Below are 56,357 nucleotides of genomic sequence, written 5' to 3' on the forward strand. Positions count from 1 at the left end.
CGGCGGCCCGCCGGGGGGGCTGGGGCCGCGGGGCCCGCCGGCCCAGCCCCCCGGCCCTCCTCCGGGCTGCTCCGCCGCGGGGGGCGCCCCCCCGCCCCGCGGGGCGGGCGCCCGGGCCGCCGAACGACCTGTTCTCATCTCACCCTCCCGTTGCTACGGTGCCCGGACCTGACGCTCCATCAGGAGACCGCCGTCCGCAGGGAGGACCCGCATGCGCGCCCTGATCGCCGCCGCGACCGGTCTCGTCCTCGCGGTCGCCCTGGTCGTGACGGTCGGCGCCATGGGGTCGCCGACCGGCGAGACGTCCCCGAAGCCGCTGCTCACGACGGTGCCCGCACACCCGTAACCGCCGCCCCGGGAGGCCGAGATGCGCCGCAAGGCCAGCCTGGTCCTGCTCGCCTGTGCCGTGTTCTTCGCGACACTGTCCCCGATGCTGCGCTGGTACGCCTTCCCACGGCTCGCCAAGATCCCGGCGAACCAGTACCAGGACGTGGTCCTGGTGGCGAAGAACGCCACGCTCCTCGACTACGGCACCATGAAGGCGAAGAAGGTCCCCCAGGTCACCATCGTCCAGACCCTCAGGGGCGACGTGGCGGCCGCGAAGAAGATCGAGCAGACGGCCGGCCGGGACGTCGTCGTCTGGGACGGCCTGTCCTACGTCCAGGGGCCCGACGGCAAGATGGTCTCCGAGATCCCCGAGCGCTACATCTTCGACGCCCACAGCCAGGAACCCGTGCACGCCACCGGGGAGATGGTCGACGGCGACCCGGTGAAACGGGACGGCATCGAGTTCAAGTTCCCGTTCCTGACCGAGAAGCGGGACTACGAGTACTTCGACGCGCAGACCCGCACCTCCGCCCCCATCCACTACAAGGGGACGCGGACCTTCCGGGGCCTCGCGGTCTACTACTTCGAGCAGACCGTCCCGTGGACCAAGGTCTCCCTGCCCAAGAAGATGCCGGTGCAGGGCATCACCCCGGAGTCGGTCGCCAGGACCGGCACGACCCGCTGGTACACCACCGTCCGCAGGTTCTGGGTCGAGCCGGTCACCGGGGCGCCCGTCTACGGCGAGGAGATCCACAAGGAGGAGCTGCGCGGCGGCACCCTGCTCGGCGGCCGGGCCAAGGTGACCGCCTTCGCCGGCGACGTGAAGATGCGCGAGGACTTCACCGAGCACACGGTCGCGCTGGTCAAGCACAACCGCACGATCGTCCTGATGCTGACCTCCTACCTCCCCTGGGGGTTCCTGTCCCTCGGCATCGCGCTGCTCGCCCTCTCCCTCTGCCTGGAGGCCCGCGACCGCCGCCCGGGGGACCCGGCGCCGCTCGGCACAGCGGTCCCGGAGCCGGTCAGCGTCTGAGCCGCGCGTTGGTGTGCCGGGTCGGCTCGGCGGCGGCGGGGTCCTCGGGCCAGGGATGCTTCGGATACCGCCCGCGCAGCTCGGCCCGCACGCCCTTGTAGCCGTCCCGCCAGAACGAGGCGAGGTCGGCGGTGACGGCGGCGGGCCGTCCGGCCGGTGACAGCAGATGCACCAGCACCGGGACACCGGCCACCGTGGGCGACTGCTGCAGCCCGAACATCTCCTGCACCTTCACGGCGAGCACCGGCTGTTCCGGATTCCCGTAGTCGACCCGGATCCGCGACCCGCTCGGTACGACGATCCGCTCCGGCGCCAGCTCGTCCAGCCGGCCGGCCTCCCCGCCCGCCCACGGCAGCAGCCGCCGCAGTGCCTCCCCGACGTCGATCCGCCCGAGATCGGCCCGCCGCCGGGCCCGGCCCAGCTCCGGCTCCAGCCAGGCGTCCACGCGCGCGTGCAGCGCGTCGTCGGACACGTCCGGCCAGGGCGCACCGAGACGCAGGTGCAGGAAGGCGAGCCGCTGCCGCAGCACGACGGCGTCGGGCGTCCACCGCAGGAGACCGAGCCCTTCGCGCCGCAGCCCGTCGAGCAGCGCCCCGCGTACCAGGGCCGGATCGGCGTCCCGCACCGGCCGCACCGCGAGTTCGATCGCCCCGAGCCGCTCCACGCGCCTGGCGACGACGTCACCGTCGGCCCAGTGCACCTCGTCCCGCTCGTCCAGCAGTGCTCCGGCCGCCACGCGCGCGATCTCCTCGTCCACGGCCGCCGCGAGCTGCACACGCGCGTGCCCCTTCCCGAGCGGCCGGTCGGCGACGGCCACGGCGAGCCAGGGCGTGGACCGTAGGGCCGAGTCCTCCCGGAGTTCGGCACGGGTCCCGGAGACCATGAGCCAGGAGCCGCCGTCCGCCCGGCCGACCCGCTCCGGAAAGGCGAGGGCGGCGACGAACCCGGCGACCTGATCGTCGGGAGCGCCCGGACCGAGTCCGGCCTCGTCCGCCGGCCGGCCGTCATGGGCGGCCGGGTGGGCCGTGTCGTCGAAGACGGCCCGCAGCCGGCGGACCTCCGCACGCCACCTCCCGGAGTAGGCGTCACCCCCACGCCGCACCCTGCGCAGAGCAGCGCCCAGGTCGTCCCCGTACTCGCGAGGAACCTCCTCGCTCAACAGGGCGACCGCCTCCGTGGCCCGCTCCACACCCACCACCGCGGCACCGTCCACCAGCGCCCGCCCCAGCCGGGGATGCAACCCCAGCCGCGCCAACCGCACCCCCCTCCCCGTGGGCCGGCCGACGGCGTCGACCGCCCCGACCGCCGTCAGCAGCTCCCGCGCCGCCCCCATCGCTCCGCCCGGCGGTGGGTCCAGCAGCGCCAGCCCCGTGGCGTCGGGATCGCCCCAGCAGGCCGTCTGGAGGGCGAACGCGGTCAGGTCGGCCACCTTGATCTCCGGTGCCGGAAAGGCCGTCAGGCGGGCGTCCTCCGCCTCGGACCAGCACCGGTAGACCACCCCGGGCGCCTCACGCCCGGCGCGCCCCGCGCGCTGCCGCCCGGCCGCGCGTGACGCCCGTACCGTCGTCAGAGCGCTCAACCCGCGCGCGTGGTCGACCCGCGGCTCCCGCGCGAGCCCGGAGTCGACCACCACCCGGACGCCCGGGACGGTCAGCGAGGACTCCGCCACCGAAGTGGTGAGGACCACCCGGCGCCGCGCCCCGGGCGCCAGCACCGCGTCCTGCACGGCCGCCGGGGCCCTGCCGTGCACCTGGAGCACGTCCACGTCCCCCGGATCGCCCAATCCGCCCGCCACGCGCGCGATCTCGCCCACGCCCGGCAGGAAGCACAGCACGTCCCCGTCCCGCTCGGCCAGGGCCCGTCGCACCACCGACACCACGTGCGCCAGCAGCGCCGGGTCGACGCGCGTCCCGTGCGGCGGCCGCACCGGACGCGCCGGCGGCGCCCACACCACGTCCACGGGGTGCGACACGCCGTCCGCCTCGACCACCGGCGCGTCGCCCAGGAGCCGGGCCCAGCCCGCGGCGTCCGTCGTCGCCGACGCGGCGACCAGGCGCAGCTCCGGCCGCAGGGTCTCCCGCACGTCCAGGAGGAAGGCCGCCACCGTGTCGGCGTCCAGATGGCGTTCGTGACACTCGTCGAGGATCACCACGTCGACGCCGGACAGCTCCTGGTCACGCTGCAGACGCTGCAGCAGCACGCCGGTCGTGACGACCTCCACGCGCGCGTGGCGCCCCACGACCCGTTCGCCGCGCACGGTGTAGCCGATGCTCCGCCCGGTCTGCTCGCCGAGCAGCCAGGCCATCCGGCGGGCCGCCGCGCGGGCGGCGATCCGGCGCGGCTCGGCCACCACCACCCGCCGGGCGGGCCCTTCGCCCAGCAGCCCGGCCAGCGCCAGCGGCACCAGCGTCGTCTTGCCGGTGCCGGGCGGTGCCACCAGGACGGCGGTGCCCCGCCCGTCCAGGGCGTCGCGCAGACCGGGCAGGGCCTGCCGGACGGGCAGCGCGTCGAGGGCGTCGTAACGGATCACCCACCCAGTGTCGTACGCGGCCGAAGGCGCCTCGCACGCGCGCGTGCGGTGTCAAGGCGCCCGCCCTGTTCCCACCGGGCGTCCCGACCCGCCGGACGCCCCATCGACGGCCGCGCGGTGCGGCCGCCCGCGCAGCCCCGTCAGCCCCGCCGGCCCGTCCGTCCCGCTGCTCCTCAGTCCCGCTCGCACACGAAGATCGCCGTACCCGGGACGAGACGTCCCCGCAGCGGGGACCAGCCGCCCCACTCGGAGGTGTTCCAGGCCGGCCACTCCGGCTCCACCAGGTCGACCAGCCGGAAACCGGAGGAGGCGATGTCCCGCACCCGGTCGCCGAGCGTGCGGTGGTGCTCCACGTACACCGCGCGGCCGTCCTCGCCCTGCTCGACGTACGGCGTCCGGTCGAAGTAGGACGCGGAGACCGAGAGCCCCTCGGGGCCGGGCTCGTCCGGGAACGCCCAGCGGATCGGGTGCGTCACCGACCAGACGAACCGCCCGCCCGGCCGCAGCACCCGCCGGACCTCGCGCAGCACCAGGCGCGGATCCGCGACGAAGGGAAGCGCGCCGTACGCCGAGCACGCCAGGTCGAAGGACGCGTCCGCGAAGGGCAGCGCCCCCGCGTCGGCGCACACCAGGGGAAACGATCCGCCGATGCGCAGCGCGTGCTGGAGCTGGCGGTGCGAGATGTCCAGGGCGACCGGCCGGGCGCCCTGCGCGGCCAGCCACCGCGAGCACTGGGCCGCGCCGGCGCCGATCTCCAGGACGTCCTTGCCCTTCAGCTCCTCCGGCGGGCCCAGCAGCTCCGCCTCCACCTCGTCGAGGCCCTCGGGCCCCCACACGAAACGGTCGTCGCCGAGGAACGTGCCGTGCTCGACCTGGTACTCGTCGGCGTTGCGGTCCCACCAGCCCCGGTTGGCCCGGCTGCTCTCCGCGACCCCGGCGGCACGCCGGGTGGCTTCGGGTTCGGCCTCGGCGCCGGTCGCCGTACCGGCCTCGGCGAGGTCGAAAGAATCGGGCTCTTGGATGATCGGCTCCCTCGTCGTACTCTTCCGTGCAACCCGTCACGGGTGTGTCACGGAGGAGGTCTCTCAGGCGTACGTGGCCTGGTGGGACGTTTCTTGTGCCGGGTATGCGGCGATCCGCCCCGGGTGTGCGCCTTCGCGCATTGACCCTGCCCGGCTGCCCCCGTATGCTACAAGTTGCGCTGCGGGCCTGCGCACCTCAGACGTAGCAGGCTGCGCTCGCATCTGTTGTATGTCCCCTCGGTTTTCGAGGCGCCACCACTGGTTTCATGTGGCGCTTCCTTGGCTGTCCGGCTTCATCAGAGCGAAACGGGCTCCCGGCGTAAGCAGTACCTACGACTTCAATGTCCGTACCGGAGCCCTTTCCCACATGACGAGCAGCACCGAGACCACCGCCACCACCCCGCAGGTAGCGGTCAACGACATCGGTAACGAGGAAGCCTTCCTCGCAGCGATCGACGAGACGATCAAGTACTTCAACGACGGCGACATCGTCGACGGCGTCATCGTGAAGGTCGACCGGGACGAGGTCCTGCTCGACATCGGTTACAAGACCGAAGGTGTCATCCCGAGCCGCGAGCTCTCGATCAAGCACGACGTCGACCCCAACGAGGTCGTCGCCGTCGGTGACGAGATCGAGGCCCTGGTCCTCCAGAAGGAGGACAAGGAAGGCCGCCTGATCCTCTCGAAGAAGCGCGCCCAGTACGAGCGTGCCTGGGGCACCATCGAGAAGATCAAGGAAGAGGACGGCATCGTCACCGGTACCGTCATCGAGGTCGTCAAGGGTGGTCTCATCCTCGACATCGGCCTCCGCGGCTTCCTCCCGGCCTCCCTGGTCGAGATGCGCCGCGTCCGCGACCTCCAGCCCTACGTGGGCAAGGAGCTCGAGGCGAAGATCATCGAGCTGGACAAGAACCGCAACAACGTGGTCCTGTCCCGCCGTGCCTGGCTGGAGCAGACCCAGTCCGAGGTCCGCCAGACGTTCCTCACGACCCTCCAGAAGGGTCAGGTCCGCTCCGGTGTGGTCTCCTCGATCGTCAACTTCGGTGCCTTCGTGGACCTGGGTGGCGTCGACGGTCTGGTCCACGTCTCCGAGCTGTCCTGGAAGCACATCGACCACCCCTCCGAGGTCGTCGAGGTCGGCCAGGAGGTCACGGTCGAGGTCCTCGACGTCGACATGGACCGCGAGCGCGTCTCCCTGTCGCTGAAGGCGACCCAGGAAGACCCGTGGCAGCAGTTCGCGCGCACCCACCAGATCGGCCAGGTCGTGCCCGGCAAGGTCACGAAGCTGGTTCCGTTCGGTGCGTTCGTCCGCGTCGACGAGGGCATCGAGGGTCTGGTCCACATCTCCGAGCTGGCCGAGCGCCACGTGGAGATCCCGGAGCAGGTCGTCCAGGTCAACGACGAGATCTTCGTCAAGGTCATCGACATCGACCTGGAGCGTCGCCGGATCTCGCTGTCCCTGAAGCAGGCCAACGAGTCCTTCGGTGCCGACCCGGCGTCGGTCGAGTTCGACCCGACCCTGTACGGCATGGCCGCGTCCTACGACGACCAGGGCAACTACATCTACCCCGAGGGCTTCGACCCCGAGACCAACGACTGGCTCGAGGGCTACGAGAAGCAGCGCGAGGAGTGGGAGCGCCAGTACGCCGAGGCGCAGACCCGCTTCGAGCAGCACCAGCAGCAGGTCATCAAGAGCCGCGAGGCCGACGCCGCTGCCGCTGCCGAGGGCGGCGACGCCGCGGGTGCGGCTCCGGCCGCGGGTGGCGGTTCGTACTCCTCCGAGGGCGCCGACACCTCCGGTGCGCTGGCCTCGGACGAGGCGCTTGCCGCGCTGCGCGAGAAGCTGGCGGGCGGCCAGAGCTGACGCCCACTGAGCTGTAGCTCCTGACTGGGGGGCCGTACCTTTCGGGGTGCGGCCTCTCGGTGTTTCGGCTACGGGCCCGGTGGGGGCTGGTCGCGCAGTTCCCCGCGCCCCTTAGAGGCGCGTTGTTCCTTTCCTTTCCGACAAAGGGCCCCGAGAGATGGCTGATCAGGGGTGCCGGTGGGAATGCCCCTGCTCCAGGGTGCGTTGAAGCGTACGAACACGAGGAGGGGCGGTCACAGTGCTTGATCCGCAGGGTTTGTACGCATGGGAGCCGAAGGGCCTGGCAGCCGTCGACATGGCGCTGGCCCAGGAGTCGGCTGGTCTTGTCATGCTCTACCACTTCGACGGATACATCGACGCGGGTGAGACCGGCGACCAGATCGTCGACCGGATCCTCGACTCGCTGCCCCACCAGGTCGTCGCCCGCTTCGACCACGACCGGCTCGTGGACTACCGGGCCCGCCGCCCGCTGCTGACCTTCAAGCGGGACCGCTGGACCGAGTACGAGGAGCCCGGCATCGAGGTCCGGCTCGTCCAGGACGCCACCGGCGCGCCGTTCCTGCTGCTGTCCGGCCCCGAGCCCGACGTCGAATGGGAGCGCTTCGCCGCCGCCGTCCGGCAGATCGTGGAGCGGCTCGGCGTCCGCCTGTCCGTGACCTTCCACGGCATTCCCATGGGCGTCCCGCACACCCGCCCGGTCGGCCTCACCCCGCACGGCAACCGCACCGACCTGGTCCCCGGCCACCGCAGCCCGTTCGACGAGGCCCAGGTGCCCGGCAGCGCCGAGGCGCTGCTCGAGTTCCGTCTCATGGAGGTCGGCCACGACGTCCTGGGCGTCGCCGCGCACGTGCCGCACTACATCGCCCGTTCGCCCTACCCGGACGCCGCCCTGACCGTCCTGGAGGCCGTCACGGGGGCCACCGGCCTGGTCCTGCCGGGCATCGCGCACGCTCTGCGGACGGACGCGCACCGCACCCAGACCGAGATCGACAGCCAGATCCAGGAGGGCGACGAGGAGCTCACCGCCCTCGTGCAGGGCCTTGAGCACCAGTACGACGCGGCCGCCGGGGCCGAGACCCGGGGCAACATGCTCGCCGAGCCGGTGGAGATCCCCTCGGCGGACGAGATCGGCCTCGAGTTCGAGCGCTTCCTCGCCGAGCGGGAGGGCGAGAACTGAGGTCGGCCCGCCGGCACCGCACCCGCACCGGCCGGGCGACGAGCCTCGGCCGGGGGCGGCGGGCCGGCCCGGTCCCGGTCGGTGTCACCGGCAGGGCCTAAGCTTCGGGGCATGCTGAAAGTTGGTCTCACCGGCGGGATCGGCGCCGGCAAGAGCGAGGTGTCCCAGCTGCTCGTCGGACACGGCGCGGTGCTGATCGACGCCGACCGCATCGCGCGTGAGGTCGTCGCGCCCGGGACCCCCGGCCTGGCCGCCGTGGCCGAGGCCTTCGGTCCCGAGGTGCTGGCCGCCGACGGCAGCCTGGACCGGCCCAAGCTCGGCTCGATCGTCTTCGCCGACCCCGACAGACTCGCCGTGCTCAACTCGATCGTGCACCCCCTGGTCGGCGCGCGCTCCCGCGAGCTGGAGCGCGCGGCCGCCGACGACGCCGTGGTGGTGCACGACGTGCCGCTCCTCGCCGAGAACGGCCTCGCCCCGCTCTACGACCTCGTGGTCGTCGTGGACGCCGCTCCCGAGACCCAGCTGGACCGGCTGACCCGGTTGCGGGGGATGACCGAGGAGGACGCCCGCGCCCGCATGGCAGCGCAGGCGACCCGCGAGAAACGCCTGGAGATCGCGGACGTCGTGATCGACAACGACGTCCCCCTGGACGCGCTCCGCCGCCGGGTCGAAGAGGTGTGGGCGGACCTCGTGCGCCGGGCCCGGACGGCCGGTTCGGGCGACCGGGACGCGTCGTCGAAATAGCGGGCACCCGTCCGGGCGTTGAACCGCTTCAGTGAGGGAAGGACTTTGCCGTGCCCGAGACCAGCGGTTCGACCGGACGTACTCCGGAGACGCATGTCATCGACTTCCGTGCCGCCGAGCAACTGCTCAACGCACGGGACCCGCGGGGTGCGGTGAAGCTGCTCGACGGCGTCATCGCCGCCCACCCCGAGAACACCGCCGCCCGGCTGCTGCGCGCGCGTGCCTTCTTCGCCGCCGCGCAACTGCGCCCGGCCGAGCTGGAGTTCACCATCGTCCTGGAGCGTGAACCGGACAACGCGTTCGCCCACTTCGCGCTCGCCCGCACCTACCAGCGCCAGGGCCGCGCCGACCTCGCGATACGCCACTTCCGGCTGGCGGCCGCCCTGGACCCGAACCCGGAATACCTGAAGGCGGCCCGCTTCGACAACGGCGCGTGAGCCTGCGACGCGCGTGAGTGCGCGACGCGGGCGCGGTGGCGAGGGCGCCGGTGGCCAGGGAGCCAGTGGCGGCTGAGCTGGTGACGGACGCGCGGGAGGCTCCCTCACGGGTGGCGGTGCCGCGGCGGGCGCCGGTACGGCGGCGAGGGGGTGTCCACGGGCCGGTACGGCGGCACGTCCCGCCCCGGCTGGTAGTGCGGACCCTGCCGGATGTGCCTGACGATCACGACCAGGTCGACGGTGGCCACCAGCCACAGCACCCCGCAGGCGGCCGCCCAGCCGGGCCGCCCGAGCACCGCGAACAGCGCCGTGCCGAAGATCGCCCAGGCCAGCCCCCACACGCTCAGCCACAACCGCGCCCGCAGCGCACTGCGGGCGGTCGCCGGTTCACTGCCTGTGCGCATGCCGGATCACCGCTCCTGTCTGCAACGTACTCTTCGAGTGGACGTTTCACCAAGGGGGGATCCCGCCGTGCTGCCGGACGAAGCCGACCTGCCCGACCTGCTGCTCGACCTCGCCGTGCCGCACGAGGACATCAACGACGTGGTGGCACTGCGGCGGACCGTGACCGCCGACCCCGGACTCCGGCGGCTGCTGGCAGAGGGCGCCGACGTCGTGACCGGTGCCGTGCGGGAGGTGGACGACCCGGCCGGGTTCGGTGACCTGGCCGCCGAGGCCGGGGCCGCGCTGGGGGAGTACGCCCTGGTGTACGTCTTCCTCGCCGCGGTGCCGCGGGTCCGCGCGGTGCACCGGGCGCGCGGCATTCCCGACGACGTCTCCCGCCACACGCTTGCCGACCTCGGCCGCGGCATGGCGCTGCACCGCAGGCGATGCGGCAGCGGCGGACTGGGCGCGCGCCAGGGCCACTGGCTCACCCGCCACTTCTGCGGCCGGCTCTACCAGCTGGGACGCCTGCAGTACGAGCGGACGGCGCTGGGCGGGCGCACGGCGGAGGCGATCAGGGCGGCCGGGACCGACGTGACCGCCGGCGAGCCCTCCCTGGACGTGCACATCCCCGACTTCCGCGGGCCGCTCACCCCCGTCGCCTGCGACCGTTCCCTGGACCACGCCCGGGAGTTCTTCGCCCGGCACTTCCCCGAGGAGCCGCACACCGTCGCGACCTGCCACTCCTGGCTGCTCGATCCCCAGCTGCGCCGACTCCTCCCGGCGGCCTCCAACATCCTCCGCTTCCAGGATCGGTTCCGGCCGGGATGGGAGGACACGGAGCCGGCCGACACCACACCGGTCGGCTTCGTCTTCGGCGACCCGGACCTGCCGGTGCGGGACCTGCCCCGGCGGACGTCGCTGGAGCGGGTGGTCGGCGACCACCTGCGGGCGGGCGGCCACTGGTACGTCGGACACGGCTGGTTTCCGTGGGACCGGTGACAGCCGCCGACCGAGCCGACCGAGCCGACTGAGCCGACCGAGCCGACCGAGTCGGACTGTCGAAAGTTCCCCTCGGAGTCTCGAACTGCTCGAACGAGTGAACCGTCGAGGCGTGGGAACGGCGGTGCGGCGACGGGCCGTTGTTCGGGCATGACGGTTGAATTGCGTGAGGGGTACGAGGGGACGGGTCCGGGGGCGATCACCCCGGACGGCTGCGCGGTCGAGCTCTACGCGCGGCTGACCGTGGGGGACGAGCCGGACATCATCGAGGCGGCGGTCCCGGCCGGCGCCCGCATCCTGGAGCTCGGCTGCGGTGTGGGGCGCATGACGCATCCGCTCGTGGAGCGCGGGTTCACGGTCACGGCGGTGGACGAGTCGGCGGAGATGCTGGAGCGCGTACATGGGGCGCGCACGATATGCAGCACCATCGAAGGACTCGACCTGGGCGAGAAGTTCGACGTGGTGATGCTCGCGTCGTTCCTGGTGCACACCGGCGACGCGGAAGTGCGCCGGGGCATGCTGCGGGCCTGCGCGGCGCACGTGGCGGACGGCGGCTGCGTGCTCATCCAGCGGGAGGGCGCGGACTACCACACCAAGGTGCCGAGGGAGCGGTCGGACCCCAGCGGCTGCACCGTGCGGATCGTGTCGGCCGACCCGGTGGGGGCCGGGGTGAACGCGGTCCGCGCGGAGTACGAGTTCCCGGACGCGACGTGGACCCAGACCTTCCTGGCCCGCCCGCTCACCCGGGAAGAGTTCGAGGAGGCGCTCGCGGAAGCGGGACTGGAGGTGACCGAGTACCTGACCGAGGACGGGACGTGGGTGAGGGCGGTGCCGTCGGCGTAGCGGCGCCCGACGGCCGACCCGGTCACCGTCCGCCGGGGCGTCCGCCTCTCGGCCGGCCCGGCGCGCCCATGCCACCCATGCCGCCCCCGCTCGTGCCGCCCGGCCCTCCTGTGCCGCGCAGTCGTTCCAGTTCGCGGCGGTCGCGCTTGGTGGGACGGCCGGCGCCGCGGTCGCGGATGCCGACGGGGGCGACGGCCTCGCGGGGCGGAGGCGGCGGGGAGTTGTCGATGTAGCACACGGCGGCGACCGGAGCCCCGACCCGCTTGCGGATCAGCCGCTTCACGACGACGACCCGCTCCCGCCCCTCGTGGCGCAGCCGCACCTCGTCGCCGACCCGCACGGAGTGCGCCGGCTTGACCCGCTCGCCGTTCACCTGGACGTGCCCGCCCCGGCAGGCGGTGGCTCCCATGGAGCGGGTCTTGATCAGGCGGACGGCCCAGATCCAGCTGTCGATCCGCACGCTCTCCCCGGGAGCCGGGCCCGCCGCCTCGGCGGCGGCGACGGCCGCGGCCACCGCGGCGGGGTCAGGAGCCGGGGTGGCGGGGCCTCCGGTCGCCCCGGTCGCCCTGGTCGCCCCGGCGGGCCCGTCAAGCCCGGCCGAGGCGGGTGCTCCGGAGCCAGCGCTCGCGCGCTCCCTGCCGTCGTCCGCATCCTCAGAAGCCATGCCCCGACCTTAGCCCCCCGAGCCGACACCATCGGAACCGTTGTGCCGACGCCGGTGAGCGGCCGAGGCAGCCCTGGCGGGACTGGCGCCGCCACCCAGCTCGCCACCCGCCTGCGGCCAGTACGGGTGCCCTCGTGAACGCCCGCCGTCCCGACCGCGCTGCTCCGCCGGACCTCGCCCTCGGCTCCCTCGCCACCCCGCCCCTACCGTGGAGAGGTGAACCCCACACCCCCCACCCAGCTCACCCACCTCGACCAGCGCGTCAGTGCCTGCCGGGCGTGCCCCCGTCTGGTCGCCTGGCGGGAGGACGTGGCGCGCACCAAGCGGGCCGCGTTCGCCGACTGGACGTACTGGGGCCGGCCCGTCCCCGGCTTCGGGCCCGCCGACGCCCGGCTGTTGATCATCGGCCTCGCCCCGGCCGCGCACGGCGGCAACCGGACCGGGCGGATGTTCACCGGCGACCGTTCCGGTGACGTGCTGTACCAGGCGCTCTACGACGTCGGGCTCGCCTCGCAGCCGACCTCGGTGCGTGCCGGCGACGGTCTGGAGCTCCACGGCGTGCGGGTCACCGCGCCGGTGCACTGCGCCCCGCCCGCCAACAAGCCGACCCCTGAGGAGCGCGACACCTGCCGCCACTGGCTGGTCGAGGAGCTGACGCTGCTGCGGCCGACGGTGCGCGCCGCGGTCGTGCTCGGTGCCTTCGGCTGGCAGGCCGCGCTGCCGGCGTTCGCGGAGGCGGGCTGGACCGTGCCCCGGCCCCGCCCGGCTTTCGCGCACGGCGCCCGGGTCGGCCTCGGCGGCCTGGATCTCTTCGGCTGCTTCCATGTCAGCCAGCGCAACACCTTCACCGGCCGCCTCACCCCCGACATGCTTCGCGAGGTGCTGCGGGCGGCGGCGCAGGCGGCCGGACTGGGCTGAGGGGGCGGGACGGGTTTCCTGTGCGAACCGGTGTCCCACGGAGGGAGAGGGAGGGAGATGGGCGGCTAGCCGCCGACGTCCTCGCCGGAGGCACCGGCTTCCTCGCCGAAGGCGTCGGCTTCCTCACTGAAGGCGCCGGCCTCGTCGCCGAAGAGGTGCCGCACCGTCGACCGGTAGTTGGCCTGGACGTGGCCGAGTGCGCGGGCGCGGGCGCGGTCCGGGTCGCCGGAGGCGATCGCGTCGTACAACTCGCGGTGCTCGGTGAGGAGCTGGGGCCACTCCTCGTTGCGCCGGGTGAGCCAGCGCAGCCGGCCGTCGACCGGTTCCATGACCGAGATGAGCAGGCTGTTGCCGGCCAGGGCCAGGATCCGGTCGTGGAAACGGGTGTTGACGTCGGTGATGGTCTCGGCGTCGCCGGCCCCGGTCGCCGTGGCCGCCCTGTCGAGCAGCTCCCGCAGCTCGGCCAGCGCCTGCGGTGTCGCCCGTGCCGCCGCCAGCCCGGCCGCGTACACCTCCAACGCCTCGCGCAGCTCGAAGAGTTCCTTGACGTCGGTCGGGGTCAGCCGGCGCACGACCGTACGGCGGGCCGACTCGAAGAGCACGAAGCCCTCGGCGACCAGGGCCCGGATCGCCTCCCGGACCGGCACCCGGGAGACCCCGAACCGCTCGGCGAGCTCCCGTTCCACCAGCCGGTCACCCGGGCCCAGGCGTCCGGCGATGATGTCCTGCCGCAGGGTGGCGAGGACGCGCTCGCGCACCGCGCCCAGGGGTTCGATCTTCGTGGTGGGGGAGCCCATGAGGTCATTTTCGCCGACCCGGGGGGCTTTTACGGAGCCGTAACGGGACGGACATCGGTCGGCGTGTTTGGCGGGAGCACGATGACCGCACTTTGGTATACCAAAAGCTGGTACACCGGTTGGTTCCCTGGAGGCCCCGTGTCCCTCGCCGACCGCGCCGAAGCCACCGGCGCAACCGTGTTCGCCCCCGACCCACGGCTCACCAACGAAGACCTCGCCCCCGCCGAAAAGCGGAACTGGAAGGTCTTCGACCTCTTCGCCATGTGGATGTCCGACGTCCACAACCTCGGCAACTACACCTTCGCCGCCGGACTGCTGGTCCTCGGCATGAACGTCTGGCAGGTCTTCACCTCGCTCCTCGCCGGTTTCGTGCTCATCTACGTCGGCATGAACTGGATGGGCCGGATCGGCCAGCGCCACGGCGTGCCGTTCCCGGTGGTCAGCCGCATCAGCTTCGGCGTGTGGGGCGCCAACATCCCGGCCCTCATCCGGGCCGTGATCGCCATCATGTGGTACGGCATCCAGACCTACCTGGCGTCCGTCGCCGTCAACGTGATGCTGCTGGCGGCCTGGCCGGGCCTGAAGTCGCTCACCGAGAGCTCCTTCCTCGGCCTGGACACGCTCGGCTGGATCTCCTTCGTCTCGCTCTGGCTGATCCAGGCGGCGATCATCAGCCGGGGCATGGAGACGATCCGCAGGTTCCAGGACTTCTGCGGCCCGGCGATCTGGCTGGTCATGATCGCCCTGGCCGTCTGGATCCTGGCCAAGGCGCACTGGACCATCTCGCTCACGTCCACCCCGCACCCGGTCTCCACCGGCGAGCAGTGGCGGCAGTGGTTCGGCGCGATCGGCCTGATCCTCGCCACCTACGGCACCCTGATGCTCAACTTCTGCGACTTCTCCCGCTTCGCGCCCGACTACCGCACGGTGCGCCGCGGCAACTTCTGGGGTCTGCCGGTCAACTCCACGGCCTTCGTGGTCGTCTCCGTGATCGTCACGGCCGGTTCCCTGGAGGTCTTCGGCCAGGCCATCACCGACCCGGCCGAACTGGTCGCGAAGGTCGGCAGCACCTGGGTCCTGGTCGTCGCGGCCCTGACCTTCGCGGTCGCCACCATGGGCGTCAACATCGTCGCCAACTTCGTCTCACCGGCGTACGACCTGGCCAACGTCTGGCCCCAGAAGATCAGCTTCCGGGTCGGCGGCATGATCAGCACGGTCGCCGCGCTGGTCGTCACCCCCTGGAACCTCTTCTCCAACCCCACCGTCGTCAACTACTTCCTCGGCGGACTCGGCGCCTTCCTGGGCCCGCTGTTCGGTGTGATCATGGTCGACTACTACGCGATCAAGCGCGGAAAGGTGGACGTCCAGCAGCTCTTCAACGCGGCCCCCGGCTCCCCGTACCACTACCGCAAGGGCGTCAACCCGAAGGCCCTGTGGGCGTTCCTGCCCTCGGCGGCGGTCGCGGCCGTGCTTGCGCTGGTGAAGACGTTCAGCGACGTGGCACCGTACTCCTGGTTCATCGGCACGGCCCTGGCCGCGGGCCTGTACCTGGCGCTGTGCCGCGGTGACCGCGCGCCGGCCCCCGCCACCGCCGCCCCCGTCCCCGCCGCCGAGGAGGTCTGAAAGACGTGCGGATCGTCGTCACCAACTGCAACACCACGCAGGAGATGACCGAGGAGATCGTACGAGGTGCCCGGGCCGCCGCAGGCCCGGGCACCGCCGTGACGGGGCTGACCCCCGACTGGGGCCCCGAGTCGGCGGAGGGCTGGCTGGACAGCTACCTGTCCGCGGCGGCGGTCCTGGACGCGCTGCGGTCGTACGGCGGGCCGCCGTACGACGCGGTGGTCCTGGCCGGCTTCGGAGAGCACGGGCGGGAGGGCGTGCGGGAGCTGGTGGACGTGCCCGTCGTCGACATCACGGAGGCCGCGGCCCACCTGGCATGCCTCCTGGGCCGCCGCTACGGCGTCGTCACCACCCTGGACCGGTCGCGCGGGCAGATCGAGGACAGCCTGGAGACCGCCGGGGTCGCCCGCAACTGCGTCGCCGTCGCCGGTACCGGACTCGGCGTCCTCGACCTCGCCGCCGACCCCGGGCGCACGGAAGCCGCGTTCGTCGCGGCGGCCGAGCGGGTCCGGGACGCCGGCGCCGAGGTGCTGGTCCTCGGCTGCGCCGGGATGACGGGCCTGCAGCGGGCGGTGGGGGAGAAGCTCGGGGTTCCGGTGGTCGACGGGGTCGGCGCGGCCGTGAAGCTGGCCGAGTCGCTGGTGGCGCTGGGGCTCACGACCAGCCGGGCGGGCAGCTACCGGAAGCCGCTGACGAAGCGACGGACGTGGGGGGCCGCACCCGGGCGGCCGTAGTGCGAGCGCTCGGGGTGGGGGCGTCGGGCATGGGGCCGGTGGCTCCGGGAACACGGACCCCGTGGGACACGCGGCACGCCGTGTCCTCGGTGGCGTCGGCACGGTCTCACATTCCGGCTACGCCCGGCTTGTCGCGCCCGCACTGCCCGCCGCCACCGCGCACCAGGCGACCGGCCTGTTCCTGCTGACCTTCGCGATCTTCACGGTCTACATGACCGTCGCTGCGACCCGCACCACAGGAGCCCTCCTGGCGGTGCTGGTCACCCTGTCGGCCACATTCATCGTGCTGTGCGTCGGCGCGTTCGCGCAGTCACCGGGCACCATCAGGGCCGGTGGCTGGCTCGGCCTGGTCACGGCCGCGTGCGCCTGGTACGCCTCGTTCGCCGGTGTCGCCAACTCCACCTGGCACCGGGCCGTCCTGCCGGTCTTCCCGAACATCGGTGACCACCTGCGACCCCACCGCGGTCACCGCGGCGGCCCGTTCGCCGGCGTCCACGCGTAACCGGCTCAGGGCCGCCACACGTACCGCACATCCGGCTCCCGCTCCTCGTTCCCGCTTCCGTCCGTGTGCTCGACAGCGACGAAGCCGTGCCGCTCGTAGAAGCGGTGGGCGGGCTTGTTCACCTGGAAGGTCCAGAGCGTCAGCCCCCGCGGGGAGCGTTCCTTGGCCAGCGCGACGAACCGGTCACCGATCCCGCGGCCACGCCACTCGGGGTCCAGGTACAGCTGCGACAACAGCTCACCCGCGAGCACCATCATGCCCACGACCCGGCCGCCGGCCTCCGCGACCCAGGTCTCCCGCGCCGGCACCACCACGTCCCGGACGTACGCGCGCACCTCGTCGTCCGAGCGCGGCCGGACGACGGTGGGCAGAGCGGCGCCGAACGACCGCAGCCAGACGTCGGCGACCCCGGCGGCGTCCGCCCCGCCGGCGCGGCGCAGGACGACCTCGGCGTTCATACCCGCGCCCCCTCGGGGACGACGGCCGTGGCCGTGATCTCCACCAGCTGTCCGGTGTAGCCCAGGCAGGCCACCCCGACCAGCGTCGACGCGTGCGGCCCGGCGCTGAGCCCGGAGGCCTCGACGACCTCCCACACACTGGACAGCACCGCGGGCTCACTGCTCACGACGTACACGTCGGTCGCCAGCACATGCTCCAGGTCACTGCCCACCGCACGCAGTTGCTCCCGCAGATTCGCGATCACCTGCTCGGCCTGCCGCGGCGGATCCCCCTCCCCGACGAGCCGCCCCGCGTCGTCCAGCGGCACCGAACCGGCGAGGAAGGCGAGCCTCGCGCCGGCCTCGACCACACAGGCGTGGGAGTAGCCGGGCGGCGGGAAGAGCGCCGGGGCGGTGACACGCTGGATCACGGGGGCTCCTGGGGTCGGCGGCGGGCAACCCGCCGATCATCCGCGCCCGCGCCCGCCCCCCGCATCTCAATTTCCTCCTCCCCGTACGAAATTGCGTTCATAAAGAACGCGGCTCCACGGTGTACTCGTCACCGCCGCGAAACACGAAAGCGTCTTTCCGTACCGGAACACCGTCTACCGTGGACGCATCACCCGACAGCCCGGCCACCGTCGCCCGAAGGCACACCCCCGCCCTCGTCCGGACAGGAGCCCCGTGTCCCGTCGTACCGCCCTGCCGCCCTGGCTCGCCCACGCCCTGCGTGCCCAGCGCGGGCCGGTGTCCTGGAGCGCGGTGACGAGAGGGGCGCTGGCCGCCGGGCCGTTGCTGCTCGCCGCGGTCCTGCTGCACCGCACCTCCCTGGGTGTCGTCGCCGCCATCGCCGCCATGCTCGCCGGGATCAACGACCGGCCGGGCAGCCGCCGGTCCGCCGTACGACGGCTCGGGGCGCCCGCGGCCGCCGGGGCAGTGGGGCTGCTCACCGGGACGTATGGCGGTGAGCACCTCGCCGCCGTGCCCCTCACCCTGCTGCTCACCGGGCTCGGCCTGGTCGCCGGCGGCATGAGCGCCGTCGGGCCCGTGGCCTCCGGAGCCGGGACCCAGCTGCTGGTCGCCGCCGCCATCGGCGCCGGGATGCCGGTCGCCGAGGCGGGCTGGCAGCGGGCGCTGGCCTTCCTCGCGGGCGCCGGGTGGCTGGTCGTGCTCCGCCTCGCCCTGCCCACGCCCGGCGCGATCGCCGGTGACTTCCGGTTCGACGGTGAGCGGGACGCCGTCGCCGCCGTGTACGACGCCGTCGCCGACCTGCTCGACGCGGTGGGTGGCGAGGCCGCCGGCGGCAGGCGCGTCGCCCTCACCGCCGCGCTCGACCACGCCCAGGACGCGCTCACCGGGCCCCGGCTGCGGCGGTACGCCAGCTCCGCCGCCGAACGCCGGCTGCACGCGCAGTACGCCGCCGCCCTGCCCCTCGCCGAGGCGGCCACCGCCCTCGCCTGGGCCGGGGAGCCGATCTCCGCGCGGGCGGCCGAGGGGCCCCGGCGGCTCGCCGCCGCCGTGCGGGACAACGGCCGCACCGGCCCGGTGCCCGCGCCCTCCCGCTCCGGGCCCGCGCTGCGCGCCCTCGACGACGCCCTGCTGCGCGCCGCCGAGTCCTTCGACCGGGCCGGGGGAGGGGAGCAGCGGCCGCCCGCCCGGCGCCGCGGCCCCGCGGAGATCCTGCGAGCCGCACTCGGCAGCGGCGGACGCGAGTACGGACTGCGGGTCGCCCTCTGCTTCGGGGCCAGCGCCGCCATCGCCCAGGCCCTGCACCACGCCCGCTGGTACGGCGAGCACCAGCATTGGTACTGGCTGCCCGCCACGGCCGTCTTCCTGGTCAAGCCCGACCTCGGGCCGCTCGTCTCCCGGGTGCTGTGCCGGGCCGCCGGCACCGTGCTCGGCGCCCTCCTCTTCGCGGGCTTCGCCGCCGTACTGCCCCGGCCCGAGGGACTCATCGCGCTGGTCGCCGTCTGCGGGGCGGTCATCCCCGTGTCCACCCGGCACTTCGGGGCCCAGACCGCCGTCGTCACCGTCCTCGTGCTCGCCCTGGTCATGGTCGGCGGCGAACCGCAGGCCTCCGTCAGCCGGATCGGCGAGACCCTGCTGGCCTGCGCGCTGGTGCTGGTCGTCGGCCACCTGCCGATGGCGGGGCGGCGGGGCGGCGGGGTACGGGCCCGGCTCGCGGCGGCCGGGCGGGCCGCCCATGCCTATCTCGACCACGTCCTCAGCGAGTCCGGCGACCGCGCCGAACGCTGGGCCCTGCGCCGGGAGGCCTACCGCACCCTCGCCGAGGCCCGCACCGCCGTCGCCCTCGCCGCCGCCGAACTCCCCGCCCTCGCGCGGCACACCGAGGGCACGGACGCGGTGGCCGCCGTGCTCGAACGGCTCGTGGACACCACCACGGCGTGCGCCGTGCACCTCGACGAGACGGGGCGGCTCACCGCCCGGCAGTCCCGGCAACTCGAAGCCCTGGCCGCCGAGCTGGAACGGGACGGGCAGCGGCTCGGGCTGGTGGTGCCCCGGATGCCGGTCGCCGCGTGACACGGTGCGGCGCCTCGGCGGCCGGGATCGGAAAAAATCTTCGGCCGCGCCGATGAGTTCTCCGCCGTCCCGCGGTCACCACCCGGAACCGACCGTCGTCCAGGAGGGCCCATGTCGCTTCCGGAGATCGTCTCGCGTGAGCGGTGGCGTGCCGCGCGCGCGGAGTTGCTGCGCCAGGAGGAGGCACTCAGGCGGGCGCGGGACGCGCTCAGCGCCGAGCGGCGCCGGCTGCCCATGGTCGAGGTGGACGCCGAGTACGTCTTCGAGGGCGGCGACGGCAAGGCGACTCTCCTGGACCTCTTCGACGGGCGGCCCCAACTCGTCGTCCACCACTACATGTTCGCCCCCGAGTGGGAGGCCGGCTGCCCCGGCTGCGCCGCCTTCCTGGACCAGATCGGCCACCTCGCCCACCTGCGGGCGCGCCGCACCTCGTTCGCGGTGGTCTCCCGGGCACCGTTCACCAGGATCCTGCCGTTCAAGGCGCGGATGGGCTGGACGGTGCCCTGGTACTCGTCCCGCCACAGCGACCTCGACCACGACCTCGACCTCGGCCGCGACTTCAACCGCGACTTCGAGGCGACCATCCTCGTGGACGACGAACCGGTGGAGCGCCCCGGGCTCAGCTGCTTCCTGCGGGAGCACGACCGGGTCTTCCACACCTATTCGGTGTACGACGGCGGCCTCGACGGCATCGGTGCGACCATCTCCCTGCTCGACCTGACGGCGCTCGGCCGGGCGCCGGAGGGCAGTGACCGCTTCCGCTGTCACGACGAGTACGAGGACTGAGACAGCCGGTCACGGAAGTGGCCGAAAGTCAACGGACCCTCACCGTCCGCCCCGACGTGGTGTCGGCTATGTCTCAGTAGTGTCACCGGGCGAGCCTTTCGCGTTCTCCGGAGCGTTAACTCCTACGAGTACGACGCTTTTCTGGAGGTGCAGGATGGTGAACGGGCGAACCGTGCTCGAACGCTTTCCCGCAGGCGGACCGCGAGGATCATGGCCTGCGGAGGAGTTCGCGCAGGCTCGGCGGCTGGAAGGGCTGCCCGCCGAGGTCGTGATGGACCTGGCCACGGACACGTTCCTGGTCATCGTGCGCGGCACCGGCGGTGTCGAGAGCTGAGCGCTCCGTCGGCCGCGGCGACCGCGGGCCGGCCCGGCCCGCGCCGCTGCGGAGCGCTGACGGCTAGCCCGCCTTCCGGACCGGCAGCTTCGCCGTGAACTGTTCCGCCTGGAGCGCGTACAGCTCCGCGTAGACCCCGCCGCTGGCCAGGAGCTCCTCGGGGGTGCCCGACTCCACCACCCGGCCCTGGTCGAGCACGTGCACCAGGTCGGCGTGGCGGACCGACGCCAGCCGGTGGGTGATCAGTACGACGGTCTGCCCGTTGCCCGCCAGCGCGCGGATCTTCTCGAAGACCTCCAGTTCGGCCCGCGCGTCCAGGGCGGCCGTCGGCTCGTCCACGATCAGGATGTGACCGCGCCGGTAGGCGGCCCGCGCGATGCCCAGCCGCTGCCACTGCCCGCCGGACAGCTCGTGCCCGCCGCTGAAGTTCCGGGCCAGCAGGGTGTCCAGGCCGCGCGGCAGGTCGTCGATCACCTCCTGGGCGCCCGCCTCCGTGACCGACGCGGCCAGCCGTTCGTCGGTGAGCGGCGCCGACGAGCGGCCGACGGCCACGTTGACCTTGGCCGTGAACGGCCAGCGCTTGAAGTCCTGGGCGACCATGGCGATGCGTTCGGCGAGCCGGTGCCGGTCGGCCCGCGCCGCGTCGACGCCGTCCCACAGGATGCGGCCGCGGTCCGGTTGGTACAGCCCGGCCAGCAGCTTGACCAGGGTGGTCTTGCCGGAACCGTTCTCGCCGACCAGGGCGACGATCCGGCCGAGGGGGAGGGTGAGCGTGACGTCGTCCAGGGCGGGACGCCGGGCGACGGCACCCGGACGGCCGCCCGGATGGTCACCCCCGTGGTCGCCCGCGTGGTCGCCCGGATGGTCACCCGCGTGGTCGCTCGGGTAGGCGAAGGTGACGTTCTCGAAGCGGATCTCCTGGGGGTCGTCCGGGAGCGGGTCGCCGCCGACCGGGATCGCGCGTTCGGCCGCCTCCACGTACAGCCGCTCCAGGTCGCCCACGAACAGCGCCTCCTCGTGCAGGGTGTTGATCTCCAGCACGAGCGTGTTGAGGCTCGCCGAGCCGCTTCGGATCGCGATCACCGCCGTACCGGCCACCGACAGGGCCATCGCGCCGCTCAGCAGCAGCCCGCCCAGTGTCGCGTACGTGGCGACGGTGGCGAGGCCGGTCCAGGCCGCGGCGATCAGGCCGGTGCGGGCCGCGAGCCGGGCCAGCCGGGCCTGTTCCGCCTCCGCGGTCTCCGACATCGCCCGGTAGTGCCGCAGCAGGAACGGGCCGACCCCGTGCACCCGGATCTCCGGCGCCGCCTCCGGCTCGGTGAGCAGGGCGCTGATCAGGTGCCCGGCGCGGGCGTGCTGCACCCAGGTGTGGAACGACTCGTAGCGGCGCCGGGCGTTGGTGAGGGCGCCCCAGGCGCTCGGGATCGTCATCGTGATCAGCAGCGGGAGCAGGGCCGGGTGCAGCACGGTCAGCACGCCGGCCGCGGTGATCAGCGAGATCATCGCGTTCACCACCCGGGTGCCGTACATGATCATGCGGCGGGCCGAGGAAGCGCCGTACTGCGCGGTGTCCAGCAGCTTGTGGAAGGCGTGGTCCTCGATCGCGGCGAGCTCGACGGCCGCGGCCCGCTCCAGGTACAGCTCGGTCGCCACCCGCTCGACCTTGGGCTCCAGGCGGCCGGTGGCGTAGGTGGAGGCCGCGCGCAGCAGGGCGGCCAGGAACAGGACGGCGGCCATGGCCACCAGGGCGGGGGCGCAGCTGCGCAGCCGTTCCTCGATGGTGCCGGTGCCGATCAGCCGGCCCAGCACGCTGTTCACGGCGAGCAGGCTCACCGCCTGGGCCACTCCGACGCCCACCTGCGCGGCCAGCACGATCCGCGCGGCCGAGGCGTCCGCCTGCCGGGCCAGCCGCAGGCTGGAGGCGAGCATGCCGGGCAGCCGGGTCATCATGGCGCGGAAGTCCAGCTCCAGGAAGGCGTCCCGGTGCTGGTTCCAGCCCATGTCGTAGCGGAGCGGCCCGCCGAACAGCAGGTACTCCGACTCCGACACCTCGGGCGCCGCCGTGTCCCGCCTCTTCCTCACCGCGATCCTCCCCGGGGCCGTTCCGTGGACGAACGGCCACTATCGCGGCCGGAGCCGCCACCGGGCAGGGCGCGCGACGAGGCTCGCGGGGCGCGGGGGAGTGCGTGAGGGGTACGACCGGGACCGCCCGGGGGCAGTCCGCCGGCGTACACGGGCGTCCGGCGGGAGTCTCCAGGCTCGTCGGGTGGCCGTCCAGGAGGGTCCGACGGCCGGGGTGTTGGCGGCCGCCGTCCGGTGTCAGGGGCCGGCTCACGGGGCCGGCCGATCACGTCCGGTCCGGGCCGCTCGGTCTTCCGGCGGGTCGGCCGACGCCGCGCGGCGTCACGCGGTCAACGGACGGGACCACTCCGGTGTCGTCCCCGTCACCCGGCACAGGGCGAGGTACAGCGGTATCGGCGGGGTGTACGGCAGCGTGCCGTCGGGGCGGTGGATGAGGCGCGCGGTGCCGGGCAGCGGGGCGCCCGGACCGTAGTGGGCCGGGGCGGGCCAGGTGAGGGCGTCGTCCGAGTCCGACGGCACGATCCACCACCAGTGCGTGCCGTCGGCGAACACGCATCCCACCCGCGGCAGCCGCGGCCCGACCAGCGGCCCGAGTCGTGCCGGTACGGCCACGGCGTCGCAGCCGAGCGGTGCCGTCATGCCCTCGGGCACAGGAAACGACCCGTGCCCGCCGGTGCCGCCCGGGGTGGGCGACCGCCGGATCCGCTTCAGGCGGACCAGGGTGTCGAGGCCCAGTGACTGGCCTGCACCGGGCACGCCGGTCACGGCTGCCTCCGCCGGGGTATCGACCCCAGCGTCGCGGCCCGCCCCTCCGCGCCGGAGGCGGGCGCCGGTGGGTGCGCCGGAGTGTGCGCCGGTCCGTGCGACGAGCCGCGCGAGGGACCGGGAGCGGGACGAGGGCCCCAGCCCAGGTCGGCGCGTGGCTCGGCGGTGTCCGGGGCGGCCTCGGCCCGGCGCGGCAGTTCCGCCCAGACCAGCAGTCCTGGCCCGTGCTCCTGGGCCCCCCAGGCCAGGCACAGCGCGTCGACGAGGAGCAACCCCCTCCCGTGCTCCTCCTCGGGGCGCTGCGGGGACGGGTGGGGCTCGTCGGGCGAACAGCCCTCGTCGTGCACGGCGATGCGCACCGTGTCGTCGTGGTCGCGCAGTTCGCACACGACGCGACTGCTCGCGGTGTGCACGATCGCGTTGGTGACCAGCTCGGATATGACCAGAGCGGCGGTGTCGCAGGTGTCCGCGCAGACCGACCAGCCGGTCAGCCGGGCACGCACCAGACGTCGCGCCTGGGCGGGGGAACCCGGATGAGCGGCAAGCTCGAACCGGAACCGGCGCACGGCAGTGACCTCGGCAGGGTCGACTGCCTCTCCCACGCTCGAACGAGTGCGCACGGGAGGACCCCCATCGGCACCGAGACCAAGACGGTCTGCGGCGGCGTCTGTTCCTAAGGGCGCGGACGGAATCACGCTTGCCACTATCGCCCCGCCGTGAACACTTGGCAAGTGTCACTCTGAAAAATGCAGAGTGCTGTGTGACGCGGTGAAGGGCCGTGGCACACTGCTCGCAACAGCATGTCGAGCGGCGCCAGTTGGGATCAGTGAGGATCCGGCGGACCGATCCGGCCCATGCGACCGATGTCACCGAACGGGTTCTGTTCCGGCTGTTCGGGCAGTTCGGTCCTCCTGGTCGTCGCGGTCATTCCGTCAGATGCCCGCATGAGTCTTCACATGGCGCCGCTGGGCTGTCGGCATGCCGGGCGACACCTGTATGCGCCTGTCGGCCAGCACGCCGGCGAGCCCGACGGGCGCGGCCGGCCAGGGAACTTCGTGGAGGTGGGGCGTGAGCGAGCCGCGGTCCGCGCCGACGGTGGGCCAGGTGGTCCTCGGTCGGCGCCTCCTCGACCTGCGGGAACGCGCGGGACTCAAGCGCGAGGAGGCCGCCCGCGTGCTCCGCGTGGCGCCCGCCACCGTCCGCCGTATGGAGATGGCCGAGGTCGCCCTCAAGATCCCCTACCTCCAACTGCTCCTGAAGGCCTACGGGGTGGCCGACGACGAGGCGGAGCTCTTCGTCCGGCTCGCCGAGGACGCCAACAAGCCCGGCTGGTGGCAGCGGTTCCACGACATCCTGCCGAGCTGGTTCTCCATGTACGTCAGCCTGGAGGGGGCGGCGAGCCTGATCCGCTCCTACGAGCCGCACTTCGTGCCCGGCCTGCTGCAGACCGAGGACTACGCGCGCGGGGTGCTGAAGTCGGGAGCCATCGGCCAGACCGAGCCGGAGGAGATCGAGCGCCACGTCGCCCTGCGCATGCGGCGCCAGGACCTGCTCACCCGTAACGATGCCCCCCGCTTCTGGGCGGTGATGGACGAGACCGCCCTGCGCCGCCCGGTCGGCGGTCCGGAGGTGATGCGTGCGCAGATCGACCGACTGCTCGACGTCACGAAGCTGCCCAATGTGACGCTCCAGGTCGCCCCGTTCGCCGGCGGGCCGCACCCGGGGACGTACGGGCCCTTCGTGCTGTTCCGATTCGCCATGCCCGAACTGCCGGACATGGTCTACAGCGAGTACCTGACCGGCGCCGTCTACCTGGACGCGCGCACCGAGGTGGCGACCCACCTCGAGGTCATGGACCGCATGGCGGCGCAGGCCGCTACGGCACAACGCACGAAGGAGATCCTCCGGGATCTCCGCAAGGAGCTGTGAATGGATCGCATAAAGCCCCAGTCCGGGCCGCGGAACCGCACCGAGCGGATCTACAACGGCATGCCCGCCCGCGAACTGGGCAGCGAGGGCTGGCACAAGCCGTGGAGCGGCGGCAACGGAGGCAACTGCCTGGAGGCGATGAAGCTGGCCGACGGCCGGATCGCCGTCCGCCAGTCGACCGACCCGGACGGGCCGGCGCTGATCTACACCACGGACGAGATGACGGCCTTCATCGAGGGGGCCAAGGCAGGGGAGGCCGACTTCCTGCTCTCCTGACCCTGCCTGATTCTCTTCTGTCCTCTTCCGTACCTTTCTCGTTGCTCACCTTTTTGTCATGGTGCCGAAGCGTGGGGAGGCCCGCCGGGCCTCCCCCCTGACCCAGGGTCCCGCGGGGCCTGTGCCCTACACCGTCATCGGCCGGTCGTGCGGCGATATCGGCCACGGCAGTCGCGAACTCCCGGTCAGATAGCGGTCGACGGCCGCCGCCACCGCCCGCCCCTCCGCGATCGCCCACACGATCAGCGACTGCCCCCGTGCCGCGTCCCCGGCGGCGAACACGCCGGGCACGTTCGTGGCGAACCCCGCGTCCCGCGAGATGGTGCCGCGCGGCTCCGTCACCACCCCCAGTTGGTCGAGGAGGCCGTCCTGGCGGTCGGGTCCGGAGAAACCGAGCGCGAGCAGCACCAGGTCGGCGGGGAGCGTCCGCCCGGTCCCCGGCACCGGCAGCCGAGCCGTGTCCACCTCCACCAGGTGCAGCGACCGCACATGCCCGCGTCCGTCGCCCGTGAAGCGAAGCGTCGACGCCGCGAACAGCCGCGCGTCCGCGTCCGCCGAGGGCGCCGTCTCCAGGTCCCGCGCCTCCTCGTGCGCCGCCGACAGCCGGTAGATCTTCGGATACGTCGGCCACGGCTCGATGTCCTCGTCCCGCTCCGTGGCCGGCTGCGCGTAGATGTCCAACTGGGTCACCGACGCGGCCCGCTGCCGAACCGCCGTCCCCAGGCAGTCCGCCCCCGTGTCACCGCCGCCCACGATCACCACGTGCTTCCCGGCCGCCGACATCGGCGACTCGGCCAGATCTCCCTCGCACACCCGGTTGGCCAGCGGCAGATACTCCATCGCCTGGTGTATCCCGTCCAACTCCCGGCCCGGTACCGAGAGTTCCCGCCACGCCGTCGCCCCGGTCGCGATCACCACCGCGTCGTACCGGGTCCGCAGCTCCGTCGCCCGCAGGTCCCGCCCGACGGCCACCGACGTACGGAACTTCGTCCCCTCGGCCCGCATCTGGCCCAGTCGCCGTTCCAGGTGGTGCTTCTCCATCTTGAACTCGGGGATGCCGTACCGCATCAGCCCGCCGAGCCGGTCGTCCTTCTCGTACACGGCGACCGTGTGCCCGGCCCGGGTCAGCTGCTGCGCCGCCGCCAGCCCGGTCGGCCCGGAACCGATCACCGCCACGGTCCGCCCGGACAGCCGCTCCGGCGGCCGCGGCGAGGCGAACCCCTCCGCCCAGGCCCGGTCCGCTATGGCGCACTCGACGTTCTTGATCGTGACGGCGGGCTGGTTGATCGCGAGCACACACCCCGCCTCGCACGGCGCCGGGCACAGCCGTCCGGTGAACTCGGGGAAGTTGTTCGTCGCGTGCAGCCGGTCGCCGGCCGCCCGCCAGTCCTCCCGCGACACCAGGTCGTTCCACTCGGGGATCAGGTTGCCCAGCGGACACGCGTCATGGCAGAACGGCACCCCGCAGTCCATGCAGCGGTCCGCCTGTCTGCTGATGATCGGCAGCAGGGCCCCGGGGACGTACACCTCGTCCCAGTCCCGGACCCGCTCCTCGACGGGCCGCCGCGGCCATTCCTCGCGCGGCGTGGTCATGAACCCCTTGGGATCGGCCATGGTCGTCTTCCTCGCGTGCGGTCGCCTCAGGCCGTGTGTCGCCGGGCGGCACTCTTCCGGCCACGATACGTCCCCTCGGTGAGACCCGCAGGGTGGCTGACAGCGCTTTCCGGCGGGACTTCTTCAGGGGGGAGCCAGCGGGGATCCAGTCAGGGTCCAGTCAGGATCCGGGGACGATCCGGGCCGGCCGGGGGGCGGTCCTCTCCCACGGCTCGCTCAGGACAGGGCCAGGACGTAGACGGCCGCCGCCACGGCTGACGCGATGGTGCGCGCGTGGTTCCAGAGCGTCCACTCCCGCACGTACACAGGCCAGTAGGAGACGGCCTCCGGGGTGCCCGGCTCCAGTCTGGCCAGCGCCTCGTTGCGGGGCACGTTCGCCACCGCGGTCAGCCCGAAGGAACCGAACAGGTACAGCCCGCTGCCCAGCAGCAGCTCCACCTTCCCCTCGTCCGGCCACACCACGAACGTCACCACCGCGATCATCGCGCAGAGCACCGCCGATCCCGCGAACACCAGCATGAACGCCGGGGTCAGGGCCGCCCGGTTGATCGCGTTCATCGCGGCGACGCCCTGCGCCGGCGGCAGCGAGGCCAGCCCGCGCATCACGAAGGCCGAGAACCCGCAGAACACACCCGCCACCAGTCCGGTCCCCAGCACTCCCAGCAGAACCAGCACGTAGTACGGCCCGTCGATCACGACCACCACACCCACTCTCGCCCCGTGACACCTCCGCCACCCATGCCCTTGCCCATGCCTGTGCCCATGAGTCCCCCTTCCCTGCTTGCGCAGCCCGTCCACGTACCCATCCGACCGCACTGCCCCTCGCGGGCTGCCGTCCGCGCCGAAGCCGCGCGCGTCCTGCCGGATCGCGCCGCCTCGCCACCCGCCCTGCCCCCCGGTCGCCCGGTCACCTTGCCCCCTGCCCCCCCGGTCACCCGGTCAAGCGGATCTCCACCCCGGCCTCCCACTCCCGCAGCACCGCCTCCACCGTCCGTGCGATCCGCCGCCGCGCCTCGTACCGCGGCACCCCGCTCATCAACAGGTGGTCGTACGGCGTGTCCACGTGCCGGACCCCCGCCACCACCGCCGAGACCACCGCCCCCTCCGACAGGGCCCGCCCGGCCGCCGTCCGCCCGACCCGCCCGCTGCCCCGCACCGACGCGTGCGCCGCGATCGCCCCGGCCCGCTCCGCCGGACAGCCCGGGAACAGACGCAGGATCTCCGCCGCGAACGCCTCCGTGAACCGCACGTCCTCGGCCGCCCGGCGCCTGGCGTCCCGCGCCCGGCGCCGCCGCCGCGCCTCGGCGTCGGCCAGGCACCGTGCCTCGGCCCGTGCCAGCGCGGCCTCCTCCACCAGGACACCCTGCCGCTCGTAGCGGCTCTTGCGCCGGTTGAACCGCACCACCACCGCCGACAGCGTGCTCTCCTCCCGCGACCGCCGGGTCAGTGCCGCGTCCCCGCGCGGCAGGAACACCAGATGCCCCAGATCGGCGCACCCCAGGCACCGCGGCACCCCGTCCTCCACCACCAGCAGCGACAACGGCCCGCGCCGGCACGCCGCGCACCGCTTGTGCCGCAGCGGTTGCACGACGAGAAGTCCGCCGTGGTGAGGGGGAGTTGCCAGGCGCGTCATATGCGGTACTTTCCCCTCTCCGGGGAGTGATCTCACCACCACGCCCCGCCCGGCCGGGACCGCCGACCCGGCATCATGATCCTGTGCGACTCGAAGCGATCACCTGGGACCGGCTCGCCGAACGCCTCGCCGAGCGGCTGGCCGGACTGCAGCCCGCCGACGGAAGCGCCTGGCCGCGCGTAGCCTTCGACGGTGCCCCGGCCGCCCGGCCCGGCGACCTCGCGGAGCGTGTCGGTGAGGCGCTGCGCGTACGGGGCCGGCCGTCGCTCGTCGTGGGCACCGAGGGCTTCCTGCGCCCCGCCTCGCTGCGCCTGGAACACGGGCGCCGGGACGCGGAGTCGTACTACGGCGGCTGGTTCGACACCAACGCCCTGTGGCGCGAGGTCTTCGGCCCCCTCGACCTCGGCGGGCCCGGCCGCGTCCTGCCCGATCTGTGGGATCCCGCCACCGACCGCGCCACCCGCAGCCCCTATGTGCAACTCCCGCCCGGCGCCCTGCTGTTGCTGCACGGGCCGCTTCTGCTGCGGCACTGGTTCCCGTTCGACCTGACGATCCACCTCCTGCTGACCCCCGGCGCGCTGCGCCGCCGTACCCCCGAGGCCGACCACTGGACCCTCCCCGCGTTCGAGCGCTACGCGGCCGAGACCGACCCCGCCGGCACGGCCGACGTCCTGGTCCGCGCCGACGACCCGCGGCATCCGGCGTGGAGCGGCTGAGGGCGGCCCGCTCAGAGCCAGCCGTTCCGCCTGAAGCCCCGGTACAGCGCCAGACACGCCACGGATATGACGCCGATGACGAGCGGATAGCCGAACCGCCAGTGCAGCTCCGGCATGTGATCGAAGTTCATGCCGTACACGCCGCACACCATCGTCGGCACGGCGATCACCGCGGCCCAGGCCGTGATCTTCCGCATGTCCTCGTTCTGCGCGACCGTCACCTGTGCCAGGTGGGCCTGGAGGATGGAGTTGAGCAACTCGTCGAACGCCGCGATCTGCTCCTTCGCGCGCATCAGATGGTCGAGCACATCCCTGAAGTAGGCCTGTATCTCCGGGGCGATCACCCGTATCGGCCGGGTGGTCAACTCCTCCATCGGCCTGCTCAGCGGCACCACCGCCCGCTTCAGCTCCAGGAGTTCACGCTTCATCTGGTAGATCCGGCCGGGGTCCGCCCGCGCGCCGTTCTCCGCGAACACGTCCGCCTCGACCTGGTCGATGTCGCCCTGCACCGCGTCCGTGACGTTCAGGTAGTCGTCGACCACGTGGTCGGCGATGGCGTGCAGCACCGCCGCCGGCCCCTTGGCGAGCTGGTCCGGCGCGGCCTCGAGCTCCTCGCGCAGCGGCCCCAGCGAACTGTGCCGGCCGTGCCGCACCGTGATCACGAAGTCCTCGCCGACGAAGACCATGATCTCGCCGGTGTCGACCACCTCACTGGTGGCCGTCAGCTTCTCGTGCTCCACGTAGCAGACGGTCTTGAACACCGCGAACAGCGTCTCGCCGTACCGCTCCACCTTCGGACGCTGATGTGCCTCGACCGCGTCCTCCACGGCCAGCGGATGCAGGTCGAACAGTTCGGCGATGCCCGCGAACTCCGTGTCCGTCGGCTCGTGCAGCCCCAGCCAGACGAACCCCTCGCCCTTCTTGCGCACCCGTTCGACGGCGGAGTACAGGTCGCTGCACTCCGGGACCCGCGCCCCGTCCTCGTACGTCACGCAGTTGACCACCGAGGAGCCCAGCGGGGAGCGCGCGTGATGGTTCAGGTCGACGCGGGGCAGCCGCCGGGCCAGTCGCGCCACCCTGCGCAGGCCGCCGGACCTGCCCAGCCCCGTGACCTTCCGCAGATTCCCTGCCATCGTCATCCGGATCTCCTTGCGTGGATCCACTCGCGCAACGCTTCCCGCCCTGCCCGGCAAGTCTGCCAGCCCGGTGTGAGACGCGGGTAAGCCTGTGGGAACGGCGAATTCCGCCAGGTTCCCGCCTGTGGACAACTTGATGCCCGGCCCTGACGCCGCCGGTCGGCACCGAGCCGTCCCCCACGGCCGGAGTCCGGGGTCGGGTCCGTAGTCCGAGGCAGCGGTCGGGTCCGAAGCCGGAGTTCCCCGTCCCCGCCGAGGGCGTGCTCGCCTCTGCGGGAGGCGGCGCACGGACAAGCCGGGCAACTGGGATCATCGGTTCATGACACAGGCTGACGGATATCTCCTCGACAACCGCCAGAGCGAGGCCGCACAGCGCTTCGACGCCTTCGCGGCCCTCTTCGACCCGACCACGTTCCGCCATCTTGAGGCCCTTGGTCTCGAACCCGGCTGGCGCTGTTGGGAAGTCGGAGCCGGCGGCACCTCCGTGGTGTCCTGGCTGGCCGACAAGGTCGGGCCGACCGGCAGGGTCGTCGCCACGGACATCGACACCTCGCTGCTCGCCGCGGCCGCCCGGGCGCAGGTCGAGGTCCGCACCCACGACGTCGGTGCCGAGGAGCCGCCGGGCGAGGACTTCGACCTGGTACACGCCCGGCTGGTCCTGGTCCATGTGCCGGACCGGGAACGGGCGTTGCGCTCCATGATCAAGGCGCTGCGCCCCGGCGGACGACTGCTGATCGAGGACGCCGACCCCGCCCTCCAGCCCCTCACCTCCCCTGACGAGTACGGCCCCGAACAGCAGCTCGCGAACCGGCTGCGCCGGGGCTTCCGCAGGCTCCTCGCCGAACGCGGCGCCGACCTCTCCTACGGCCGCAAGCTCCCCCGGCTGCTCCGCGAGGCCGGGCTGAGCCAGGTCGAGGCCGATGCCTACTTCCCCGTCGCCTCGCCCGCCTGCACCGCTCTGGAGACCGCCACCGTCCGGCAGATCCGGGACCGGCTCGTCACCGCCGGCCTGGCCACCGACGCGGAGATCGACCAGCACCTGGCCAATGTCGCGACGGGCGGCATGGACCTCGCCACGGCCCCGATGATCTCGGCGTGGGGCCGCAAGCCGTAGCCCCGCCGCTTCCGCACGCGGGGCCGCGGCCGGTCGCGCCTTCTTCTGCATGGTGCCGCGTCCTGCATGCCGCTTTCTCCTGCATGCTGCCGTGTCCCGGATGCTGCCCGCGGTCACTGGCGGGCGGGCGGTCTCGCGCCCACCCGTTCCACCGCCCGGGCGCCGGCCCGGCAGCCCCGCGCCGCCGCCTCCCGCGCGTCCGCGCCGGTGATCAGCGCGGCGAGGAACGCCCCGGTGAAGGCGTCACCGGCGCCCGTGGTGTCGCGCGGCGTCGCCGGTACGGCCGGGACGCGCCCGAGGAGGTCACCCGACCGGGCCACCAGCGCCCCGTCCGCGCCCGCCTTGGCCACCACCAGCGGCACCTGGCGGCTCAGCTTGACCGCGGCGTCCGCCGGGTCGGGCAGGCCCGTCAGCAGACAGGCCTCGTCCCGGCTCGGCAGCAGGACGTCCACCCCCTCGACGAGTGCCAGGAAGCGGTCCACGCCGAGTTCCACGAGGAACCCGGCCGACGCCGGGTCGAGGCTCACCGGCACGCCACGCGCGCGTGCCGCCGCCACGGCCACCGCCACCAGCGCCCGGCTCGGTTCCGAGAACAGCAGGTAACCGGAGAGATGCAGCCGGGCCACCCCGTCGAGCAGGGCGTCCGACCAGTCGGCGGGCTCCAGCCGCAAGGAAGCCCCGCTGTCGGTGAGGAACGTGCGCTCAGCCGCGGCGCCGCCGTCGACCAGGCAGATCACCGTGCCGGTCGCCGCCTCCGGGTCCACCACGAGCCGGGGACGCACCCCGGCGGCGGCCAGCTCCCGCTCGTGCCACCGCACCGCGTCCGTGCCCACCCTGCCCAGCAGCCGCACGTCCGCACAGCCCGCGTAGGCGGCCCAGCTGGCCACATTGGCGCCCGCCCCGCCGGGCAGCGTCCGGACCACCGCGGCCGTGTCGGTGCCTGCCGCGAGCGGCCCCCGGTAGCGTGCGACGACGTCGGTGACGACGTCCCCGACGACCAGCAGCGCCCCGCACCCGGCCGGCCGCGCCTCCCGCCCGTTCGTCACCCCCTGGCCCACGCCGAGGCGATCCTTGCCGCCAGCCGCACATTGCCGCGCACGGCCGCGAGGTTCGCCTCCAACGAGGCGCCGTCCGTGTGCCGGACCAGATAGCCGAGCAGGAACGGCGTGACCGCCTGACCGGTGATCCCTTCCGCGTCGCACGCGTGCAACGCGTCGGCGAGCACGCGCGCGTGCAGCGCGGGGTCCAGCTGTTCCGCCTCCGGGACGGGGTTCGCGACGATCAGCGCGGTGTCCGCCGCGTCGAGCGCGTCCTGTGCCCGCATGACGTCCGCGACCTGCTCCGGGGTCCGAAGCGTCCAGTCGACCGGATACCCGGAGTCGGACAGATAGAAGCCGGGGAAGCGGTCCGTACCGTATCCGGCGACGGCCACGCCCAGCGTCTCCAGGCGCTGGAGGGTCGCCGGCACGTCCAGGATCGACTTCACGCCCGCGCACACAACCGTGATCCGGGTGCGCGCCAGCAGGCCCAGGTCGGCGGACTCGTCCTGGGTCACCGTCCACTCCCGGTGCACCCCGCCCAGGCCGCCCGTCGCGAACACCCTCAGGCCGGCCAGCGCCGCCAGCTGCGCCGTCGCCGACACGGTGGTCGCCCCGCTCGCCCCCGCCGCCACGGCGAGCGGCAGGTCGCGGTGGCCCAGCTTGCGGATCCCGTCCTCGTTGGCCACCCGCTCCAACTGGTCCTTGGCCAGGCCGACATGAGGTCGGCCGTCCAGCACGGCGATCGTCGCGGGCACCGCGCCCGCCCGCCGTACCGTGTCCTCCAGTTCCAGCGCCACCTGGAGGTTGCGCGGGCGAGGCAGCCCGTGCGCGATGATCGTCGACTCCAGGGCGACCACCGCACGACCCCCGTCGAGCGCGTCCCTGACCTCTTCCGACACCACCAGCACCACGCCTGCCTCCTGTCCGTCGGTCCTCCCTCATCTCTGGCAGGGACCACACCCCGCTAAACGCTTGCGGCCTGTGGGGGACGCCACCAGCCTGGGCGGTATGACGAATCACCCGGCACGTCTGGACCACGTCGTCCTCTGGGTCGGCGACCCGGCCGCCGCGGCCGGCTTCTACGAGCGGATGCTCGGCCTGGAACCGCTGCGGGTCGCCGAGTACACCGCGGGAGAGGTGCCCTTTCCCTCCGTACGCGTCAACGAGGAGACCATCATCGACCTCGCGCCGCTCACCCTCGCCGAGCGCATGCCCGCGCTCCCCGGTGCCGCGGGCAGTGCGGGCCACCCCGTGAATCACGTCTGCCTGTCCCTGCCCGCCGACGCCTTCGACGCCGTGCGCGCCCGCCTGGCCGAGCACGCCGTCCCCATGACCGGCATCGGACACGACTCCTTCGGCGCCCGGGGCACGGCTCCGCGCAACTTCTACTTCCGGGACCCGGACGGCAACGTCGTGGAGGCACGGCACTACGGCTGACCGGCGCCGGAGGGGCGCGCGACGGGGGCGCGGGGGACCGCGCCTCAGAACAGCGGCTCGGGCAGCACGCCCTCCAGGGCGAGCAGTTTCCGTTTGGTCTCCAGACCGCCCCCGAACCCGCCGATCCCGCCGTCGCTCTCCACCACGCGGTGACACGGCACGACGACCGGCAGCGGATTGGCGCCCATCGCCGCGCCCACCGCCTGCGCGCCGCCCGGCTGCCCGACCCGACCCGCCAGGTCGCCGTACCCGACCACCGAGCCGTACGGCACACCGGCGGCCAGTTCCCGCAGCACCTGGCGGTTGAAGCCGGAGATCAGCGACCAGTCCAGCGGCAGGTCGAAATCCTGCCGCCGGCCGGCGAAGTACGCGTCCAGCTGGGATATCGCCTCGGCCAGCACCGGGTCCGCGGGATCCTCGACGGGCTCCGCGCCCAGTCGGGCCGCCAGCCGCTCCACCGCCCGCTCCCGGACCGCGTCGGTGGCGTGGAACACCACGTTGACCAGCCCGCTGCCGGTCGCCGCGAGCAGCAGCGGACCGATGCCGGTGTCCACGACGGCCCACACAACCCGCTGCCCGCACTGCCCTTCGCTCTCCATGTGCCCCACCGTACGGCCCGCCACTGACAACGCCGCCGCCCGGCCCGGCTGCCTCCGCCCGGCCCGGCCGGGCCGGGCGCGACTTCGCTCAGCTCGCGCGCAGCGCGGCCCGCACCACGTCCGGCTTGTTGGTGATGATCCCGTCGACGCCGTAGCCGACGGCCTTCCAGGTGGTGACCGCGTCGTTCACCGTCCAGGTGAAGACCCGCAGCCGCCTGCCGTGCGGTCCGTCGAGCGAGTGCGCGGTGTTCACATAGCCGGCGGAGATCGAGTCCACCGAGGGGTTGATCAGGTCGGCGAAGCCCGCGTACCGGTGCAGCGAGCCGGCGGACGGTGTACCGAGGTAGCCGGTCGTCACGGCCGGCCGGAGATCGTGCACGACGCGCAGGCTGTCCGCGCTGAAGCTCTGCACGACGAGCCTGCCCAGATGCCGGCTGTCCAGCCAGCCCTCGTTGCTCAGCAGCTTGACGATCTGCTGCTCGATGCCGGGATACAGCTCCGGGTTCTTGATCTCCAGGAAGAGCTTCTCGTGGTTGTGCTCGACCCGGCGCAGGTACTGCGCCAGGGTCGGCACGCGCGTGCCCCGGTACGAGGAGGAGAACCAGCTGCCCGCGTCCAGCCGGGCGATCTCGGCCGCGGTGAAGTCCCTCACTTTCCAGGGCGCCCGGCCGGGGAAGACCTGTTCGACGTCGGTGGTGCGCCGGAGGCTGTCGTCGTGGATGACGACGAGCCGGCCGTCCCGGGTGCGCTGGACGTCGTTCTCGACCCAGGTGAAGCCCAGTGCGGCCGCCTTGTCGATGGCGGCCAGGGTGTTCTCGGGGGCGTAGGCGGAGGCACCCCGGTGCGCGACCACCGTGGGCTCGGCCGCGTCGCCGGCCCGTGCGGTCGGGACGGGGCTGAGCAGGGCGGCCGTTCCCAGCAGCGCGGTGGCCGTGGCGGCGACTGCGCGCGCGTGCATGCGTAGTCCTCACGTCGAGCGAATACGGACAGCACAAGAGTGACAGCAGTGAGTCAACAGCGGTCGGATACGAGACGGCCACAGATTGCACGGACTTGTCCAAGCCCGCTCACTGTTGCCGCACAACTGCGGCAAGGGCGTGTTTCTTTGCCGGAAAATCGTTCGACCATTCCGGTGCGGGTCATACTCTCTGCGTCAACCCTGACCGCTCGGGCGGTCCTGGGACGGGGGCGCATGGCACATATTCCGGGACGCAAAGGGTGAAGGGCAGCCGCGCATGCAGGGCACGGTCGACGGATTCAGCTATGGGGTCGTCACCCCGCTGGTGGCCTATCTGATGGCCTGCCTCGGTGGCGCCCTCGGGCTGCGCTGCACGACCCGGGCCATGCTGGTGACCCACTCCTGGCGGCCCGCCTGGCTCGCTCTGGGCTCGGCGGCGATCGGCTCGGGCATATGGACCATGCACTTCGTCGCCATGATGGGGTTCAGCGTCAAGGAGACCCCGATCCAGTACGACAAACCGATCACCTATGCGAGCCTCGGCCTCGCCATCATCATGGTGAGCGTCGGGATCTTCATAGTCGGTTACCGGGGTGCCACCGGCACGGCGCTCTTCACGGGCGGCACCATCACCGGTCTGGGCATCGCCTCCATGCACTACCTCGGCATGGCCGGCCTGCGCCTGAACGGAACCCTGGAGTACAACACGCTCACGGTGGCCGCCTCAGTGGTGATAGGGGTCGTGGCCGCGACCTCGGCCCTGTGGGCGGCCGGGCAGGTGCGCGGATTCCTGTGGAGCGTCGGCGCGAGCCTCGTCATGGGACTCGCCGTCAGCGGCATGCACTACACCGGCATGGCCGCGCTCTCCGTCCACCTCCACAGCGCGGGCGTGGCGACGCCCGGTGACTCGCCCGCCTCGCTGCTCGCCCCCATGCTGATCGGTCCGCTGGCCTTCCTCTGCCTGGCCGCCGCCGTCGTGATCTTCGACCCGCTGATGGTCACGGGCCGACCCGACCGGCTCCGCGCGGAGCACAAGCCGGGCGTCCCGGCCGGTGAGGTCGGCCACTACCCGAGCCGCCGCCCGTCCCCGCGCGTCGGCCGCCAGCAGACCCACCACACCTCGCGCACCCCGCAGAACCGCTGATCAGACCCGGTTGTCAGTGCGGGGTCGTACGGTGGATTCCATGCGGCCCGTTTCCCACATCGAACGCACGGTGGCGCCCTTCGAGGTCGTCAGCCCGTACCAGCCCAGCGGCGACCAGCCGGCGGCCATCGCCGACCTGGCCAGGCGCATCGAGGCCGGTGAGAAGGACGTCGTCCTCCTCGGCGCGACCGGCACCGGCAAGTCCGCCACCACAGCGTGGATGATCGAGAAGCTCCAGCGCCCCACCCTGGTGATGGCGCCGAACAAGACGCTGGCCGCCCAGCTGGCCAACGAGTTCCGCGAGCTCCTCCCGAACAACGCGGTCGAATACTTCGTCTCGTACTACGACTACTACCAGCCCGAGGCGTACGTTCCGCAGTCGGACACGTACATCGAGAAGGACTCCTCGATCAACGAGGAGGTCGAGCGGCTGCGCCACTCGGCCACCAACTCGCTGCTCACCCGCCGTGACGTGATCGTGGTCGCCTCGGTCTCCTGCATCTACGGCCTCGGTACCCCGCAGGAGTACGTCGACCGGATGGTCCCGCTGCGGGTCGGCGACGAGATCGACCGCGACGACCTGCTGCGCCGCTTCGTGGACATCCAGTACACGCGCAACGACATGGCGTTCACCCGCGGCACCTTCCGCGTCCGCGGCGACACCATCGAGATCTTCCCGGTCTACGAGGAGCTGGCCGTCCGCATCGAGATGTTCGGCGACGAGATCGAGGCTCTCTCCACGCTCCACCCGCTCACCGGCGAGATCATCAGCGACGACCGTCAGCTGTACGTCTTTCCGGCCTCCCACTACGTCGCCGGCCCCGAGCGCATGGAGCGGGCCGTCAACGACATCGAGAAGGAGCTCGGGGAGCGCCTGGCCGAGCTGGAGAAGCAGGGCAAGCTCCTGGAGGCCCAGCGGCTGCGCATGCGCACCACGTACGACCTCGAGATGCTCCGCCAGATCGGCACCTGCTCCGGCGTGGAGAACTACTCGATGCACTTCGACGGCCGCTCGCCCGGCTCCCCGCCGAACACCCTGCTCGACTACTTCCCCGACGACTTCCTTCTCGTCATCGACGAGTCGCATGTCACCGTGCCGCAGATCGGCGCCATGTACGAGGGTGACGCCTCCCGCAAGCGCACCCTGGTCGACCACGGCTTCCGGCTGCCCTCCGCCCTGGACAACCGCCCGCTGAAGTGGGAGGAGTTCCAGGAGCGGATCGGCCAGGCCGTGTACCTGTCGGCGACCCCCGGCACGTACGAGATCTCCCGCGCGGACGGTGTCGTCGAGCAGATCATCCGCCCCACCGGCCTCGTCGACCCCGAGGTCGTCGTCAAGCCCACCGAGGGCCAGATCGACGACCTGGTGCACGAGATCCGCAAGCGCACCGAGAAGGACGAGCGCGTCCTGGTCACCACGCTCACCAAGAAGATGGCCGAGGACCTCACCGACTACTTCCTGGAGCTCGGCATCCAGGTGCGCTATCTGCACAGCGACGTCGACACCCTGCGCCGCGTCGAGCTGCTGCGCGAGCTGCGCTCCGGCGAGTACGACGTCCTGGTCGGCATCAACCTCCTGCGCGAGGGCCTCGACCTGCCCGAGGTCTCCCTGGTGGCGATCCTCGACGCCGACAAGGAGGGCTTCCTGCGCTCCGGCACCTCGCTGATCCAGACCATCGGCCGCGCGGCGCGCAATGTCTCCGGGCAGGTCCACATGTACGCCGACAAGATCACCCCGGCGATGGAGAAGGCCATCGACGAGACCAACCGGCGGCGGGAGAAGCAGGTCGCCTACAACACGGCCAACGGCATCGACCCGCAGCCACTGCGCAAGAAGATCAACGACATCGTCGCCCAGATCGCCCGCGAAGAGGTCGACACCGAGCAACTGCTCGGCTCGGGCTACCGCAAGCTGAAGGACGGCAAGGCCGGCAAGGCACCGGTCCCCGCTCTGGGCGACAAGGCGGCCAAGGGTGCCAAGGGCGCCAAGGCAGGCAAGGCCGCCAAGGGCAAGGCCGGGGAGACGGTGCCCACCGACCGTCCGGCGGCCGAACTCGCCGAGCAGATCGAGGAGATGACGGAGCGTATGCGCGCCGCCGCCGCGGATCTGCAGTTCGAGATCGCGGCCCGGCTGCGCGACGAGGTCTCCGAGATGAAGAAGGAACTGCGCCAGATGAAGGAGGCGGGCCTGGCCTGAGCTCCGGGCCGCCGCCGCACAGCCGGACCCCGGCAAGTGCGCGAAGTGTTGCAAGACCGACACAAAGCGCGGGCCGGGGTTCGGCGCTGTCAGTGGCGCTGCATAGGGTTTTGGACAACCGCGCACTTCGCGGGCGACCGGGGACATCCGACGAGGGGAAGCAGCCGTGACCGTCAACATGACCAAGGGTCAGGCCATCAGCCTGGAGAAGAAGGACGGCGGCTCCCTGAGCGCGGTCCGCATGGGTCTTGGTTGGAAGGCGGCCCCGAGGCGCGGGCTGTTCGGTTCGCGCACCCGTGAGATCGACCTGGACGCCTCGGCGGTGCTCTTCGCCGACAAGCAGCCCGTCGACGTCGTGTTCTTCCGGCATCTGGTGAGCGACGACGGCTCGGTCCGCCACACGGGCGACAACCTCGTCGGCGGTGCCGGCCAGGGCGGTGACGACGAGGCCATCCTCGTCGACCTCGCCCGCGTCCCGGTCCACGTCGACCAGATCGTCTTCACCGTCAACTCCTTCACCGGGCAGACCTTCCAGGAAGTGCAGAACGCCTTCTGCCGACTGGTCGACGAGACCACCGGCCAGGAACTCGCGCGCTACACGCTCGACGGCGGCGGGGAGTACACCGCCCAGATCATGGCGAAGGTGCACCGGTCGGGATCCGGCTGGACGATGACGGCCCTGGGCGTCCCGGCCAGGGGCCGCACCTTCCAGGACCTGGTGCCGACGATCCTGCCGAACCTCTAGCAGCGGCCCGGCGGCACACGAGGACACGACACTCAGGGGGACGTGGGCCATGGCGGCCGAGCTGGTGCGCGGGCAGAACCATCCGCTCTCGCGGAACCGGATCGAGATCCGGATCTCGGCCGAGGTGCCCGTCGTGGCCGGTGCCACCCTCGCCGACGAGCGCGGCCGGGTCGGGGGCACCGACCGGGTGGCCCATCCGGGCGCGCCCGCCCTGCCCAGGGTCGAGGTGTCCCGGCAGGCGGCCGCCGAGCACCGGCTCGCCGTCGACCTCGACGTCATGCCCGAGACCGTGCACCGGGTCAGCATCCTGATCGCCCTGCCCGCCACGCCCGCCGGCCCGCCCTGCTTCGGCGCCTGCGCGGCACCGCGCGCCGCGGTGACCGGCCTCGACGGCACCGAGGTCGCCGGCTACACCCTCACCGGTCTGGACGCCGAGTCGGCGGTCGTCGCGCTGGAGCTCTACCGCCGCCAGACGGTCTGGAAGCTCCGCGCGGTGGGCCAGGGCTACGCGGCGGGCCTCCCGGCGCTCCTCACCGACCAGGGCCTGCCCCGGGCCGCCGAACTCGCCCGACGGATCGACGAAGCGGTGGCGCGCGGCCTGGCCCGCTCGGTCCAGCCGCAGACCGCGGACGCCGACCGGTCCCGCCGCGAGGCCGCCTCCGTCACCGGTCCCGACCTGCCGGGCACCACAACCGCCGCCGGATCTCCGTACGGCGTCCAGGCACCTGGCGACACCCCGGACCGGCTCGCCCCAGAGCCTCCCACCCCGGCCGAGACCGCGGTGACCGGTCCGCCTGCCGGCGGCCCCATCGACTACACCCATCCGAAGCGACGCCGACCGTCCCGGCCCCCGGCCTTCACCGAACCGGCCTTCGCTGAACCGGCCTCCGACGTGCCGGCCCCGGTGGAGGGGCCCGCGCCGCCCGTGGCGGGTGACGCGGCCGGCTGGTCCATGGACGAGCGGCTGTACAACCAGGTCTGGGGCATGTTCGAGGACCTGGCCCGTTCCACCGCCGCCTTTCGCAGCGCCGTCGACTTCGCCGAGTCGCGCCTGGAGAAGGAGCTCGACCAGGCCCTCGTGGACCCGCGCAGCCGACTGGGCTCGGCGGGTGACGCCGCCCGCGAGGCGGCCCAGGCCCGGCAGGCCCAGCTCGTCGATCAGGCGCGGGCGGTGCTCGACCGGGACCTGGCCCAGCTCACCGCCGAGTCCGAGGTCGTCGAGCCCGCACTGCCACCGGCGTACGCCCGCTGGGACAACCCGGTCTGGCACGGCTACCGGGTGCCGGCCGAGCCGCCGATGGCCGTCCGGCTGGGCGACCTCAGCCTCCCGGAGAGCGAGCCGCTGCGCATTCCGATGCTGGTCCGGCTGCCCCTGGAGCGAGGTCTGTGGATCGACAGCGGCGTGCCCGACGCGTCCCGCCACGGGGAGGCGGGTGAGCTGCGGCAGCCGGCCCTGCGGGCGGCGGTGGCGCTCGCGGCCCGGCTGCTGGCCATCCATCCGGCGGGGGAGTTCGGCGTTCAGGTCATCGATCCGGCGGGAGCCGGCGGGGCCGCGCTCGCACCGCTGACGGAGGCCGGTGTGCTGGACGGGCCGCCCGCGTCGGGCGCCGCCGGTGTGACGAACACGCTGGGCCGGCTCGCCGAGCGCGTCGACCTGGTGCAGATGGCGCTGCGTGGCGGTGTGTCCGACGCGCTGCCGTCCGGTCCGGCCACCTCGCGGCACCTGCTGATCGTTCACGACTTCCCGCACGGTTTCGACGACCGGGCCGTCACCCAGCTGCGCTATCTCGCGGACGAGGGCCCCGAGGCCGGTGTCCACCTTCTGCTGGTCGCCGATCGTGCGGACGCCACCGCCTACGGCCCGTTGCTCGATCCGCTGTGGCGTTCACTGATGCGACTCACCCCCGTCCCGGACGATCACCTGGCCGACCCGTGGGTGGGACATGCCTGGACCTACGAGCCCTGTCTCGTACCGCCCGGCAGCCGGGTGCTCCAGCAGGTGCTCACCGAGGTCGCGACCGCTCGCATCAAGCTCACGTAAACCGCTTGGACCAGCTAACTTGGTCCTTTCTTGACCAATTGCTTTACCTTCCCTTGGGTGTTGGGTACTCTTTTCCGTACGGAGGGGAGTACTCCCTGTCTGCTGCGGCGTACCCGTCAATACGGATCCGACCGGATCCCGGGGCGTCGGCCCGTGTCGGGTGGAAGAGACCTCCGGTAGCGCAACGCCGAATCTTTGCCGTTCACTAACCGGAGGCAGCAGTGGATGTGTCCGTGACCCTGTGGGTCCTCACGATCCTGGGCCTGGCCGCCCTGATCGCGGTCGATTTCTTCATCGGCCGCAAGCCGCATGACGTATCCGTCAAGGAAGCAGGCATCTGGACCGTCGTCTGGATCGCGCTGGCCGGGCTCTTCGGCCTCGGCCTGCTGCTCTTCGGCGGCGGCCGGCCCGCCGGCGAGTTCTTCGCGGGCTTCATCACCGAGAAGTCGCTGAGTGTCGACAATCTCTTCGTCTTCGTCCTGATCATGGCGAAGTTCGCCGTGCCCTCGCAGTACCAGCAGCGGGTGCTGCTCGTGGGTGTCCTCATAGCCCTGGTGCTTCGGGCCGTCTTCATCGCCGCGGGTGCCGCGATCCTCGCCAGCTTCTCGTGGGTCTTCTACCTCTTCGGCGCCTTCCTGATCTGGACCGCCTGGAAGCTGATCCAGGAGGCCAGGGCCGACCAGGAGGAAGAGGAGTTCGAGGAGAACAAGCTGCTCAAGGCCGCGGAGCGCCGGTTCGGTGTGGCCGACCGCTACCACGGCACCAAGCTGTGGATCCAGCAGAACGGCAAGCGGGTCATGACCCCGATGCTGGTCGTGATGCTCGCCATCGGTACGACCGACGTCCTGTTCGCGCTGGACTCCATCCCCGCGATCTTCGGCCTGACGCAGGACCCGTACATCGTCTTCACGGCCAACGCCTTCGCGCTGATGGGCCTGCGACAGCTGTACTTCCTCATCGGCGGACTGCTGAGGAAACTGGTCCACCTCTCCTACGGCCTGTCGATCATCCTCGGCTTCATCGGCGTCAAGCTGGTGCTGCACGCTCTGCACGAGTCCGGCGTCCACGTCCCGGAGATCAGCATCCCGGTCTCGCTCGGCGTGATCTGCGGGGTCCTGATCGTCACCACCGTCACCAGCCTGCGGGCCTCCAGGAAGCAGGCGGCGGCCGAGGCGGCGCAGGCCACGAGCGAAGGCGCTCCGAAGGACAGCATCGACGTCTGACCACGTCGGACGTAGGAACAACCACCCCGTGCGGCGGTGCCGGGCGCATTGCCGACCCACCGCCGCGGATGCTTCGTTGGGTGGCGGAACGTCCCCGGTCCGGGGGCGCCGCCGCCCGGTGGAGGCAACCGTGACATTCGTCCAGATCATCGACTTCGAGACCGACCGCATCGACGAGCTGAAGGCCCTCGCCGACGAGCTGGGCAGCCGGCTCGCCGGCCGTGAGAACAGCCCCGCACGCCGCCTGATCCTCAAGGACCGCAGCCGCCCCGGCCGCTACCTCGGCGTGATCGAGTTCGACTCCTACGAGGAGGCCGTGCGCAACAGCGAGGACCCCGAGACGAGCAAGTTCGCCGAGCAGATGGCCGCCCTGTGCACCCGGCCGCCGTCCTTCACCGACTGTGACGTCGTGGACCTGACCGACTTCACGTAACCGTCCCGCCGACCACCCCAGGACCGGGGGCCGCGCCGTGCCGGCGGCGGGCCCCCGCAGCCCCGAAAGGATCCGAATGCGAAGCCCGTACGCCTCTGCCACCATCGCTGCATGATCACTCGGTCCGGGTCGCTCACCACCCAGTGGACGCTCCTCGTGCCGGTGCTCGCGGTCGTCCTGCTCCTGTTCACCTGGGGCCGCAGTCTGCCCGGCGCGGTCGTCGCCGTGGTGACCGTGGTCCTCGCCGGATCGGTCCTCGCCGCGGTCCATCACGCCGAGGTCGTGGCCCACCGAGTCGGCGAACCCTTCACCTGGCACTCGGATCCGCCATGGCCAGCATCGGCCTGACCATCCCCGCCGTGGCCCTCGCCTCGGTCTGGCTCTCAGGGCCCCTGGTCCTCGGCCTCGGCGCCACCCCTATGCTGCTGCTCGCGCTGACCGTGGTGGTCAGCTCCCTGACCGTGGTGCCGGGCCGCGCCACACCGCTCCAGGGCGGCGTCCACCTCGTGCTGTTCGCCGCCTGTCTGGAACTGGCGATCAACCCGTAGCCGGTCCGCGCGCTCACCCGGCGGCCGGTTCGGCCGCCGCCACCGGCACCGGACGCGTCTCCGGCAGCAGGGCGAAGCACCCCAGGCTCAGCAGGGCGATCCCGGTCAGATACGCCCCCACGGCCCACGGTACGCGTCCACCGCGCTCCGCCAGCGCGGTCGCCACGATCGGCGTCAGCGCTCCTCCGAGGACCCCGCCGAGGTTGTAGCCGACGGCGGCACCGGTGCAGCGCACCCGGGGTGCGTAGAGCTCCGGGAGATAGGCGGCGACCACCGCGAACATGGTGACGAAGGCGACCAGGGCACCCGTGAACCCGAGGAACATCAGCAGCGGCTGACCGGTGGCGAGCAGCGCGACCATCGGGAACATCCACAGCGCCGAGGCGGCGCACCCCGCCAGGCACAGCGGCCGGCGCCCGTAGCGGTCGCCCAGCAGGGCCATCGCCGGCGTGAGCGACGCCTTCACCACCACGGCGGCCATGACACAGGTCAGCATGACCGTACGGCTCACCCCGAGCCGCTCCGTGCCGTAGGCCAGCGACCAGGTCGTCACCGCGTAGAACACCGCGTACCCGACCGCGAGCGCCCCGGCCGTCAGCAGCACCAGCCGCCAGTGGTGGCGTACGACTTCGGCGAACGGCACGCGCGCGGGCTCGTCGATCTCCAGGAACCGCGGAGTCTCGGCGAGCGACGAACGAAGCCAGAGCCCGCCCAGGGCCAGTGCCCCGGCCGCCCAGAACGGCACCCGCCATCCCCAGCGCGCGAACTGGGCGTCCGGCAGAAGGGCCGAGAGGGCCAGCAGCACGCCGTTGGCGAGGAGGAAGCCGATGGCCGGACCGATCTGCGGAAAGCTCGACCACAGGGCGCGCCGCCCGGCGGGCGCGTGTTCCACGGTCAGCAGCACGGCCCCGCCCCACTCCCCGCCGAGCCCCAGCCCCTGCAGGAAGCGCAGCAGGAGGAGCAGCAGGGGAGCGGCGAGGCCGATCCTGTCGTAGGACGGCACGAACCCGACCGCAACCGTCGACGCACCCGTCAGCAGCAGCGACCCGACGAGCACCGGACGCCGGCCGCGCCGGTCCCCGATGTGCCCGAACAGCACCGAGCCCAGCGGCCGGGCCACGAACCCCACGCCGAACGTCCCGAACGCCGCCAGCGTCCCCGCCAGCGGTGAGAACGTCGGGAAGAACAGCGGTCCCAGGACGAGCGCCGCCGCCGTCCCGTAGACGAAGAAGTCGTAGAACTCGATCGCGGTCCCGGCGAGGGAGGCGGCTGCCAGCCGAAGCATCGACGGGCCCCTTACGGTGCGTGTATCCTGCATGCTCCGTCAACTACTCAGGGTGATCGACGGTTACGGGGGCGCACGGTGGTGAGACGCTTCGCGCGGGAGCCGCCGCGCACCGTGATAGACCGGACCGAGCAGCGGTCCTTCCCGGACCGTTCGTCTGTCCCACGGACGTCCCACGGATGTCCCACCGACCGGAGGAATCGTGCCCCGCACCCTGGCCAACGCCCCGATCATGATCCTCAACGGGCCCAACCTGAACCTGCTGGGCCGGCGTCAGCCCGAGATCTACGGCTCGGACACCCTCGCCGACGTCGAGGCCCTGTGCGTCAAGGCGGCGGCCGCGCACGGCGGCACCGTGGACCTCCGGCAGTCGAACCACGAGGGCGAACTGGTCGACTGGATCCACGAGGCACGCACCGACCACTGCGGGATCGTCATCAACCCCGGCGCCTACTCGCACACCTCCATCGCGATCCTGGACGCCCTCAACACCTGTGACCGCATGCCGGTGGTGGAGGTCCACATCTCCAACATCCACCAGCGGGAGTCGTTCCGGCACCACTCCTACGTGTCCCTGCGCGCCGACGGAGTGATCGCCGGGTGTGGCGTACAGGGCTATGTGTTCGGCGTGGAGCGGGTGGCGGCGCTGCTCGGCGCCACCACCGCCGACGCCTAGGGCCCGTCCGCCGACTTGATCCGCCGGACAGGCCCTGGCGCACCGTACAGGCCCTGGCGCCGCGGCGCCCTCAGAGCCGTCCGGCCTCCACGATCCGCCGCAGGAAGCGCCGGGTGCGCTCCTGCCGGGGGTCGCCGAACACCTGCTCGGCCGTGCCGCGTTCGAGGACGACGCCGCCGTCGAGGAAGCAGACCTGGTCGGCTACGTCCCGGGCGAAGCCCATCTCGTGGGTCGCCAGCACCATCGTCATCCCCTCGCCCTTGAGATCCCGGACCACGGTGAGCACCTCGCCCACCAGCTCCGGGTCCAGGGCGGCGGTGATCTCGTCGAGCAGCAGCAGCCGGGGCCGTACCGCCAGGGCCCGCACGATCGCCACCCGCTGCTGCTGGCCGCCGCTCAGCCGGTCGGGATAGGCGTCCGCCTTGTCGCCCAGTCCCAGGCGCCCCAGCAGCTCCCTGGCCCGCTCCTCGGCCTCCGCGCGGGAGGCGCCGTGCACCCGGCGCGGCGCCAGGGTGATGTTCTCCAGCACGGTCATGTGCGGGAAGAGGTTGTACGCCTGGAAGACCACGCCGATCCGGCGGCGCACCGCGTCCTGGTCGGCACGCGGGTCGGTGATCTCCTCGCCGTCCAGCCAGATCGCGCCGTCGTCGATCTCCTCCAGGAGGTTGGCGCAGCGCAGCAATGTCGACTTGCCGGAACCGGAGGCCCCGATCAGCGCCGTCACCGTGTGCGGGGCGACCTCCAGGTCGACGTCCCGCAGGACCACCGCATCCCCGAACGTCTTGCGGACGGACTCCATGCGCAGGACAGGCGCGTCGCTCATATGGATCCTCCCTGGGCCCGCCGGCGGTCCATCCGGGCCGTCACCCAGTCCGTGAAGCGGGTCATCGGGATGGTCAGCGCCACGAAGACCAGCCCGGCGACGATGTACGGCGTGTAGTTGAGGCTGCGCTGGGCGATGATGTCGGACGCCCGTACGGCGTCGATCGCGCCGCCGATGGACACGAGTCCCGTGTCCTTCTGCAGCGACACCAGGTCGTTCAGCAGCGGCGGCACCTGGCGGCGTACCGCCTGGGGGAGCACCACGTACCGCAGCGCCTGCCGGTTGGTCAGCCCCAGCGAGCGGGCCGCGGCCCGCTGCGAGGGGTGCACGGACTCGATGCCCGCCCGGAACACCTCGGCGACGTAGGCGGAGTACGTCAGCGTCAGTGCCGCACCGCCCAGCAGCACGGGGTCGACGGTCACGCCCTGGAGGCGCAGCGCGGGTACACCGAAGACCACGATCATCAGGTTGATGAGCAGTGGCAGCCCGCGGAAGAAGTCCGTGTACGCCGCCGCCAGCGCCCGCAGTGGGAAGAAGACCGGCCCCGGCAGTGTGCGGGCGATGGCGATCAGCATGCCCAGGACGAGTACCAGCACGCCGCAGACCAACAGCAGCCGCACGTTGAGCCACAGGCCTTCGAGGACCTTGGGGAACGCCTCGCGCGCGTACTGCCCGTCGAAGAAGGTCTCCTTGGTGCGCTCCCAGCCCGGCGCGCTGACCACGACCAGGTACAGGACGACGGCCGTGACCAGCGTCGACAGCGCGGCGATCGCGGTCGCGCGACGGGCGCGCGCACGCTTGTAGCGCTCCCGCTCCAGCCGTCGTCCCGAGGGGGTGTAGCCGCCGGCGCCCGCGGGGGCGCCGGCCGGCATGTCGCCCTTGTCGTCCGCACCCTCCCGGCCGGACTCGTCCTTGGTGACCGTCACTTGAGCACCGGCGCGTCGACGGCGTCGGACAGCCACTGCTTGTCCAGCTTCGCCAGGGTGCCGTCCTTGCGCAGGGCGTCCACGGCCGAGGTCACGCAGGGCGTGAGGTCGCTGCCCTTGTCCAGGACGAGCCCGAACTGCTCGGGCGTGCCGCCCTGGTTCTCGAACTGGCCGACGATCTTGGCATTGGTCACCTGGGCCGCGGTGACGTAGAAGGCGGTCGGCAGGTCGGTGACGATCGCGTCCACCTGGCCGTTCTTCAGTGCCGAGATGGCCTGGTCGTTCTTGGAGTAGGCGGCCGCCTCCTGGGACGGCTTCACCACGTCGCTGATGTAGTTGAGGCTCGTCGTGCCGACCTGGGCGCCGAGCTTGAGACCCTTGAGGTCCGCGACGCTCGTCGCCTTCGCGGCCTTGCTGCCCTTGAGCGCGATGACCGCCTGGCGGACGTCGTAGTAGCCGGACGAGAAGTCCACGGCCTTCTTGCGCTCGGTGCTGATGGACACCTGGTTGATGTCGAAGTCGAAGGTCTTCACGCCGGGCGCGAACGCCTTGTTGAACGGCACCCGCTGCCAGACGACCGCGCTCTTGCCGTACCCCAGCTGCTGCGCCACGGCGTACGCGACGGCCGACTCGAAGCCCTCGCCGTTGGCCGGCTTGTCGTCCTTGAACCACGGCTCGTACGCCGGCTCGTCGGTCGCGATCGTCAGCTTGCCGGAGGTCTTGGTGGCCAACTTGCCCTTGGTGCAGGCGGATCCGGTTGACGAGGCCGAGGAGGAGGGTCCACCGGAGGCCTTGTCGTCCGGCTGCGGAGCGCAGCCGACAGCGGTGGCGAGCAGGGCTATGGTGGCGGCGGCAGCGCGACGCAGCGCGCTCGGGGCAGGGTGCATGGCGGGAGAGTGACAGCGAACGCCGCGTTTGTCCAGGTCAAGCCGGTATTTGTCCGCATGTTGGGAACGGGTGTTGCGGTTTTGTGAACGCCGCGACCGAGAGGCGGACACGCCGGGGCCGCCGACCGAGGGCGGGGAATGATGGCCGGCGGCCCGTACCGCGCAGGAGCCGTCATCCTGTGCGGGGCTGCCACCAGTTGACTGCGCCGTCGCGCGCGCCGGGAGCGTGCGCTGGAGACCGGCGCGTGCGAACCGTTCACACGGGGCGCGCGAAGGAACGCGCGCCCGCGCTCACCACCCCCGCCCGCGCTCACCACCCGCGCGCGTGCCACTCCGGCAGGTGCGGGCGCTCCGTGCCCAGCGTGGTGTCGTTGCCGTGCCCCGGGTACACCCAGGTCTCGTCCGGCAGGACGTCGAAGATCTTCGTCTCGACGTCGTGGATCAGGCTCGCGAAGGCCTTCGGGTCCTTGCGCGTGTTGCCCACGCCCCCGGGGAAGAGGCAGTCGCCGGTGAAGACGTGCGGGTGCCCGTGCGGGTCGTCGTAGACCAGGGCGATGGAGCCGGGGGTGTGGCCCACCAGATGGCGGGCGGTGAGCTCGACCTGGCCGACCCGGATCACGTCGCCGTCGTCCACGAGGACGTCGGTGGTGACCGGGATGCCGGAGGCGTCCTCGCGGCCCGCGTACGTCCGCGCCCCGGTCGCGGCGACGACCTCGGCCAGCGCCTGCCAGTGGTCGCCGTGCTGGTGGGTGGTGACGACGGACGCGATGCCGTCGTCACCGATCATGCCCAGGAGCGTCTCCGCGTCGTTGGCCGCGTCGATCAGCAGTTGCTCGTCGGTGGCGCGGCAACGCAGCAGATAGGCATTGTTGTCCATCGGCCCGACCGCGATCTTGCTGATCATCAGGTCCTTGAGCTCGTGCACGTCGGCCGGTCCGCCGACCGTCACCTCTCCGCTGTACGTCATGGCGATCAGCCTATAGCGGGGAGCCGGCGCCGGTGCGCCGCGCGCTGCCCGCGCTACAGCGGCGGAAGCACGGGCAGGGGGCCGCCCTTGACGGCCAGGGCCGAGCCGTCGCGGCGGCCGGCCAGCCAGCCCAGCAGGTCGGCGGCGGATCCCTCGACGCCGATCGGACCGCCCGGCGCGCCGCCGCCCGTCGTCCAGACCAGGCCGCTGTCGGTGCGCAGCTCGGTCGACGGGACCTCGCGGTGCCCGCGGAACCGCTCCGCGAGAAAGTCGATCTCCCGCTCGGTGAACTCCGCCGGCAGGTCCTCCAGCTCGTAGCCGATCCCGAGGTCGACATGGTGCAGCTCGACCTCGGCCCAGCGGCGCATCGGCAGCCGGGCCGCGATGTCGGTCACCCCGTTGCGCAGCTCCACCGTCCGCGACCAGTCCGCGGGCTCGGCGGCTCGGGCCAGGAACCCGGCGTGGCTCGCGCGCAGGTCGGCCAGCTGCACGTCGAGCGGACGCGGCGCGCCACGCTCGATGTCGGCGTCCCGCGCCTCGGCGGAGACGTACATGGGACGCCCGTCCAGGGCGTTGGCGAGCGCGTCCGCGTTGCGGGCGAGGTGGGCGAGGACATGGCCGACCGTCCAGCCGGGCAGCCGTGACGGTCGCGCACCGGCCGCGTTGTCCAGTGCGGCGACCGCGGTGAGGAGCCGGTCGGTCGCTTCCTGTACAGACGCCAGGTCATGAGCGTGATCAATCATGGGGCTGACAGTAGCCCCGCCACCCCTTCGGGTGAAGGTTGAGCGCGGGCTCAGTAAATCGAATGGACGTGCTATATCGTCGGTGACGGCGTCGGGCATGCTGGATGGTCCGGGATTGTTTACGCATCCAGGAATCCGACCGGCGTTGTCAGTGGCTCCCCCTAGTCTGAAGAAGCACGGGGCCCTGCCCCTGTCACTTCTCTCAAGAAAGGTGCGGACCGGCTGTGGCCGACCGTCTCATCGTCCGTGGCGCGCGCGAGCACAACCTGAAGAACGTCTCGCTCGACCTGCCTCGTGACTCGCTCATCGTCTTCACGGGTCTGTCCGGGTCGGGCAAGTCCTCCCTGGCCTTCGACACGATCTTCGCCGAGGGCCAGCGTCGCTACGTGGAGTCGCTCTCCTCGTACGCCCGCCAGTTCCTCGGGCAGATGGACAAGCCGGACGTGGACTTCATCGAAGGCCTGTCTCCCGCGGTCTCGATCGACCAGAAGTCGACCTCGCGCAACCCGCGCTCCACGGTCGGCACCATCACCGAGGTCTACGACTACCTGCGCCTGCTCTTCGCGCGCATCGGAAAGCCGCACTGCCCCGAGTGCGGCCGCCCGATCTCCCGCCAGTCGCCGCAGGCCATCGTGGACAAGGTCCTGGAGCTGCCGGAGGGGAGCCGCTTCCAGGTGCTCTCGCCGCTGGTGCGCGAGCGCAAGGGCGAGTTCGTCGATCTCTTCGCCGACCTCCAGACCAAGGGCTACTCCCGCGCGCGCGTGGACGGCGAGACCGTCCAGCTGTCCGACCCGCCGACGCTGAAGAAGCAGGAGAAGCACACCATCGAGGTGGTCGTCGACCGCCTCACGGTGAAGGACACCGCCAAGCGGCGCCTCACCGACTCCGTGGAGACCGCGCTCGGCCTGTCCGGGGGCATGGTCGTGCTCGACTTCGTCGACCTCCCCGAGGACGACCCCGAGCGCGAGCGCATGTACTCGGAGCACCTGTACTGCCCGTACGACGACCTGTCCTTCGAGGAGCTGGAGCCCCGCTCCTTCTCCTTCAACTCGCCCTTCGGCGCCTGCCCCGAGTGCACCGGCATCGGCACGCGCATGGAGGTCGACCCGGAGCTGATCGTCCCGGACGAGGACAAGTCGCTCGACGAGGGCGCCATCCACCCCTGGTCGCACGGCCACACCAAGGACTACTTCGGCCGGCTGATCGGCGCCCTCGCCGACGCGCTGGGCTTCCGCACCGACATCCCCTTCGCCGGCCTCCCGCAGCGCGCCAAGAAGGCCCTGCTCTACGGCCACAAGACGCAGATCGAGGTCCGCTACCGCAACCGGTACGGCCGCGAGCGTGTGTACACCACGCCTTTCGAGGGCGCCGTGCCGTTCGTCAAGCGCCGGCACAGCGAGGCCGAGAGCGACGCCAGCCGTGAGCGCTTCGAGGGCTACATGCGCGAGGTGCCCTGCCCGACCTGTCAGGGCACACGCCTGAAGCCGATCGTCCTCGCGGTGACGATCATGGACAAGTCGATCGCCGAGGTCTCGGCGATGTCCATCAGCGACTGCGCGGACTTCCTGGGCGAGCTCAGGCTCAACGCCCGCGACAAGAAGATCGCCGAGCGCGTGCTCAAGGAGGTCAACGAGCGGCTGCGGTTCCTGGTCGACGTCGGGCTCGACTACCTCTCGCTGAACCGCGCGGCCGGCACCCTCTCCGGCGGCGAGGCCCAGCGCATCCGCCTGGCCACCCAGATCGGCTCCGGCCTCGTCGGCGTCCTGTACGTCCTGGACGAGCCGTCGATCGGCCTGCACCAGCGCGACAACCACCGGCTGATCGAGACCCTGGTCCGGCTGCGCGACATGGGCAACACGCTCATCGTCGTCGAGCACGACGAGGACACCATCAAGGTCGCCGACTGGGTCGTCGACATCGGTCCCGGCGCCGGCGAGCACGGCGGCAAGGTCGTGCACAGCGGCTCCCTGAAGGAGCTGCTCGCCAATGCCGAGTCGCAGACCGGCCAGTACCTGTCCGGCCGGAAGTCGATCCCGCTGCCCGACATCCGCCGCCCGCAGGACCCGTCCCGCAGGCTCACCGTGCACGGCGCCCGCGAGAACAACCTCCAGGACATCGACGTGTCCTTCCCGCTGGGCGTGTTCACGGCCGTCACGGGCGTCTCCGGCTCCGGCAAGTCGACGCTGGTCAACGACATCCTGTACACGCACCTGGCCCGCGAACTGAACGGCGCGCGGAACGTCCCGGGCCGGCACACGCGCGTGGACGGCGACGACCTCGTGGACAAGGTCGTGCACGTCGACCAGTCGCCCATCGGCCGCACCCCGCGGTCGAACCCGGCGACCTACACCGGCGTCTTCGACCACGTCCGCAAGCTGTTCGCCGAGACCACCGAGGCGAAGGTCCGCGGCTACCAGCCGGGCCGCTTCTCCTTCAACGTCAAGGGCGGCCGCTGCGAGAACTGCGCGGGTGACGGCACGATCAAGATCGAGATGAACTTCCTCCCGGACGTCTACGTCCCGTGCGAGGTCTGCCACGGCGCCCGGTACAACCGGGAGACCCTGGAGGTCCACTACAAGGGCAAGTCCATCGCCGAGGTCCTGAACATGCCCATCGAGGAGGCCATGCACTTCTTCGAGGCGGTTCCGGCGATCAACCGTCACCTCAGGACGCTGAACGACGTCGGTCTCGGCTACGTCCGCCTCGGCCAGTCCGCCACCACGCTGTCCGGCGGTGAGGCACAGCGTGTGAAGCTCGCCAGCGAACTGCAGAAGCGCTCCACCGGGCGCACGGTCTACGTCCTCGACGAGCCGACCACCGGTCTGCACTTCGAGGACATCAGCAAGCTGCTGAAGGTACTCGGCGGCCTCGTCGACAAGGGCAACACGGTCATCGTCATCGAGCACAACCTCGACGTGATCAAGACCGCCGACTGGGTCGTCGACATGGGTCCGGAGGGCGGCGCGGGCGGCGGACTCGTCGTCGCGGAGGGCACCCCCGAGGAGATCGCGGCGGTCCCGGCCAGCCACACCGGCAAGTTCCTGCGCGAGATCCTCGGCGCCGACCGGATCAGCGACGCCAGCTCGGTGAAGGCCCCGCGCCGGACCGCGGCGAAGAGGACGGCCGCGGCGAAGACGGTCGCCGCGAAGTCGACGGCGAGGAAGACGGCGACCGCCACGACCGCGTCGACCACGGACAACACGGCCACGAAGAAGGCGGCCGGTGCCGCGAAGAAGGCGACCCCCACGAAGAAGGCGACGACGCGGGCCCGCAAGGCCTGAGCTCCGGCAGGTCACCTGCTCGGACAGATCCCAGCAGATCCGAAGAAAAGCGGCGCCCCGCGGGAACTTCCCGTGGGGCGCCGCTCGTTCCATGATCAGCCGCCCGATCCCCGCGGTGGGCACGGACCTTGACTCCTCAACAGAGAGCTCTGAAGACACAGGCCTCCCACGCCGCAGTCCGTCCAGCAGGGCCTCGCCGAAGGCGTCGCGGGAGGAGCGCGAGCAGAACGCGGTGGGGGAGCCGAGGCGGCCGAGGGGCACGGCCGTGTTGTAGGGGCCACCGCCGAGCGCCGGCTGTAGGGCCGCGAGGGCACCCGCCTCTCCCGCTTCCGCCGCCGATTCCGTCCGGACCGGAAGACTCCGCTCGGGTCGCCATGCCGCCCCGGGCCGGGAAGCCACCGCACCGGCCGCGGCCGCGGCCGCGTGAACGCTCGAGCAAGCGCTTACGTCCCGGGGGAGGAGCACACCCCACCCCGAAGCGGGACGTTCCGCCCAGGTAGTGTCGTCCCACAAGGTTCCGGGCAGCTGCCTCCCGGAGACCGCACCGCACCGTCCCCCTGCACCGCCCCGACCGCCCAGGAGTGCCTGTGTCCGCCCGTCGCACCGCGAGTCACCGCACCGCGAGTCGCCGTACTGTCCTGCGGGGAGCGGCCGTCACCTCGGTCGCCGGACTGGGGGCGGCCGCCTGCACGGCACCAGGCGGTGCGGCCACGACGGAGGCCACGCCCACCGCGCCGGTCGACCTCGGAGCCGAGAGCGAGCTCGCCAAGGGCGGCGCCCGTCTGGACCGGGAGCACAACGTGGTCGTCAGCCGGTCGGCCGACGGCACCCTGAAGGCGTACAGCACGATCTGCACGCACGCGGGATGCCCGATCAACAAGCTCCAGGGCACGACGTTGGTCTGCCCCTGCCACGGCAGCGAGTTCGACGCCCTGACCGGCAAGGTGATGCGCTCGCCCGCCACCGAGCCGTTGCAGGAGCTGCCGGTGAAGACCGCGAACGGCCGGATCGTGGCGGGACCCGGCGCCTGACCGGCGGGCGCCGGCTGCTCGGCGCCGGAGCTCAGCGCCGGTTCACTCCCAGTCCCAGCCGATCCCCAGCAGGCCCGGCCGGACCCGGGGCTCGACCAGGTGGACGGACCGGTGCGGCCCGCTCAGCGACAGACTCTGCCGGCCACTGCGCGGGGCCGCCGCCGAATGCTGGGCGAATCGGTGGCACCGGGTCGGCAGCGCGTCGGCGGCGAAACGCACCTGAAGGGTGTACTGGCCGCCGGGAAAGGCGAAGCCGCGGACGTACTCGCGGGAGACACCGGCCGTGCCGTCCTCGACGGCGTAGCGGAAGAGGAAGGTGTCGCCGGAGCGCAGGCGCGTGCCGAAGAGGAGTTCGGCGACGAGGAGGCCGGTCTCCTGGTCCGACCGGACGCGTCCCGCACGGCAGTTCTCCAGCGCGTGCAGGGTCATGCGCTGCGGGGCGCAGCCGGGATCGCCCTGGTGGACGGCCACGAAGCGGTCGACGCCGTCCCGGTGGGCGCGCACGATGTGCTGGGACTCGCGGGCGGCCAGTTCCCGGTGGCCGCCGATCCGTACCCGTTCGTGGTGTCCCAGGGTGTGCAGACCGCCGTCGAGGGACCAGTCGAACTCGGCCTGCAGCCGGTCCAGCACGTCACAGGCCTCGACGAACGAGCGGTACGAGCGGGCGGCGGGCCGGCGCGCCGCAGGACCGTCCTCGGCGTCGGCGAGCAGCCGGATCAGGGACTCCTCCGGGAGCTGGAGGATCTCTTCCAGTGCTCGGACGGCCCGCAGGGACTCCGGGCGCTGCGGGCGGCGGGCACCCTGCTGCCAGTAACTCAGGCTGGTCACGCCCACTTTGACGCCGTAGCGCGACAGATGGTGCTGCACGCGCTGGAGCGGCAGCCCGCGGGCGGCGATCGCGGCGCGCAGGGCCACGTGGAAGGGGCCGCCGCGCAGGGCGGAGTCCAGTTCCGCGGTGGCGACGTCCGCGTGCTGTATGCCGTGCCGCATGCAGGGGGGCCTTTCTGTCGGGGGGTCCAACGGCTGGTCAGGCCGTTGACGCGGGTCGGGGCCGCCCCGTCGGCGCCGGGGGCGGCCGTACCTGGGCACGCCGCGTCCGCAGGCCGTCGCTCGCGGCCCCGAGTTCCCCCGCATTGAAGCGTGTTGACCAATCCCCGACAACACCTTCGGCCGGTCCGGCGCGCCCGACTGGCCGAGGCGCGCCCCCTTGACCGGCGGGATCGCCCGGAGGCGGAGGTGCCGCCGGCGGTCAGGGGACCGGAGATCGTGCACGGGAGGGCGCCGATTCAGGGAGGAATGCGGGCAAGATCCCTCACCCTGGGTCCGACGGCGCCACGCCGGTAGCGAAGCGTGTTCGTGTGTGCGGCATCCCGGAACCCCCCGCGATGTCACCGAGGTGACCGATTCCG

The 56,357-nt window shown here is 72.2% G+C and carries 54 protein-coding genes and 2 pseudogenes; 30 read left to right on the plus strand and 26 right to left on the minus strand.

Annotated features, from left to right (window positions below; translation table 11 throughout):
• The first annotated feature begins 211 nt into the window (after positions 1–211).
• Complete coding sequence (locus AB0M11_RS21425; RefSeq protein WP_365707718.1) at positions 212–346, plus strand: SPW_0924 family protein; 135 nt, start codon at positions 212–214, stop codon at positions 344–346.
• Between the two features lie 21 nt (positions 347–367).
• The gene (locus AB0M11_RS21430; RefSeq protein ID WP_365707720.1) at positions 368–1,360 is read left to right on the plus strand and encodes a DUF3068 domain-containing protein; all 993 of its coding nucleotides are present in this window, start codon (positions 368–370) and stop codon (positions 1,358–1,360) included.
• Here AB0M11_RS21430 and hrpB read toward each other — a convergent pair.
• Positions 1,350–3,890, minus strand: a complete 2,541-nt coding sequence (gene hrpB / locus AB0M11_RS21435; protein WP_365707722.1) for an ATP-dependent helicase HrpB — start codon at positions 3,888–3,890, stop codon at positions 1,350–1,352. The genes AB0M11_RS21430 and hrpB overlap by 11 nt on opposite strands.
• A gap of 173 nt (positions 3,891–4,063) precedes the next feature.
• Positions 4,064–4,912, minus strand: a complete 849-nt coding sequence (locus AB0M11_RS21440; RefSeq protein ID WP_365707831.1) for a class I SAM-dependent methyltransferase — start codon at positions 4,910–4,912, stop codon at positions 4,064–4,066.
• 367 nt (positions 4,913–5,279) lie between these two features.
• Here AB0M11_RS21440 and rpsA point away from each other — a divergent pair, with 367 nt between their 5' ends.
• From rpsA to AB0M11_RS21460, 4 genes are all read left to right on the plus strand, one after another.
• Entirely contained in the window at positions 5,280–6,776 is a 1,497-nt protein-coding gene (rpsA, locus tag AB0M11_RS21445) for a 30S ribosomal protein S1 (protein WP_031166273.1), read from the plus strand.
• A 238-nt stretch (positions 6,777–7,014) separates the two neighbouring features.
• The gene (locus tag AB0M11_RS21450; RefSeq protein ID WP_365707725.1) at positions 7,015–7,953 is read left to right on the plus strand and encodes a PAC2 family protein; all 939 of its coding nucleotides are present in this window, start codon (positions 7,015–7,017) and stop codon (positions 7,951–7,953) included.
• A gap of 111 nt (positions 7,954–8,064) precedes the next feature.
• Positions 8,065–8,697: a dephospho-CoA kinase gene (gene coaE / locus AB0M11_RS21455; protein WP_365707727.1), complete on the plus strand. Its 633-nt coding sequence runs from the start codon at positions 8,065–8,067 to the stop codon at positions 8,695–8,697.
• 50 nt (positions 8,698–8,747) lie between these two features.
• Positions 8,748–9,134: a tetratricopeptide repeat protein gene (locus tag AB0M11_RS21460; protein ID WP_351695052.1), complete on the plus strand. Its 387-nt coding sequence runs from the start codon at positions 8,748–8,750 to the stop codon at positions 9,132–9,134.
• Positions 9,135–9,238: 104 nt separating this feature from the next.
• On the opposite strand, the gene AB0M11_RS21465 is transcribed toward AB0M11_RS21460, so the two are convergent.
• Positions 9,239–9,538 (minus strand): DUF6343 family protein, encoded by a 300-nt coding sequence (locus tag AB0M11_RS21465; RefSeq protein ID WP_365707729.1) that lies wholly within the window; start codon positions 9,536–9,538, stop codon positions 9,239–9,241.
• Positions 9,539–9,605: 67 nt separating this feature from the next.
• Between AB0M11_RS21465 and AB0M11_RS21470 the strand changes: the two genes are divergently transcribed.
• Together AB0M11_RS21470 and AB0M11_RS21475 are read left to right on the plus strand one after the other, a co-directional pair.
• A complete protein-coding gene (locus AB0M11_RS21470) occupies positions 9,606–10,520 on the plus strand; it encodes an acyltransferase domain-containing protein (RefSeq protein WP_365707732.1) in 915 nt (304 codons plus the stop codon).
• 150 nt (positions 10,521–10,670) lie between these two features.
• Complete coding sequence (locus AB0M11_RS21475; protein ID WP_365707734.1) at positions 10,671–11,363, plus strand: methyltransferase domain-containing protein; 693 nt, start codon at positions 10,671–10,673, stop codon at positions 11,361–11,363.
• Positions 11,364–11,385: 22 nt separating this feature from the next.
• Here the strand turns inward: AB0M11_RS21475 and AB0M11_RS21480 are convergent, their stop codons facing one another.
• Positions 11,386–12,027 carry an RNA-binding S4 domain-containing protein gene (locus AB0M11_RS21480; RefSeq protein ID WP_365707737.1) on the minus strand — a complete coding sequence of 214 codons (642 nt, stop codon included), beginning with the start codon at positions 12,025–12,027 and terminating at the stop codon, positions 11,386–11,388.
• Between the two features lie 216 nt (positions 12,028–12,243).
• On the opposite strand from AB0M11_RS21480, the gene AB0M11_RS21485 reads away from it, so the two are divergent.
• Positions 12,244–12,945, plus strand: coding sequence for a uracil-DNA glycosylase (locus tag AB0M11_RS21485; protein WP_365707739.1), 702 nt, complete (start codon positions 12,244–12,246; stop codon positions 12,943–12,945).
• A gap of 65 nt (positions 12,946–13,010) precedes the next feature.
• Here AB0M11_RS21485 and AB0M11_RS21490 read toward each other — a convergent pair whose 3' ends face one another.
• Entirely contained in the window at positions 13,011–13,742 is a 732-nt protein-coding gene (locus tag AB0M11_RS21490) for a GntR family transcriptional regulator (RefSeq protein ID WP_365707741.1), read from the minus strand.
• A gap of 138 nt (positions 13,743–13,880) precedes the next feature.
• Between AB0M11_RS21490 and AB0M11_RS21495 the strand changes: the two genes are divergently transcribed.
• From AB0M11_RS21495 to AB0M11_RS21505, 3 genes are all read left to right on the plus strand, one after another.
• The gene (locus AB0M11_RS21495) at positions 13,881–15,365 is read left to right on the plus strand and encodes an NCS1 family nucleobase:cation symporter-1 (RefSeq protein ID WP_365707743.1); all 1,485 of its coding nucleotides are present in this window, start codon (positions 13,881–13,883) and stop codon (positions 15,363–15,365) included.
• Between the two features lie 5 nt (positions 15,366–15,370).
• Positions 15,371–16,099: an aspartate/glutamate racemase family protein gene (locus tag AB0M11_RS21500; RefSeq protein WP_365707745.1), complete on the plus strand. Its 729-nt coding sequence runs from the start codon at positions 15,371–15,373 to the stop codon at positions 16,097–16,099.
• 61 nt (positions 16,100–16,160) lie between these two features.
• A complete protein-coding gene (locus AB0M11_RS21505; RefSeq protein ID WP_365707747.1) occupies positions 16,161–16,601 on the plus strand; it encodes a GPR1/FUN34/YaaH family transporter in 441 nt (146 codons plus the stop codon).
• A 5-nt stretch (positions 16,602–16,606) separates the two neighbouring features.
• On the opposite strand, the gene AB0M11_RS21510 is transcribed toward AB0M11_RS21505, so the two are convergent.
• Both AB0M11_RS21510 and AB0M11_RS21515 read right to left on the minus strand, forming a co-directional pair.
• On the minus strand, positions 16,607–17,059 hold the full coding sequence (locus tag AB0M11_RS21510; protein ID WP_365707749.1) for a GNAT family N-acetyltransferase: 453 nt from the start codon (positions 17,057–17,059) through the stop codon (positions 16,607–16,609).
• Complete coding sequence (locus tag AB0M11_RS21515) at positions 17,056–17,469, minus strand: RidA family protein (RefSeq protein ID WP_365707751.1); 414 nt, start codon at positions 17,467–17,469, stop codon at positions 17,056–17,058. The genes AB0M11_RS21510 and AB0M11_RS21515 overlap by 4 nt, the downstream gene beginning before the upstream one ends.
• A 253-nt stretch (positions 17,470–17,722) precedes the next feature.
• Here AB0M11_RS21515 and AB0M11_RS21520 point away from each other — a divergent pair, with 253 nt between their 5' ends.
• The 3 genes from AB0M11_RS21520 (at position 17,723) to AB0M11_RS21530 (ending at position 20,699) form a co-directional block, all read left to right on the plus strand.
• Positions 17,723–19,579, plus strand: coding sequence for an FUSC family protein (locus AB0M11_RS21520; RefSeq protein WP_365707753.1), 1,857 nt, complete (start codon positions 17,723–17,725; stop codon positions 19,577–19,579).
• A 111-nt stretch (positions 19,580–19,690) separates the two neighbouring features.
• Positions 19,691–20,365, plus strand: coding sequence for a DUF899 domain-containing protein (locus AB0M11_RS21525; protein WP_365707755.1), 675 nt, complete (start codon positions 19,691–19,693; stop codon positions 20,363–20,365).
• Between the two features lie 154 nt (positions 20,366–20,519).
• Positions 20,520–20,699, plus strand: coding sequence for a hypothetical protein (locus AB0M11_RS21530; RefSeq protein WP_181808251.1), 180 nt, complete (start codon positions 20,520–20,522; stop codon positions 20,697–20,699).
• A 63-nt stretch (positions 20,700–20,762) separates the two neighbouring features.
• Here the strand turns inward: AB0M11_RS21530 and AB0M11_RS21535 are convergent, their stop codons facing one another.
• The 3 genes from AB0M11_RS21535 to AB0M11_RS21545 form a co-directional block, all read right to left on the minus strand.
• Positions 20,763–22,700, minus strand: a complete 1,938-nt coding sequence (locus AB0M11_RS21535) for an ABC transporter ATP-binding protein (protein ID WP_365707833.1) — start codon at positions 22,698–22,700, stop codon at positions 20,763–20,765.
• A gap of 402 nt (positions 22,701–23,102) precedes the next feature.
• Positions 23,103–23,546: a hypothetical protein gene (locus AB0M11_RS21540; protein WP_365707757.1), complete on the minus strand. Its 444-nt coding sequence runs from the start codon at positions 23,544–23,546 to the stop codon at positions 23,103–23,105.
• A complete protein-coding gene (locus AB0M11_RS21545; RefSeq protein WP_365707759.1) occupies positions 23,543–24,250 on the minus strand; it encodes an ATP-binding protein in 708 nt (235 codons plus the stop codon). The genes AB0M11_RS21540 and AB0M11_RS21545 overlap by 4 nt, the downstream gene beginning before the upstream one ends.
• Positions 24,251–24,614: 364 nt before the next feature.
• Here AB0M11_RS21545 and AB0M11_RS21550 point away from each other — a divergent pair, with 364 nt between their 5' ends.
• Together AB0M11_RS21550 and AB0M11_RS21555 are read left to right on the plus strand one after the other, a co-directional pair.
• Positions 24,615–25,475 carry a helix-turn-helix transcriptional regulator gene (locus tag AB0M11_RS21550; RefSeq protein ID WP_365707761.1) on the plus strand — a complete coding sequence of 287 codons (861 nt, stop codon included), beginning with the start codon at positions 24,615–24,617 and terminating at the stop codon, positions 25,473–25,475.
• Positions 25,476–25,751, plus strand: coding sequence for a DUF397 domain-containing protein (locus tag AB0M11_RS21555; protein WP_089100964.1), 276 nt, complete (start codon positions 25,476–25,478; stop codon positions 25,749–25,751).
• A 126-nt stretch (positions 25,752–25,877) separates the two neighbouring features.
• On the opposite strand, the gene AB0M11_RS21560 is transcribed toward AB0M11_RS21555, so the two are convergent.
• The 3 genes from AB0M11_RS21560 to AB0M11_RS21570 form a co-directional block, all read right to left on the minus strand.
• Positions 25,878–27,365: a glutamate synthase subunit beta gene (locus AB0M11_RS21560; RefSeq protein ID WP_365707763.1), complete on the minus strand. Its 1,488-nt coding sequence runs from the start codon at positions 27,363–27,365 to the stop codon at positions 25,878–25,880.
• A gap of 216 nt (positions 27,366–27,581) precedes the next feature.
• Positions 27,582–28,061, minus strand: coding sequence for an anthrone oxygenase family protein (locus AB0M11_RS21565; protein ID WP_365707835.1), 480 nt, complete (start codon positions 28,059–28,061; stop codon positions 27,582–27,584).
• Positions 28,062–28,296: 235 nt separating this feature from the next.
• Entirely contained in the window at positions 28,297–28,998 is a 702-nt protein-coding gene (locus AB0M11_RS21570; RefSeq protein ID WP_365707765.1) for a DUF2293 domain-containing protein, read from the minus strand.
• Positions 28,999–29,081: 83 nt separating this feature from the next.
• On the opposite strand from AB0M11_RS21570, the gene AB0M11_RS21575 reads away from it, so the two are divergent.
• A complete protein-coding gene (locus AB0M11_RS21575) occupies positions 29,082–29,714 on the plus strand; it encodes a uridine kinase (protein ID WP_365707767.1) in 633 nt (210 codons plus the stop codon).
• An 11-nt stretch (positions 29,715–29,725) separates the two neighbouring features.
• Here the strand turns inward: AB0M11_RS21575 and corA are convergent, their stop codons facing one another.
• Positions 29,726–30,853 carry a magnesium/cobalt transporter CorA gene (gene corA / locus AB0M11_RS21580; RefSeq protein ID WP_365707769.1) on the minus strand — a complete coding sequence of 376 codons (1,128 nt, stop codon included), beginning with the start codon at positions 30,851–30,853 and terminating at the stop codon, positions 29,726–29,728.
• Between the two features lie 316 nt (positions 30,854–31,169).
• On the opposite strand from corA, the gene AB0M11_RS21585 reads away from it, so the two are divergent.
• On the plus strand, positions 31,170–31,964 hold the full coding sequence (locus tag AB0M11_RS21585; RefSeq protein WP_365707771.1) for a methyltransferase domain-containing protein: 795 nt from the start codon (positions 31,170–31,172) through the stop codon (positions 31,962–31,964).
• Between the two features lie 113 nt (positions 31,965–32,077).
• On the opposite strand, the gene AB0M11_RS21590 is transcribed toward AB0M11_RS21585, so the two are convergent.
• Together AB0M11_RS21590 and AB0M11_RS21595 are read right to left on the minus strand one after the other, a co-directional pair.
• Entirely contained in the window at positions 32,078–33,022 is a 945-nt protein-coding gene (locus tag AB0M11_RS21590) for a PfkB family carbohydrate kinase (protein WP_365707773.1), read from the minus strand.
• A complete protein-coding gene (locus AB0M11_RS21595; RefSeq protein WP_365707775.1) occupies positions 33,007–33,915 on the minus strand; it encodes a pseudouridine-5'-phosphate glycosidase in 909 nt (302 codons plus the stop codon). The genes AB0M11_RS21590 and AB0M11_RS21595 overlap by 16 nt, the downstream gene beginning before the upstream one ends.
• Positions 33,916–34,012: 97 nt before the next feature.
• On the opposite strand from AB0M11_RS21595, the gene AB0M11_RS21600 reads away from it, so the two are divergent.
• On the plus strand, positions 34,013–34,441 hold the full coding sequence (locus AB0M11_RS21600) for a VOC family protein (RefSeq protein ID WP_365707777.1): 429 nt from the start codon (positions 34,013–34,015) through the stop codon (positions 34,439–34,441).
• Between the two features lie 44 nt (positions 34,442–34,485).
• On the opposite strand, the gene AB0M11_RS21605 is transcribed toward AB0M11_RS21600, so the two are convergent.
• Positions 34,486–35,040: a methylated-DNA--[protein]-cysteine S-methyltransferase gene (locus AB0M11_RS21605; protein WP_365707779.1), complete on the minus strand. Its 555-nt coding sequence runs from the start codon at positions 35,038–35,040 to the stop codon at positions 34,486–34,488.
• Between the two features lie 88 nt (positions 35,041–35,128).
• Positions 35,129–35,998: a glycerophosphodiester phosphodiesterase family protein gene (locus tag AB0M11_RS21610; RefSeq protein ID WP_365707781.1), complete on the minus strand. Its 870-nt coding sequence runs from the start codon at positions 35,996–35,998 to the stop codon at positions 35,129–35,131.
• A gap of 277 nt (positions 35,999–36,275) precedes the next feature.
• Here AB0M11_RS21610 and AB0M11_RS21615 point away from each other — a divergent pair, with 277 nt between their 5' ends.
• The 7 genes and pseudogenes from AB0M11_RS21615 to AB0M11_RS21645 all read left to right on the plus strand — a co-directional run bounded on the left by AB0M11_RS21615 (position 36,276) and on the right by AB0M11_RS21645 (position 44,329).
• Positions 36,276–37,142 (plus strand): MHYT domain-containing protein, encoded by an 867-nt coding sequence (locus AB0M11_RS21615; protein WP_365707783.1) that lies wholly within the window; start codon positions 36,276–36,278, stop codon positions 37,140–37,142.
• A 40-nt stretch (positions 37,143–37,182) separates the two neighbouring features.
• Positions 37,183–39,339: an excinuclease ABC subunit UvrB gene (gene uvrB / locus AB0M11_RS21620; RefSeq protein ID WP_365707785.1), complete on the plus strand. Its 2,157-nt coding sequence runs from the start codon at positions 37,183–37,185 to the stop codon at positions 39,337–39,339.
• Between the two features lie 166 nt (positions 39,340–39,505).
• Positions 39,506–40,084: a TerD family protein gene (locus AB0M11_RS21625; protein ID WP_365707787.1), complete on the plus strand. Its 579-nt coding sequence runs from the start codon at positions 39,506–39,508 to the stop codon at positions 40,082–40,084.
• Between the two features lie 49 nt (positions 40,085–40,133).
• Positions 40,134–42,125, plus strand: coding sequence for a TerD family protein (locus AB0M11_RS21630; RefSeq protein WP_365707789.1), 1,992 nt, complete (start codon positions 40,134–40,136; stop codon positions 42,123–42,125).
• Positions 42,126–42,346: 221 nt separating this feature from the next.
• Positions 42,347–43,348 carry a TerC family protein gene (locus AB0M11_RS21635; RefSeq protein ID WP_365707791.1) on the plus strand — a complete coding sequence of 334 codons (1,002 nt, stop codon included), beginning with the start codon at positions 42,347–42,349 and terminating at the stop codon, positions 43,346–43,348.
• A gap of 130 nt (positions 43,349–43,478) precedes the next feature.
• A complete protein-coding gene (locus tag AB0M11_RS21640) occupies positions 43,479–43,781 on the plus strand; it encodes a hypothetical protein (protein WP_365707793.1) in 303 nt (100 codons plus the stop codon).
• A gap of 111 nt (positions 43,782–43,892) precedes the next feature.
• Positions 43,893–44,329: pseudogene (locus AB0M11_RS21645) on the plus strand (hypothetical protein).
• A 13-nt stretch (positions 44,330–44,342) separates the two neighbouring features.
• Here AB0M11_RS21645 and AB0M11_RS21650 read toward each other — a convergent pair.
• Complete coding sequence (locus AB0M11_RS21650; RefSeq protein ID WP_365707795.1) at positions 44,343–45,614, minus strand: MFS transporter; 1,272 nt, start codon at positions 45,612–45,614, stop codon at positions 44,343–44,345.
• Between the two features lie 202 nt (positions 45,615–45,816).
• Between AB0M11_RS21650 and aroQ the strand changes: the two genes are divergently transcribed.
• Entirely contained in the window at positions 45,817–46,290 is a 474-nt protein-coding gene (gene aroQ, locus AB0M11_RS21655; RefSeq protein ID WP_365707797.1) for a type II 3-dehydroquinate dehydratase, read from the plus strand.
• A 70-nt stretch (positions 46,291–46,360) separates the two neighbouring features.
• On the opposite strand, the gene AB0M11_RS21660 is transcribed toward aroQ, so the two are convergent.
• From AB0M11_RS21660 to AB0M11_RS21680, 5 genes are all read right to left on the minus strand, one after another.
• A complete protein-coding gene (locus AB0M11_RS21660; RefSeq protein ID WP_365707799.1) occupies positions 46,361–47,113 on the minus strand; it encodes an amino acid ABC transporter ATP-binding protein in 753 nt (250 codons plus the stop codon).
• On the minus strand, positions 47,110–48,039 hold the full coding sequence (locus AB0M11_RS21665) for an amino acid ABC transporter permease (protein ID WP_365707801.1): 930 nt from the start codon (positions 48,037–48,039) through the stop codon (positions 47,110–47,112). Before AB0M11_RS21665 ends, AB0M11_RS21660 begins: the two co-directional genes overlap by 4 nt.
• Positions 48,036–48,926 (minus strand): ABC transporter substrate-binding protein, encoded by an 891-nt coding sequence (locus AB0M11_RS21670; RefSeq protein ID WP_365707803.1) that lies wholly within the window; start codon positions 48,924–48,926, stop codon positions 48,036–48,038. Before AB0M11_RS21670 ends, AB0M11_RS21665 begins: the two co-directional genes overlap by 4 nt.
• A 310-nt stretch (positions 48,927–49,236) precedes the next feature.
• The gene (locus AB0M11_RS21675; RefSeq protein WP_365707805.1) at positions 49,237–49,893 is read right to left on the minus strand and encodes an MBL fold metallo-hydrolase; all 657 of its coding nucleotides are present in this window, start codon (positions 49,891–49,893) and stop codon (positions 49,237–49,239) included.
• Positions 49,894–49,946: 53 nt separating this feature from the next.
• Entirely contained in the window at positions 49,947–50,636 is a 690-nt protein-coding gene (locus AB0M11_RS21680; RefSeq protein WP_365707807.1) for a maleylpyruvate isomerase family mycothiol-dependent enzyme, read from the minus strand.
• A gap of 224 nt (positions 50,637–50,860) precedes the next feature.
• On the opposite strand from AB0M11_RS21680, the gene uvrA reads away from it, so the two are divergent.
• On the plus strand, positions 50,861–53,917 hold the full coding sequence (uvrA, locus tag AB0M11_RS21685; protein WP_365707809.1) for an excinuclease ABC subunit UvrA: 3,057 nt from the start codon (positions 50,861–50,863) through the stop codon (positions 53,915–53,917).
• Between the two features lie 171 nt (positions 53,918–54,088).
• Here uvrA and AB0M11_RS21690 read toward each other — a convergent pair.
• Positions 54,089–54,235: pseudogene (locus AB0M11_RS21690) on the minus strand (carbohydrate kinase); the annotation flags it as partial.
• A gap of 269 nt (positions 54,236–54,504) precedes the next feature.
• Between AB0M11_RS21690 and AB0M11_RS21695 the strand changes: the two are divergent.
• Complete coding sequence (locus AB0M11_RS21695; protein WP_365707811.1) at positions 54,505–54,948, plus strand: Rieske (2Fe-2S) protein; 444 nt, start codon at positions 54,505–54,507, stop codon at positions 54,946–54,948.
• A gap of 42 nt (positions 54,949–54,990) precedes the next feature.
• Here AB0M11_RS21695 and AB0M11_RS21700 read toward each other — a convergent pair whose 3' ends face one another.
• Complete coding sequence (locus AB0M11_RS21700) at positions 54,991–55,938, minus strand: hypothetical protein (protein ID WP_365707813.1); 948 nt, start codon at positions 55,936–55,938, stop codon at positions 54,991–54,993.
• Between the last annotated feature and the right edge of the window lie 419 nt (positions 55,939–56,357).

The organism is Streptomyces sp. NPDC051987, assembly GCF_040680735.1.
In the GTDB taxonomy this organism is placed as follows: Bacteria; Actinomycetota; Actinomycetes; order Streptomycetales; family Streptomycetaceae; genus Streptomyces.

Coding starts and splice junctions, on each gene's coding strand:
- AB0M11_RS21600 (WP_365707777.1), top strand. CDS start 34,013: ATGACGAATCACCCGGCACGTCTGGACCACGTCGTCCTCTGGGTCGGC.
- AB0M11_RS21650 (WP_365707795.1), bottom strand. CDS start 45,614: ATGCTTCGGCTGGCAGCCGCCTCCCTCGCCGGGACCGCGATCGAGTTC.
- AB0M11_RS21510 (WP_365707749.1), bottom strand. CDS start 17,059: ATGAACGCCGAGGTCGTCCTGCGCCGCGCCGGCGGGGCGGACGCCGCC.
- AB0M11_RS21475 (WP_365707734.1), top strand. CDS start 10,671: ATGACGGTTGAATTGCGTGAGGGGTACGAGGGGACGGGTCCGGGGGCG.
- AB0M11_RS21675 (WP_365707805.1), bottom strand. CDS start 49,893: ATGACGTACAGCGGAGAGGTGACGGTCGGCGGACCGGCCGACGTGCAC.
- AB0M11_RS21670 (WP_365707803.1), bottom strand. CDS start 48,926: ATGCACCCTGCCCCGAGCGCGCTGCGTCGCGCTGCCGCCGCCACCATA.
- AB0M11_RS21560 (WP_365707763.1), bottom strand. CDS start 27,365: ATGGCCGATCCCAAGGGGTTCATGACCACGCCGCGCGAGGAATGGCCG.
- AB0M11_RS21630 (WP_365707789.1), top strand. CDS start 40,134: ATGGCGGCCGAGCTGGTGCGCGGGCAGAACCATCCGCTCTCGCGGAAC.
- uvrB (WP_365707785.1), top strand. CDS start 37,183: ATGCGGCCCGTTTCCCACATCGAACGCACGGTGGCGCCCTTCGAGGTC.
- AB0M11_RS21680 (WP_365707807.1), bottom strand. CDS start 50,636: ATGATTGATCACGCTCATGACCTGGCGTCTGTACAGGAAGCGACCGAC.
- corA (WP_365707769.1), bottom strand. CDS start 30,853: ATGACGATGGCAGGGAATCTGCGGAAGGTCACGGGGCTGGGCAGGTCC.
- AB0M11_RS21660 (WP_365707799.1), bottom strand. CDS start 47,113: ATGAGCGACGCGCCTGTCCTGCGCATGGAGTCCGTCCGCAAGACGTTC.
- AB0M11_RS21605 (WP_365707779.1), bottom strand. CDS start 35,040: ATGGAGAGCGAAGGGCAGTGCGGGCAGCGGGTTGTGTGGGCCGTCGTG.
- AB0M11_RS21425 (WP_365707718.1), top strand. CDS start 212: ATGCGCGCCCTGATCGCCGCCGCGACCGGTCTCGTCCTCGCGGTCGCC.
- AB0M11_RS21535 (WP_365707833.1), bottom strand. CDS start 22,700: ATGGGCTGGAACCAGCACCGGGACGCCTTCCTGGAGCTGGACTTCCGC.
- AB0M11_RS21585 (WP_365707771.1), top strand. CDS start 31,170: ATGACACAGGCTGACGGATATCTCCTCGACAACCGCCAGAGCGAGGCC.
- coaE (WP_365707727.1), top strand. CDS start 8,065: ATGCTGAAAGTTGGTCTCACCGGCGGGATCGGCGCCGGCAAGAGCGAG.
- AB0M11_RS21490 (WP_365707741.1), bottom strand. CDS start 13,742: ATGGGCTCCCCCACCACGAAGATCGAACCCCTGGGCGCGGTGCGCGAG.
- AB0M11_RS21530 (WP_181808251.1), top strand. CDS start 20,520: ATGGTGAACGGGCGAACCGTGCTCGAACGCTTTCCCGCAGGCGGACCG.
- AB0M11_RS21430 (WP_365707720.1), top strand. CDS start 368: ATGCGCCGCAAGGCCAGCCTGGTCCTGCTCGCCTGTGCCGTGTTCTTC.
- AB0M11_RS21615 (WP_365707783.1), top strand. CDS start 36,276: ATGCAGGGCACGGTCGACGGATTCAGCTATGGGGTCGTCACCCCGCTG.
- AB0M11_RS21610 (WP_365707781.1), bottom strand. CDS start 35,998: ATGCACGCGCGCGCAGTCGCCGCCACGGCCACCGCGCTGCTGGGAACG.
- AB0M11_RS21555 (WP_089100964.1), top strand. CDS start 25,476: ATGGATCGCATAAAGCCCCAGTCCGGGCCGCGGAACCGCACCGAGCGG.
- AB0M11_RS21480 (WP_365707737.1), bottom strand. CDS start 12,027: ATGGCTTCTGAGGATGCGGACGACGGCAGGGAGCGCGCGAGCGCTGGC.
- AB0M11_RS21700 (WP_365707813.1), bottom strand. CDS start 55,938: ATGCGGCACGGCATACAGCACGCGGACGTCGCCACCGCGGAACTGGAC.
- rpsA (WP_031166273.1), top strand. CDS start 5,280: ATGACGAGCAGCACCGAGACCACCGCCACCACCCCGCAGGTAGCGGTC.
- AB0M11_RS21525 (WP_365707755.1), top strand. CDS start 19,691: ATGTCGCTTCCGGAGATCGTCTCGCGTGAGCGGTGGCGTGCCGCGCGC.
- AB0M11_RS21570 (WP_365707765.1), bottom strand. CDS start 28,998: ATGACGCGCCTGGCAACTCCCCCTCACCACGGCGGACTTCTCGTCGTG.
- AB0M11_RS21465 (WP_365707729.1), bottom strand. CDS start 9,538: ATGCGCACAGGCAGTGAACCGGCGACCGCCCGCAGTGCGCTGCGGGCG.